Source organism: Pseudomonas sp. HMSC063H08, assembly GCF_001813645.1.
Classification (GTDB): domain Bacteria; phylum Pseudomonadota; class Gammaproteobacteria; order Pseudomonadales; family Pseudomonadaceae; genus Pseudomonas; species Pseudomonas aeruginosa.
The window spans coordinates 89,016-146,071 of record NZ_KV813417.1 but is presented as its reverse complement, the minus strand read 5'-3'; the positions used below and the strand labels follow the sequence as shown (position 1 = coordinate 146,071).

At 67.9% G+C, this 57,056-nt stretch carries 47 protein-coding genes (1 of these 47 only partly in view); 24 read left to right on the top strand and 23 right to left on the bottom strand.

Annotated features, from left to right (window positions below; translation table 11 throughout):
• From fdxH to lipC, 3 genes are all read right to left on the bottom strand, one after another.
• A protein-coding gene (fdxH, locus tag HMPREF2924_RS11295; RefSeq protein WP_003106793.1) for a formate dehydrogenase subunit beta crosses the window boundary here: on the bottom strand, positions 1-602 show its 5' portion. Its footprint begins 328 nt before the window's first position; 602 of the gene's 930 nt are visible here — the first part of the coding sequence; the start codon lies at positions 600-602; its stop codon lies beyond the left edge, outside the window.
• Positions 603-610: 8 nt separating this feature from the next.
• Complete coding sequence (fdnG, locus tag HMPREF2924_RS11290) at positions 611-3,691, bottom strand: formate dehydrogenase-N subunit alpha (protein WP_078463416.1); 3,081 nt, start codon at positions 3,689-3,691, stop codon at positions 611-613.
• Between the two features lie 307 nt (positions 3,692-3,998).
• Positions 3,999-4,928: a lipase LipC gene (gene lipC / locus HMPREF2924_RS11280; RefSeq protein WP_003095318.1), complete on the bottom strand. Its 930-nt coding sequence runs from the start codon at positions 4,926-4,928 to the stop codon at positions 3,999-4,001.
• Between the two features lie 359 nt (positions 4,929-5,287).
• Between lipC and HMPREF2924_RS11275 the strand changes: the two genes are divergently transcribed.
• The 4 genes from HMPREF2924_RS11275 to HMPREF2924_RS11260 all read left to right on the top strand — a co-directional run bounded on the left by HMPREF2924_RS11275 (position 5,288) and on the right by HMPREF2924_RS11260 (position 9,852).
• Positions 5,288-7,333: an NADPH-dependent 2,4-dienoyl-CoA reductase gene (locus tag HMPREF2924_RS11275; protein WP_003135284.1), complete on the top strand. Its 2,046-nt coding sequence runs from the start codon at positions 5,288-5,290 to the stop codon at positions 7,331-7,333.
• A 207-nt stretch (positions 7,334-7,540) separates the two neighbouring features.
• The gene (locus tag HMPREF2924_RS11270) at positions 7,541-7,990 is read left to right on the top strand and encodes a DMT family transporter (protein WP_003095321.1); all 450 of its coding nucleotides are present in this window, start codon (positions 7,541-7,543) and stop codon (positions 7,988-7,990) included.
• Positions 7,991-8,146: 156 nt separating this feature from the next.
• Positions 8,147-9,382, top strand: coding sequence for a DUF1835 domain-containing protein (locus tag HMPREF2924_RS11265; RefSeq protein WP_003135285.1), 1,236 nt, complete (start codon positions 8,147-8,149; stop codon positions 9,380-9,382).
• A complete protein-coding gene (locus HMPREF2924_RS11260) occupies positions 9,358-9,852 on the top strand; it encodes a YkgJ family cysteine cluster protein (protein WP_003135287.1) in 495 nt (164 codons plus the stop codon). Before HMPREF2924_RS11265 ends, HMPREF2924_RS11260 begins: the two co-directional genes overlap by 25 nt.
• 2 nt (positions 9,853-9,854) lie before the next feature.
• On the opposite strand, the gene HMPREF2924_RS11255 is transcribed toward HMPREF2924_RS11260, so the two are convergent.
• Genes HMPREF2924_RS11255 through HMPREF2924_RS11245 form a run of 3 tightly spaced genes read right to left on the bottom strand, consistent with a single transcriptional unit; the run spans position 9,855 to position 12,621 of the window.
• Complete coding sequence (locus HMPREF2924_RS11255; RefSeq protein WP_004365413.1) at positions 9,855-11,291, bottom strand: ArnT family glycosyltransferase; 1,437 nt, start codon at positions 11,289-11,291, stop codon at positions 9,855-9,857.
• Positions 11,288-12,262: a glycosyltransferase family 2 protein gene (locus HMPREF2924_RS11250; RefSeq protein WP_003107470.1), complete on the bottom strand. Its 975-nt coding sequence runs from the start codon at positions 12,260-12,262 to the stop codon at positions 11,288-11,290. The genes HMPREF2924_RS11255 and HMPREF2924_RS11250 overlap by 4 nt, the downstream gene beginning before the upstream one ends.
• Positions 12,259-12,621 (bottom strand): GtrA family protein, encoded by a 363-nt coding sequence (locus HMPREF2924_RS11245; protein ID WP_003095326.1) that lies wholly within the window; start codon positions 12,619-12,621, stop codon positions 12,259-12,261. The genes HMPREF2924_RS11250 and HMPREF2924_RS11245 overlap by 4 nt, the downstream gene beginning before the upstream one ends.
• A gap of 236 nt (positions 12,622-12,857) precedes the next feature.
• Here HMPREF2924_RS11245 and HMPREF2924_RS11240 point away from each other — a divergent pair, with 236 nt between their 5' ends.
• Positions 12,858-14,219 carry an MATE family efflux transporter gene (locus HMPREF2924_RS11240; RefSeq protein ID WP_003111808.1) on the top strand — a complete coding sequence of 454 codons (1,362 nt, stop codon included), beginning with the start codon at positions 12,858-12,860 and terminating at the stop codon, positions 14,217-14,219.
• On the opposite strand, the gene HMPREF2924_RS11235 is transcribed toward HMPREF2924_RS11240, so the two are convergent.
• The 7 genes from HMPREF2924_RS11235 to HMPREF2924_RS11205 form a co-directional block, all read right to left on the bottom strand.
• On the bottom strand, positions 14,195-14,563 hold the full coding sequence (locus HMPREF2924_RS11235) for an SLOG family protein (protein ID WP_010792248.1): 369 nt from the start codon (positions 14,561-14,563) through the stop codon (positions 14,195-14,197). The genes HMPREF2924_RS11240 and HMPREF2924_RS11235 overlap by 25 nt on opposite strands.
• Positions 14,551-16,218 carry a Na/Pi cotransporter family protein gene (locus HMPREF2924_RS11230; protein WP_003135295.1) on the bottom strand — a complete coding sequence of 556 codons (1,668 nt, stop codon included), beginning with the start codon at positions 16,216-16,218 and terminating at the stop codon, positions 14,551-14,553. The genes HMPREF2924_RS11235 and HMPREF2924_RS11230 overlap by 13 nt, the downstream gene beginning before the upstream one ends.
• Before the next feature lie 42 nt (positions 16,219-16,260).
• On the bottom strand, positions 16,261-16,470 hold the full coding sequence (locus tag HMPREF2924_RS11225) for a hypothetical protein (protein WP_003121106.1): 210 nt from the start codon (positions 16,468-16,470) through the stop codon (positions 16,261-16,263).
• A gap of 50 nt (positions 16,471-16,520) precedes the next feature.
• The gene (locus tag HMPREF2924_RS11220; RefSeq protein WP_003135296.1) at positions 16,521-17,297 is read right to left on the bottom strand and encodes a hypothetical protein; all 777 of its coding nucleotides are present in this window, start codon (positions 17,295-17,297) and stop codon (positions 16,521-16,523) included.
• Between the two features lie 97 nt (positions 17,298-17,394).
• Entirely contained in the window at positions 17,395-20,106 is a 2,712-nt protein-coding gene (mgtA, locus tag HMPREF2924_RS11215) for a magnesium-translocating P-type ATPase (RefSeq protein ID WP_023124785.1), read from the bottom strand.
• A gap of 226 nt (positions 20,107-20,332) precedes the next feature.
• On the bottom strand, positions 20,333-20,551 hold the full coding sequence (locus HMPREF2924_RS11210; RefSeq protein WP_003135298.1) for a hypothetical protein: 219 nt from the start codon (positions 20,549-20,551) through the stop codon (positions 20,333-20,335).
• A gap of 329 nt (positions 20,552-20,880) precedes the next feature.
• The gene (locus HMPREF2924_RS11205) at positions 20,881-21,720 is read right to left on the bottom strand and encodes an arylamine N-acetyltransferase family protein (protein ID WP_003135300.1); all 840 of its coding nucleotides are present in this window, start codon (positions 21,718-21,720) and stop codon (positions 20,881-20,883) included.
• 124 nt (positions 21,721-21,844) lie between these two features.
• Between HMPREF2924_RS11205 and HMPREF2924_RS11200 the strand changes: the two genes are divergently transcribed.
• Positions 21,845-22,300, top strand: a complete 456-nt coding sequence (locus tag HMPREF2924_RS11200) for a DUF2214 family protein (RefSeq protein WP_003104329.1) — start codon at positions 21,845-21,847, stop codon at positions 22,298-22,300.
• Between the two features lie 4 nt (positions 22,301-22,304).
• Here HMPREF2924_RS11200 and lpdA read toward each other — a convergent pair whose 3' ends face one another.
• On the bottom strand, positions 22,305-23,708 hold the full coding sequence (gene lpdA, locus HMPREF2924_RS11195; RefSeq protein ID WP_074197737.1) for a dihydrolipoyl dehydrogenase: 1,404 nt from the start codon (positions 23,706-23,708) through the stop codon (positions 22,305-22,307).
• Positions 23,709-23,880: 172 nt separating this feature from the next.
• Here lpdA and HMPREF2924_RS11190 point away from each other — a divergent pair, with 172 nt between their 5' ends.
• Positions 23,881-24,420, top strand: a complete 540-nt coding sequence (locus HMPREF2924_RS11190; RefSeq protein WP_003135314.1) for a PaaI family thioesterase — start codon at positions 23,881-23,883, stop codon at positions 24,418-24,420.
• Positions 24,421-24,487: 67 nt separating this feature from the next.
• Positions 24,488-25,048 (top strand): TetR/AcrR family transcriptional regulator, encoded by a 561-nt coding sequence (locus tag HMPREF2924_RS11185; protein WP_003110503.1) that lies wholly within the window; start codon positions 24,488-24,490, stop codon positions 25,046-25,048.
• Positions 25,049-25,052: 4 nt separating this feature from the next.
• Here HMPREF2924_RS11185 and HMPREF2924_RS11180 read toward each other — a convergent pair whose 3' ends face one another.
• On the bottom strand, positions 25,053-25,850 hold the full coding sequence (locus HMPREF2924_RS11180) for an SDR family NAD(P)-dependent oxidoreductase (RefSeq protein ID WP_003135316.1): 798 nt from the start codon (positions 25,848-25,850) through the stop codon (positions 25,053-25,055).
• Positions 25,851-26,080: 230 nt separating this feature from the next.
• On the opposite strand from HMPREF2924_RS11180, the gene HMPREF2924_RS11175 reads away from it, so the two are divergent.
• Entirely contained in the window at positions 26,081-26,698 is a 618-nt protein-coding gene (locus HMPREF2924_RS11175) for a PAQR family membrane homeostasis protein TrhA (protein ID WP_003095352.1), read from the top strand.
• Positions 26,699-26,743: 45 nt separating this feature from the next.
• Here the strand turns inward: HMPREF2924_RS11175 and cntI are convergent, their stop codons facing one another.
• Genes cntI through cntO form a run of 4 tightly spaced genes read right to left on the bottom strand, consistent with a single transcriptional unit; the run spans position 26,744 to position 31,825 of the window.
• Positions 26,744-27,598: a pseudopaline transport inner membrane protein CntI gene (gene cntI / locus HMPREF2924_RS11170; protein WP_003104336.1), complete on the bottom strand. Its 855-nt coding sequence runs from the start codon at positions 27,596-27,598 to the stop codon at positions 26,744-26,746.
• Positions 27,580-28,881 (bottom strand): pseudopaline biosynthesis dehydrogenase CntM, encoded by a 1,302-nt coding sequence (gene cntM, locus HMPREF2924_RS11165; RefSeq protein ID WP_003095356.1) that lies wholly within the window; start codon positions 28,879-28,881, stop codon positions 27,580-27,582. The genes cntI and cntM overlap by 19 nt, the downstream gene beginning before the upstream one ends.
• The gene (gene cntL / locus HMPREF2924_RS11160; protein WP_003135317.1) at positions 28,878-29,669 is read right to left on the bottom strand and encodes a pseudopaline biosynthesis protein CntL; all 792 of its coding nucleotides are present in this window, start codon (positions 29,667-29,669) and stop codon (positions 28,878-28,880) included. The genes cntM and cntL overlap by 4 nt, the downstream gene beginning before the upstream one ends.
• Before the next feature lie 29 nt (positions 29,670-29,698).
• Complete coding sequence (gene cntO / locus HMPREF2924_RS11155; RefSeq protein WP_003135318.1) at positions 29,699-31,825, bottom strand: pseudopaline transport outer membrane protein CntO; 2,127 nt, start codon at positions 31,823-31,825, stop codon at positions 29,699-29,701.
• A 141-nt stretch (positions 31,826-31,966) separates the two neighbouring features.
• Here cntO and HMPREF2924_RS11150 point away from each other — a divergent pair, with 141 nt between their 5' ends.
• Entirely contained in the window at positions 31,967-33,121 is a 1,155-nt protein-coding gene (locus HMPREF2924_RS11150) for an acetyltransferase domain-containing protein (protein WP_003135320.1), read from the top strand.
• A 251-nt stretch (positions 33,122-33,372) separates the two neighbouring features.
• Here HMPREF2924_RS11150 and speA read toward each other — a convergent pair whose 3' ends face one another.
• The 4 genes from speA to HMPREF2924_RS11130 form a co-directional block, all read right to left on the bottom strand.
• Positions 33,373-35,283 (bottom strand): arginine decarboxylase, encoded by a 1,911-nt coding sequence (gene speA / locus HMPREF2924_RS11145; RefSeq protein ID WP_003095365.1) that lies wholly within the window; start codon positions 35,281-35,283, stop codon positions 33,373-33,375.
• Between the two features lie 250 nt (positions 35,284-35,533).
• Positions 35,534-35,905, bottom strand: coding sequence for a translation initiation factor Sui1 (locus HMPREF2924_RS11140; protein WP_003095367.1), 372 nt, complete (start codon positions 35,903-35,905; stop codon positions 35,534-35,536).
• A 203-nt stretch (positions 35,906-36,108) separates the two neighbouring features.
• Positions 36,109-36,645, bottom strand: coding sequence for an NUDIX hydrolase (locus HMPREF2924_RS11135; RefSeq protein WP_003095369.1), 537 nt, complete (start codon positions 36,643-36,645; stop codon positions 36,109-36,111).
• Between the two features lie 3 nt (positions 36,646-36,648).
• Positions 36,649-37,719: a DUF2333 family protein gene (locus HMPREF2924_RS11130; RefSeq protein WP_003095371.1), complete on the bottom strand. Its 1,071-nt coding sequence runs from the start codon at positions 37,717-37,719 to the stop codon at positions 36,649-36,651.
• 352 nt (positions 37,720-38,071) lie between these two features.
• Here HMPREF2924_RS11130 and gcbA point away from each other — a divergent pair, with 352 nt between their 5' ends.
• The 14 genes from gcbA to retS all read left to right on the top strand — a co-directional run bounded on the left by gcbA (position 38,072) and on the right by retS (position 56,983).
• Positions 38,072-39,700: a diguanylate cyclase GcbA gene (gene gcbA, locus HMPREF2924_RS11125; protein ID WP_003106227.1), complete on the top strand. Its 1,629-nt coding sequence runs from the start codon at positions 38,072-38,074 to the stop codon at positions 39,698-39,700.
• Between the two features lie 77 nt (positions 39,701-39,777).
• Positions 39,778-41,751, top strand: coding sequence for a methyl-accepting chemotaxis protein CtpL (ctpL, locus tag HMPREF2924_RS11120; RefSeq protein WP_015503725.1), 1,974 nt, complete (start codon positions 39,778-39,780; stop codon positions 41,749-41,751).
• Between the two features lie 159 nt (positions 41,752-41,910).
• The gene (locus tag HMPREF2924_RS11115; RefSeq protein ID WP_003135335.1) at positions 41,911-43,686 is read left to right on the top strand and encodes a protein-disulfide reductase DsbD; all 1,776 of its coding nucleotides are present in this window, start codon (positions 41,911-41,913) and stop codon (positions 43,684-43,686) included.
• Positions 43,687-43,829: 143 nt separating this feature from the next.
• Positions 43,830-44,273, top strand: a complete 444-nt coding sequence (gene aroQ / locus HMPREF2924_RS11110) for a type II 3-dehydroquinate dehydratase (protein ID WP_003095385.1) — start codon at positions 43,830-43,832, stop codon at positions 44,271-44,273.
• A 23-nt stretch (positions 44,274-44,296) separates the two neighbouring features.
• Complete coding sequence (gene accB, locus HMPREF2924_RS11105) at positions 44,297-44,767, top strand: acetyl-CoA carboxylase biotin carboxyl carrier protein (protein ID WP_003135337.1); 471 nt, start codon at positions 44,297-44,299, stop codon at positions 44,765-44,767.
• Positions 44,768-44,784: 17 nt separating this feature from the next.
• Entirely contained in the window at positions 44,785-46,134 is a 1,350-nt protein-coding gene (gene accC, locus HMPREF2924_RS11100; protein ID WP_003095391.1) for an acetyl-CoA carboxylase biotin carboxylase subunit, read from the top strand.
• Between the two features lie 110 nt (positions 46,135-46,244).
• Positions 46,245-47,111: an EI24 domain-containing protein gene (locus tag HMPREF2924_RS11095; protein WP_003135340.1), complete on the top strand. Its 867-nt coding sequence runs from the start codon at positions 46,245-46,247 to the stop codon at positions 47,109-47,111.
• An 80-nt stretch (positions 47,112-47,191) separates the two neighbouring features.
• Positions 47,192-48,076 (top strand): 50S ribosomal protein L11 methyltransferase, encoded by an 885-nt coding sequence (gene prmA / locus HMPREF2924_RS11090; RefSeq protein ID WP_003112237.1) that lies wholly within the window; start codon positions 47,192-47,194, stop codon positions 48,074-48,076.
• A 95-nt stretch (positions 48,077-48,171) separates the two neighbouring features.
• The gene (locus HMPREF2924_RS11085; protein WP_003135342.1) at positions 48,172-49,449 is read left to right on the top strand and encodes a DUF3426 domain-containing protein; all 1,278 of its coding nucleotides are present in this window, start codon (positions 48,172-48,174) and stop codon (positions 49,447-49,449) included.
• 203 nt (positions 49,450-49,652) lie between these two features.
• A complete protein-coding gene (dusB, locus tag HMPREF2924_RS11080; protein ID WP_003095402.1) occupies positions 49,653-50,651 on the top strand; it encodes a tRNA dihydrouridine synthase DusB in 999 nt (332 codons plus the stop codon).
• Positions 50,648-50,971: a DNA-binding transcriptional regulator Fis gene (fis, locus tag HMPREF2924_RS11075; protein WP_003121116.1), complete on the top strand. Its 324-nt coding sequence runs from the start codon at positions 50,648-50,650 to the stop codon at positions 50,969-50,971. Before dusB ends, fis begins: the two co-directional genes overlap by 4 nt.
• A gap of 79 nt (positions 50,972-51,050) precedes the next feature.
• Positions 51,051-52,658, top strand: a complete 1,608-nt coding sequence (purH, locus tag HMPREF2924_RS11070) for a bifunctional phosphoribosylaminoimidazolecarboxamide formyltransferase/IMP cyclohydrolase (RefSeq protein ID WP_023094915.1) — start codon at positions 51,051-51,053, stop codon at positions 52,656-52,658.
• Positions 52,659-52,761: 103 nt separating this feature from the next.
• Positions 52,762-54,051: a phosphoribosylamine--glycine ligase gene (gene purD / locus HMPREF2924_RS11065; protein WP_003121117.1), complete on the top strand. Its 1,290-nt coding sequence runs from the start codon at positions 52,762-52,764 to the stop codon at positions 54,049-54,051.
• A gap of 103 nt (positions 54,052-54,154) precedes the next feature.
• Positions 54,155-56,983 (top strand): hybrid sensor histidine kinase/response regulator RetS, encoded by a 2,829-nt coding sequence (retS, locus tag HMPREF2924_RS11060; protein ID WP_003111227.1) that lies wholly within the window; start codon positions 54,155-54,157, stop codon positions 56,981-56,983.
• Positions 56,984-57,056 lie beyond the last annotated feature (73 nt).

Genomic DNA, 57,056 nt, shown 5'->3' with positions numbered 1-57,056 from the left:
CTCTTCAGGTCGACGATGCGTTCGGCGGCGTGTTCCTTCATGTCCTCCTTGCTGCCGAAGACGATGGCGCCGGTCGGGCAGGTCTTCACGCAGGCCGGCTCCATGCCCACCGAGACGCGGTCGGAACACAGGCTGCACTTGTAGGCCTTGTGGTCCTTCTGCGAGATCCGTGGGATGTCGAACGGGCAACCGGTGATGCAGTAGCCGCAACCGATGCACTTGTCCTGGTTGAAGTCGACGATGCCGTTGGCGTACTTCACGATCGCCCCCGGGCTCGGGCAGGCCTTCAGGCAGCCCGGCTCGGCGCAGTGCATGCAACCATCCTTGCGGATCAGCCACTCGAGGTTGCCGGCCTCGTTCTCGTGCTCGGTGAAACGCATCACCGTCCACGAGTCGGCCGTCAGGTCCATGGGGTTGTCGTAGGTACCGTGGTTGTGGCCGACCTCGTCGCGCAGCTCGTTCCATTCCGAGCAGGCGACCTGGCAGGCCTTGCAACCGATGCACTTGGACACGTCGATCAGTTTCGCCACTTCCTCCTGGTTCCGCACCGAGGGCATCGGCGTGGTGGTCGCGGAGCGGGCGTGGATGTCCTGACTACTCATGTTTCACCTCACGCCTTTTCCACGTTGACCAGGAACGACTTGAACTCCGGCGTCTGGGTATTCCCGTCGCCCACGAAGGGGGTCAGGGTGTTGGCCAGGAAGCCGTTGCGCGCCATGCCGGCGAAGCCCCAGTGGATCGGGATGCCGACGTGGTGCACGGTCTTGCCGTCCACCTGCAGCGGGCGGATGCGCTTGGTCACCACCGCCACCGCCTTGATGTAGCCGCGGTTGGAGGAGACCTTGACCTTGTCGCCGGCATTGATGCCCAGCTCCTTGGCCAGCGCCTCGCCGATCTCGACGAACTGCTCGGGCTGGGTGATCGCATTCAGCCGGCAGTGCTTGGTCCAGTAGTGGAAGTGCTCGGTGAGCCGGTAGGTGGTCGCTGCGTAGGGGAACTCGTCGGCCGTGCCGAACAGTTCCATGTCGTTCTTGAACACCCGTGCCGCCGGGTTGCTGATCGCCTTGCGGTTGTCGCGGTGCAAGGGATTCACCCCGATCGGCGTCTCGAACGGCTCGTAGTGCTCGGGGAACGGGCCTTCGGCCATCTTGTCGACGGCGAACAGGCGGGCCACCCCTTCGGGGTTCATGATGAACGGGTTCATCCCGGCTTCCGGCGGTACGTCGGCCTTGTAGTCGGGCACGTCGGTGCCGCCCCAGGACTTGCCGTTCCACCACACCAGGCGCTTCTTCTCCGGGTCCCACGGCTTGCCGCTGACGTCGGCCGAGGCGCGGTTGTAGAGAATCCGTCGGTTCGCCGGCCAGGCCCAGGCCCAGCCGAGGGTCTGGCCCATGCCGTAGGGGTCGCTGTTGTCGCGGCGGCCCATCTGGTTGCCCTGCTGGGTCCAGGAGCCGGCGAAGATCCAGCAGCCGCTCGCCGTGCTGCCGTCGTCGCGCAGCAGGGCGAAGCCCGGCAACTGCTCGCCGGCCTTGGCCAGGATCATGCCGTTGGCCGGGTCGACCAGGTCGCTCAGGGCCTTGCCGTTGAACTCCCGGGCCAGTTCGTCCGGGCCCGGTTCGTCGGGCTTGAGGTAGGACCAGTCGAGGCCGAGGATCGGGTCGGGGAAGGCCCCGCCGTCCTTGCGGTACATCTCGCGCAGGCGGTGGAACAGCCCGGCCATGATGGCGATGTCCGGACGCGCCTGGCCCGGCGGCTCGGCGCCCTTCCAGTGCCACTGCAACCAGCGGCCGCTGTTGACGATCGAGCCGTCTTCCTCGGCGAAGCAGGAGGTGGGCAGGCGGAACACCGTGGTCTTGATGCTGGCGGTGTCGACGTCGTTGTACTCGCCGACGTTGCGCCAGAACTCCGAGGTCTCGGTCACCAGCGGGTCCATCACCACCATCCACTTCAGGCGCGCCAGCGCGGCGCCGACCTTGGCCTTGTTGGGGAACGAGGCGATGGGGTTGAAGCCCTGGCAGAAGTAACCGTTGACCTTGCCCTGGTACATCATGTCGAAGTAGCGCAGCACGTCGTAGCCGGCGCCCGGCATGTCGAGCTTGGGCAGCCAGTCGTAGCACCAGTTGTTTTCCTTGGTCGCCGACTTGCCGAACCAGGCCTTCATCAGGCTGACGTGGAACTTGCCGTAGTTCTGCCAGTAGGACAGCTGTCCCGGGCGCAGCGGCTTGGCCGTGCGCTTGGCGATGTAGGCGTCGTAGTCCTGCTCGGCGTCCATCGCCAGGGTCAGGTAGCCCGGCAGCGAGTTGGACAGCAGGCCGAGGTCGGTCAGGCCCTGGATGTTGGAGTGGCCGCGCAGGGCGTTCATGCCGCCGCCGGGCATGCCGATGTTGCCCAGCAGCAGCTGGGCCATCGCGCCGGTGCGGATCATCTGCGCGCCTACCGAGTGCTGGGTCCAGCCCAGGGCGTACATGATGGTCATGACCTTGCCCGGCTTGGAGGTCTCGGCGATTTCCGCCCAGACCTTGAGCATCATGTCCTTCGGCGTACCGCAGATGTTGCTCACCACGTCCGGGGTGTAGCGGCTGTAGTGCTGCTTGAGCAGGTTGAACACGCAGCGCGGGTGGGTCAGGGTCGGGTCGACCTTGGCATAGCCGTCCTCACCGATCTCGTAGCCCCAGGAGGACTTGTCCGGGTAGGTCCGCTTCTCGGCGTCGTAGCCGTTGAACAGGCCGTCCTCGAAGCTGAAGCCTTCCTTCACGATGAACGAGACATCGGTGTAGTTGCGCACGTATTCGTGCTGGATCTTGTCGTTTTCCAGCAGGTAGTTGATCAGGCCGCCGAGGAAGGCGATGTCGGTGCCGGTCCGGATCGGCGCGTAGTAGTCGGCGACCGAGGCGGAACGGGTGAAACGCGGATCGACCACCAGCAGCCGCGCCTTGTTGTGCGCCTTGGCTTCGGTGACCCATTTGAATCCGCACGGGTGGGCTTCGGCGGCGTTGCCGCCCATGATCAGCACCAGATCGGCATTCTTGATGTCGGTCCAGTGGTTGGTCATGGCTCCACGGCCAAACGTCGGGGCAAGACTTGCCACCGTCGGGCCGTGTCAGACACGCGCCTGGTTGTCGAATCCCAGGATGCCGAGGGAGCGCATCACCTTGTGGGTGATGTAGCCGGCCTCGTTGGACGAGGCGGACGCGGCGAGGAAGCCGGTGGTCAACCAGCGGTTGACGGTCTGGCCCTGCTCGTTCTTCTCGACGAAGTTGGCGTCGCGGTCTTCCTTCATCAGCTTGGCGATGCGCTCGAGGGCTTCGTCCCACTCGATGCGCTTCCACTCGCTGGAGCCGGCCTCGCGCACTTCCGGATACTTCAGGCGGTTCGGGCTGTGGATGTAGTCCAGCAGGCCGGCGCCTTTCGGGCAGAGGGTGCCGCGGTTGACCGGATGGTCGGCGTCGCCCTCGATATGGATGATGTTCTGCGCGACGTTCTTGGCGCCGTCGCCCTGGCTGTACATGATCAGGCCGCAACCGACCGAACAGTAGGTACAGGTGTTGCGGGTCTCGACCGTGTGCGCCAGCTTGAAGTGGCGGACCTGGTCGGCGAAGGCCTCCGTGGGGGCCATCCCGAGCGCCGCAAGGCTCGATCCTCCAAGGCCTATACCGCAGACCTTGAAGAATTGCCGACGGTTCATATCCATCGTGCATCTCCTGCATCAGGCAAAGGACACCCGGGACATGGCCGGATGTCTCTGGTTAAAAGATAGCCAGCCTGGCGAGGTACGCCAGCCGGGCATGGCTACGGGGCAGCGAACCCTACACGAACGCTGGGTTTTTCTGCCTTGACCGGAGTCATTACACGGCGGCGCAAACCTTGTCCAGCAAGGTGCGCGGAATCGGGACAGGTCCGAACGCCGCGAGGCGCGCGAACAGGAGGTGATATCCAGGTGCCATTAGACCAAAGACTAATGCCGGGTCGCCTAGGGCTGCGGCGACCCGGCGAGCGGATCAGAGTCCGACGTTCCTGAGGCGATTGGCATGCTGCCGATAGACCTGGGTCGGGTCGCTCTCGAACAGGCTGACCAGGCCGAGCAACTGGTTGACTTCGTCCAGATGGTCCATCCGGTAGTTGTCCTTCACCACGCTGCCCAGGTGGCTGGAGCATTGGCCGACCAGACCGTCGTTGGCCTCGCCGAACAGCAGCCCGGTCACCGCCAGGCCGGCGGAGCTCGGGTCGAGCGCATTGGTCAGGGAGCCGGTGCCGCTCATCGAGTAGTAGCGCACCCCGGCTACCGTCTCCGCGCCCTGGCCACAGGCGCTGGCCGGGATCGCCTGCGGGAAGCGCTGGTTGAACCGCGCGGTGCCGGGAGTGTTGAGACTGTTCAGGGCAGCCAGCGCGTCGCCCTTGACCCACTCGCCGCCGTCGACGATGTCGACCACCGAGAACAGCGCCTCCACCGCCGAGGCGATCACCTCGGTGCCGATCGGCCCGAGGAACTCGCTGAAGCCGGTCACCGCGTCGGCTACCGGCGTGCCCTTGTGCGGCGTGCCCATGGTGGTGACCGAGGCCACCAGTTGCGGCGCCACCCCGGCGACGTAGCGCACGGTCATGCCGCCCTGGCTGTGGCCGATCAGGTTGACTTTCTCCGCGCCGGTCAGGGCCAGGACTTCCTCCACCTGCGCCAGTAGCTGTTCGCCGCGCACCTCGTTGCTGTTCACCGGCGACTGCGAGGTGGCGAAGACCTTCGCGCCGTCCTTCTCCAGGGCCGGCACGATAGCGTGCCAGTAGTCCACCGGGCCGACGCTCTTGAAGCCGAACAGACCGTGGGACAGCACGATGGGATAGCGCGTGCGGGTGTAGTCGGTCGCAGCGTGCACGGGAAGGCTGGCGGCCAGCGCTACCAGCGCCGCCGCGAGGAACGTCTTGTTCTTGTTCATCGTCGAGACTCCGTTCGGATTGGACAGGCAGTTGGCAAGGCACGTGCTGGGCGGGCCGGAACCCCAGCCTGACAGCGCCGCCAAAGGCGTCGAGCCGTGCTTAAGTTGGGCTCCCGGCGCACGCCATTACCCCGGGTAACAGCGCCGCCGTTTCCATTCCGCCCGCCGCGCCGCAAGTGCTGTCGGAGAGCTTTCGCCGCCTGTCACCCGGGGCCACAGCGGCGCAGCGCGGCGAGCACCTATCCGATCAGCCAGTCCGCCGGCTTGACCGAAATGCCTGGCGGTTCCGGCAAGCGGGCCGTATTCGGCGGCGGCGCAACTTCCTATGGTGAAGCGTCCCTGGCTACCGGAACCGCGCCATGCGCAACGCCTACCCGCCGCTCGCCGCCGCGCCCTATCCGCACCTGCTGGCCCCGCTGGACCTGGGCTTCACCCGTCTGCGCAACCGCGTGGTGATGGGTTCGATGCACACCGGGCTGGAGGATCGTCTGTGGGACTTCGGCAAGCTCGCTGCCTACTACCGCGAGCGTGCCCGGGGCGGCGTCGGGCTGATCGTCACCGGCGGCTTCGCGCCCTGCCGCGAAGGTTGGCTGCTGCCCTTCGGCAGCAGCCTCACCAGCGCCCTGGAGGTGCCCGCCCATCGTCGCCTGACCCAGGCGGTGCATGCCGAGGGCGGCAAGATCCTGCTGCAGATCCTCCACGCCGGGCGCTATGGCTACCACCCGATGGCGGTGTCCGCCTCGCCGTTGAAGTCGCCGATCAGTTGGTTCACCCCGCGCGAGCTCTCCGAGCGCGGCATCCGCAAGACCATCCGCGCCTTCGTCCGTTGCGCGCGGCTGGCCAAGGCCGCCGCCTACGACGGCGTGGAGGTGATGGGCAGCGAAGGCTACCTGCTCAACCAGTTCCTCTGCCCGCGCACCAATCGCCGCGACGACCAGTGGGGCGGCCCGCTGGAAAACCGCATGCGCCTGGCGCTGGAGATCGTCCGCGGCATCCGGCGGATCGTCGGCGAACGCTTCATCCTCTGCTATCGCCTGTCGCTGCTCGACCTGGTCGAGGGCGGCAATACCTGGGACGAGGTGCGGCGCATCGCCCTGGCCCTGGAGGAAGCCGGCATCACCCTGCTCAACACCGGCATCGGCTGGCACGAGTCGCGCGTGCCGACCATCGTCACCTCGGTGCCGCGCGCGGCCTTCGCCGAGGTCAGCGCACGGCTGCGCCACGAACTGAAGGTGCCGGTGATCGCCAGCAACCGGATCAACACCCCGGAGGTCGCCGAATCCCTGCTCGCCGCCGGCAAGGCCGACCTGGTATCGATGGCCCGGCCGTTGCTGGCCGACCCGCAGTTCGTGGCCAAGGCCGGTGCCGGCCGGGCCGAGGAGATCAACACCTGCATCGCCTGCAACCAGGCCTGCCTCGATCATGCCTTCGCCAACCGCCGCGCCACCTGCCTGGTCAACCCGCGGGCGGCCTTCGAGACCGAGTTGCGCTACCGCAAGGCGCGCACGCAGAAGCGCATCGCGGTGATCGGCGCCGGCCCCGCCGGGCTCTCCGCCGCCTGCGTGGCCGCCGAGCGCGGGCATCGGGTCAGCCTGTTCGAGGCGAGCGGGGAAATCGGCGGGCAGTTCAACCTGGCCAAGCAGATTCCCGGCAAGGAAGAGTTCCGCGAAACCCTGCGCTACTTCCGCGTGCGCCTGGAACGCCTCGGCGTCGACCTGCGCCTCGGCCACCGGGTGCGCCAGGGCGAGCTGGACGGTCAGTTCGACGACGTGGTGGTGGCCACCGGCATCCAGCCACGCCGGCCAAGGATCGACGGCATCGGCGGACCGACCGTACTCAGCTACGTGGACGTGCTGCGCGGCGCGCCGGTGGGCGCGCGGGTCGCCATCGTCGGCGCCGGCGGCATCGGCTTCGACGTCGCCGCCTTCCTCGTCGCCGCACCCAGCGACGGCCAGCCGCGGGCGCTCGGCGAATGGCTCGCGGAATGGGGCGTGGACCTCGACAACAGCCAGCCCGGCGGCCTCCGCGAACCCGCTCCGACGCAGCCGGCGCGCCAGGTCTGGCTGCTCCAGCGCAAGCCCGGCGCCCCCGGCGCGCAGCTCGGCAAGACCAGCGGCTGGGTGCACCGTGCGCACCTCAGGCACAACGCCGTGCGCATGCTCGGCGGGGTGGAGTACCTGAAGATCGACGAACGCGGCTTGTTGATCCGCGTCGACGGCGAGGAACGCTGGCTGGAGGTGGACAACGTGGTGATCTGCGCCGGCCAGGAGCCGCTGCGCGAGTTGCAGATCAGCCAGGCGGCGGAAAGCCTGCGCTTCCACCTGATCGGCGGGGCGCGGGTGGCAGGGGAACTGGATGCCAAGCGGGCGATTCGCGAGGGGGCCATGCTGGCGGCGCGCTTGTAGGGGGACAACGCCGCTGGCGGCATGGCGGCCGTAGGGCGAACAACCGCTCGCGGTTACCCGCCGGGGGAATCCGAGGGCGTGCGATGGGGCCTCGCGTTTTCCTCCTCCGCTCCCGCCTGGTGCATACTGTGCGACTCCCCGTACCACTCCGGCCCGTCCCTCGCCATGCGCGGGGCGCGCTCGCCGTCATCGTTCCAGGAGTCTTGCATGCCCACTCCACCCTGGTGGCTGTTCGTCCTGCCCCTGCTCGCCGGCGCCTGCCTGCCGCTGCAGGCAGGGATCAACGGCCAGTTGGCCAAGCAGGTGTCCAGCGTCCTCGCCGCGGCACTGATCTCGTTCTTCGTCGGCACCCTCGGGTTGCTCGCCCTGACCCTCTCGCAGCGCGAGTTTCCCGGCCTGGCGGCATTGCGCGGGCTGAGCTGGTGGCACTGGTGCGGCGGTTTCCTCGGCATGTTCTTCATCTTCATCGCCGCCTTCGCCGCACCGCGCATCGGCGCGCTGATGTTCATGGTGCTGGTGCTCGCCGGCCAGTTGGGCATGGCCATGAGCCTCGACCACTTCGGTTGGGCCGGCTTCCGCGAGGCACCGATCAGCGCGCTGAAGCTGGGCGGGTTGGCACTGATCGGAGCCGGCATCTGGATGATCCGCAAGGGCTGAGTGCGTCTTGCCGCGGACGCGTCGGCCGGCCTATAGTCGGCCTCGGCGTTCTCCACGCCTCCCGTCCGCGGAAAGGGCAGCGCCCAGGCGATCCACCCCACGCATCGCGCATGCGACTCCAGGCCTGATGGCGGACAAGGCTGCAGAGGAGATCGTATGTCCTTTTCCCGCACTCTCGGCGATGGCCGGATCAATCTCGAACAGCAACGCAAGCGCGCCAAGGAGCTGTTGCGCCAGTGGCGCCGCGACCCGGCCAGCCGTACAGGGCTTCCGGGGCAGGAGCCGCGCCTGGCCGACGCCCAGTGGCAGGTGGCGCGCGAGCTGGGCTTCGCCAGTTGGCCGCGACTCAAGGCGCATGTCGACGCCATCGCCTTCGCCAGCCGCCACCCCGACCTGGTCGGCGGCGATGAGGCCGCGACCCTGCACCTGCGCTGCGGCAACGACATCGCCCACGGCCTGCAGCTCGCCGGCTTTCGCGGCGACTTCCGGATGTTCGCCGACCCGCTGACCATGGGACCGGTGCCGAACCTGCCGTTGCCCGAGTTCCTCGCCCTGCGCAGCGACTACCTGAGCCGCGCCTTCGACCTCGACCCGGCCGACGCCCAGGCCCGCCAGCGCCAGGAATACGCCGGGCTCGAGCGGCTCGGCGAATACTCGCGGGTGGCGCTCTGGTGCGAGGCGGATGCCTACGACCAGTTGTTCCTGGTCCGGGTGCTGGCCGGAATGCAGACGCCGCCGGAGCACCTGGAACTGATCGAGATCGACCGCGTGCCAGGCGTCGAGCGCTTCGTCGGCATCGGCCAACTGGCGCCTGAGCTGCTCGCCTGGCTATGGACTCGGCGTCGCCCGCTGGACGCCGAAGCCCTGGCGCTGGCCCGCGCGGCCTGGGACGCCTACCGCGATCCGGCGCCACTGCGCTGGGCGCAACTGGCCGCCGCGCCAACCCCGGAGCTACCGTTGCTGGGGCCGGCGCTGCGTCGGCAACTGCATGAACTGCCGGCCCTGCGCGACGGCCTGTCGCTGAGCGAACGGCTGACCCTGGAGATCGTCCGCGACGGCGGGCGGCCGAGCGCCGGCCAGGTCTTCGCCGAGCTGACCGCACGGCGCGAGCCGCTGCCCTATCTCGGCGACCTGATGTTCCGCGTCCTGCTCCGCGCGCTGCTGGAAGAGCCCGGTGCGCTGCTGCGCACGCCGGCGCCGGAACTGCCCTGGGAACGCCAGCCGCTGGCGCTGACCGCTGCGGGCCGCGAGGTCCTGGCCGGGCGGCGCTACCGCCTCGACCTCGGCGCCCCCGAACGCTGGGTCGGCGGCGTACGCCTGCGCGCCGGCACCGCGCACTGGGCTCTGGACGAGCAGGACCGGCCGGTATGGCGGGAGGACCCACGGCACTGACGCTCATCGCCCGGACGAGCGCAACGGGCGCGCAGCCACTATCATTGCGCGCCCGTTTTCCCCGCCCCCGCCCGCCGATGAAGAAGATCCCGCTCGCCGCCGCCGACCCCGACCGCCTGGATACCTGGGTGAAATACCGCGAAGGCCTGTGCGGCGAGTGCAACGCGACCTGCTGCACGCTGCCGGTGGAAGTGCGCATCGACGACCTGATCCGCATGCGACTGGTCGACGAGTTCGAGCGCGAGGAGCCGGCCAAGCGAATCGCCAAGCGACTGGAAAAGGATGGCGTGATCGAGCACTTCAACCACAAGCGCGAGATCTTCACCCTCACCCGCATGGCCAACGGCGACTGCCTGTACCTCGACCGCAAGACCCGCCTGTGCACCATCTATGCCCGCCGCCCGGACACCTGCCGCAACCACCCGCGCATCGGCCCGCGTCCCGGCCACTGCGCCTACCGGCCGAAGTAGCCTCAGCCAGGCGGCGCGACGCCCTGGCATAGCTGGTACTGTCCCACCGGCGGCCGGCAGCGCAAGCGCTGGCGCACCTCGTCGGGCAAGGCGCCGAACGAACGCGAGCGGATCGCCAGCAGGGCGTCGCGACGCAACCAGCCGGCCAGTTCGCTGTCCTCCGCCCGTTGTGCCCGCCCGCCGCTGTAGAACACTGCCGAGTACGGCCGCTTCGGCCAGAACACCAGCGGCCGCTCGCGCCAGCCGGCGTCGCTGGCCAGCAGCGCGGCGGTGGACTTCTGCTCGGCGCGCGAGCCCAGCAGCAGGGAGCCGAGGAACAGCGCGAACAGCAATGGGGTCAGCGCCAGGCAGGCCAGCCCGCCACGGCGCAGCCAGGCGCTGCGCGCCAGCGGCGCGCGCAACAGGTCGGCGGCGAGCAACGCCAGGGCCGGCAGGCCGGGCAGCACGTAGGTCCAGAGGACGTTGCCGGCGAAGGTGAAGAACAGGCACGGCGCCAGTCCCCAGAACAGCCAGTAGCGCCTGCGCGAGGCGACGCCATCGACCACCTCCCCGCGCTGGCGCCAGCCCAGCCAGAGCAGCAGCGGCAACCAGAGGCTCCAGGGAAACGCGGCGGCCAGCAGGAACAGCCAGACGCTGCCGTAGGGATAGGCGTGGGCATTGCCGTAGCGGTCGCCGTCCCAGCCGGCGGTGACGAAGCGCTGCCAATGCTCGCCGAGCAGGAAGTACTCGAGGAAGCCCGGCGTCTTCAACTCCGCCAGCAGGTACCAGGGCGCCGCCACCAGGAGCATCAGCAGGCTTCCGCGGATCCATGGCAGGCCCCGCCAGAGCGCGCGCCAGCGCCACTCCAGCAAGGCCCACAGGCCGATCGGCAGTCCGGCGAGGATCAGCGTCAGCGGCCCTTTCGCCAGCAGCCCGAGGCCGAGGCCGAGGAACATCAGCCAGCCCTCGCGGCGCCGGATTCCCTCCGCGCCATGCAGGCCCAGCCAGAAGCCGCGCATGGTCAGGACCAGGGCCAGGGCCAGGGCCATGTCGGTCATCACCGCCCCGGAGGCGACGAAGAACAGCGCCGAACTACCCAGCAGGACGCAGGCGATCCGCGCCTGCCGACGATCTTCGCGAGCCTGCCAGTCCCATACCAGCCACAGCACCAGCACGCCCAGCAACCAGTGCGGCAGGCGGCTGGCGAACTCGTTGGCGCCGAGCAGAAGCTGGCCGCCGGCGCTGAGCCAGAAGGCCAGCGGCGGCTTGCCCCAGAACGGCACGCCGACGTCGTACCAGGGCGTGATCCAGTCACCCAGTTCGGCCATCTTCCGCGCCACCTCGCCATAGCGGGCCTCAGTGGTGTCCATCAGCGGATAGCTGCCCAGGCTCAGCAGGCGGATGGCGAAGGCCAGGGCGAGCAGGAACCAGGCCAGCGGCCAGCCGCGCAGCGCCCTCACGGATTGGCCCCGCCGACCTGCGCCGGCAGGTAGCGGTCGATCAGGTAGAGCGGGCGGCGCCGCGCTTCCATGGTCATCCGCCCGAGGTATTCGCTGCATACGCCGATGGCCAGCAGTTGCAGGCCACCGATCAGGAACAGCGCGGCGATCACCGGCCAGTGCTCGTGGATCTCCTGTTGGCCGAAGATCCCGGCGAGCAGGGTCGCCAGGGCCGCCAGCAGGCTGAGCAGACCGAGGTAGCCGGCGACCTTCAGCGGCGCGGTGGAAAACCCGGTGATGCCCTCCAGGGCGAAGTTCCACAGCCGCCAGTAGCGCCACTTGCTGTGGCCGGCGACGCGAGCGGCGCGGCTATAGGCGATATCGACCTGGCGGAAACCGACCCAGGCGAACAGTCCCTTCATGAAGCGATTGCCTTCCGGCAGCTCGCAAAGGGCATCGACCACCCGCCGGTCGAGCAGGCGGAAGTCGCCGACGTCGCGCGGGATCGGCACCTCGCTGAGGCGGTTGATCAGCCGGTAGAAGGCGCTCGCCGAGGCGCGCTTCAGCCAGCTTTCACCGGCCCGGCTACGGCGGCGCATGTTGACCATTTCGGCGCCGCCGATCCAGGCGTCGAGCATCTGCGGGATCAGTTCCGGGGGATCCTGCAGGTCGGCATCGATGACGATCACCGCGGCGCCGCGCGACAGCTTGAGCCCGGCGCTCATCGCCTGTTCCTTGCCGAAGTTGCGGGTGAAGCGGGCCACGCCCACCCGGCGGTCGGCGGCCTGTAGCTGGGCGAGGATCGTCGCGCTGCGGTCGGTGCTGCCGTCGTCGACATAGAGCACCTCGCAATCGTCGCCAAGGTCGCCGAGCACGGCGCCGAGGCGCTGGTGGAAGGCCGGCAGCACCGCCTCCTCGTTGAACACCGGCACTACCACGCTGAGCAGGCAGGGGGCCTCGAGCTTCGACGCCAGGGAAGGTTCGATCATCATGAGAAGGTCCAGAGTCGATGAAGGTGATAGGTCGCCAACAGCAGTGCGCCGGTCGCGGCGAGCTGGGCCAGGCGATAGTCGAGTCCGGCGAGGTCGCCGAGCAGCAACACCAGGACGGCGTTGCCGAGTACGCAAAGCAGGCTGACGGCGAAGAAGCGCGGCAGCGAACGGAACACCGGGCCACGGTGGCGGAAAGTCTTCCGGCGATGCCCCAGGTAGGCAGCCAGAGCCCCGCAGCCTGCTCCCGTCGCGGCGGCCACGGCGGCGCCAACGGCGAAGCCCTCGACCAGGAGGGTCAGCACCAGGTAATGAACGGCGGTGGCACCGGCGCCGACCGAGACGAAACGCCCCAGGAGCATGCATGGCTTCCTCTGGAAACAACCGACGCCGGCATTCTAGGAAGGTGCGCAAAGCCCCGCGGTTAGCGCTGCGCAAGCTTCCTGACAGGTTTTCGCAGGGTTCCCCGCGGCAGGCCTGGAAGCCGCGTCGGACAAGGAATACACGGCAGGCAGAGGTCTGTTACCGGATATGAAAAACGGGTTTTCCGCAGGCCTCGCCGCCGTCGCTATACTGCCCGGCCGATCCGGAGGACCCCATGAGCCTGTTGCGCGATGCCTGGCGCCACGCCCCGACCCACCACAGGGTCTGGGCGCTGGCCGGGCCGATGATTCTGTCGAACGTTTCCGTTCCCCTGGTGCACCTGGTGGACAGCACGGTGGTCGGCCACCTGCCGCACGCCTACCAGCTCGGCGCGGTAGCCGTGGGCGGCAGCCTCTACACCCTGATGGTCGGCGTGCTCGGCTTCCTGCGCATGGGCACCACCGGCTTCGCCGCCCAGGCCGCCGGCCGCGACGATGGCGGCGCGCTGCGCCTGATCCTCGCCCAGGGCCTGGGCATGGCGCTGCTCCTGGCTTTGCTGCTCGGCGCGCTGGCCCTGCCCCTGAGCGGCTGGGCCCTGCAACTGATGCAACCGTCGGCGGAACTGACCGGCGAGGCCCGCGCCTTCTTCCATACCCGCCTGCTCGGCCTGCCGGCGGCCCTGGCCAGCTACGCGCTGGTCGGCTGGTTCCTCGGCACGCAGAACGCACGGGCGCCATTGGCGATCCTGTTGACCACCAACCTGAGCAACATCGCCCTGGTGCTCTGGTTCGTCCACGGCCTCGACTGGGGCGTGCAAGGCGCGGCCCGCGCCTCGGTGCTGGCGGAATGGAGCGGCGCCCTGCTCGGCCTGGCCCTGACCCGACGCGACCTGGCCCGGCGCCCCGGGCGGGCGCAGTGGCAACGCCTGCGCCACTGGCTGTCCTGGCTGCCGCTGCTGATGGTCAACCGGGATATCTTCATCCGCAGCCTGGCCCTGCAACTGGTGTTCTTCCTGCTCACCGTACAGGGCACCCGCCTCGGCGACGCCACGGTAGCCGCCAACGCCCTGCTGCTCAACGGCCTGCTCCTGACGTCCTACGCCCTCGACGGTCTCGCCCACGCGGTGGAGGCGCTCTGCGGCCACGCCATCGGCGCCCGCGACCGAACTGCCCTGCGCCGCGCGCTGGTGGTGGCCGGTGGTTGGTCGCTGCTGGCAAGCCTGGCGTTCGCCGCGCTGTTCGCCCTGTTCGGCCACCTGTTCATCGACCTGCAGAGCGACATCGCCGGCGTCCGCGAAGTCGCCTACGCCTATCTGCCGTACCTGGCCTGCCTGCCGCTGCTGGGGATGTGGAGCTATCTGCTCGACGGCCTGTTCATCGGCGCCACCCGCGCCCGCGAGATGCGTAACGCGATGCTCGTCGCGGTGGCCGCCAGCCTGCCCCTCGGCTGGCTGTTGCAGGGGCTGGGCAACCACGGGCTATGGCTGGCGTTCCTCGCCTTCATGCTGCTGCGCGGGCTGGTCCTGGCCGCCTACGGCTGGCGCCTGACCCGCCGCGATGGCTGGTTCGCCGCTCAGGGCGCCGACAGCGGGCGATAGGCGAGCATCAGCGGGACGTCGGCAGCGTGCGCGACCTGTATCAGTTCGCTGGCCAGGCGCCCACCGGGAAACACCAGCACCAGGTCCGGCGCGGCATCGCCGAGGACGGCCTCGCCATACTCGCGCAGGGCGTTGTCGCTGCCACTGCGCTCCGGATAATCGTAGGCGCGCGAATCCGCGCCACGCTCGCGGCACCAGCGCTCGGCCTCGTCCGGCAGGCCGCTGCCGGCATGCAGCAGGTGGCCGAGCAGCGCCACCGGTTGCAGGCCGTGGCACTGGTCGAGCGCCAGGCGCAGGCGTTCGGCGTCCTTGAAATGGCGTCCGGCGCAGATCAGGAGGCGCATGCCGATCCCTCCCCTTGCCCTGGCTCGTCCGGCCGCTTCGCCATCGGATCGATGCCGCTGCGTTCGAGCAGCGGATAGGCCAGGGCGGTGACATGATGGTGGATGCGTCGGTAGTCGCGGAGAATGCGCTGGAACACGTCACCGGACTCCACCCAGGCACCGCGATCGTCGCGCAGGCGACGGAAGCGCTCGCGACTGGCATCGGCCTCCAGTCGCTGCAGCAACTTCTTGCGCGCCACCAGGCGCAGCGCGGCGTCCAGGTCTTCGCGAAGGAACGCGCTGATCGCCAGGTGCAGGCTCTCCTCGATCGCCGCCTGCAACGGCAGCATGCGGCCCAGCTCGAACTCGCTGCCGGCGCGACTGCGCCCGGCCCAACGCATCGCCAGGGGCAGCAGGCTGTTGGCGACGAGATCGCCGATGTGCTCGATGTTGATGGCGAACAGGAGGATTTCCTGGGCACGATCGGCGTCGCTGTCGCCGAGGCCGTCCTGGCCGAGGTCTGCCAGGTAGGCGCGGATCGCCGCACTCAACTGGTCGAGGGCCTGGTCCTGGCGACGGATTTCCGCCACCACCTTCGCCTCCGGTCGCTGCAACAGGCCGCTGGTGGCACGCAGCATCAGACTGGCCATGTCGGCCAGCCGCAGGACTTCGCGAGTAGCGTTGGCCAGGCCGATGTTGGCCACCTCCAGCCCGGCTTCGTCGAGGTAGCGCGGCATGCCCGGGTCGTCGGACTGCGCCTCTTCCGGCAACAGGCGCGCGAGCAGCGCCGCAAGCGGTCCGGTGAAGCCGATCGCCAGCAGTGCCAGGGCCAGGTTGAAAGCACTGTGGAACCAGACCGCCGCCGCACCACCGAGTGCGTTGGCCGGCTGCGCCAGCGCCGTCAGCCAGGGCAGCACCAGCAGGCAACCGAGCAGGCGCACCAGCAGGTTGCCCAACGGCAGGCGCCGCGCCACCCGGCTACCGGCCACCCCCAGCGCCGGCAAGGCGCCGCCGAGGTTGGCACCGAGCACCAGGGCCAGGGCGATGGGCAGCGAGACCAGTCCGGCCTGGGCCAGGGACGCCACCAGCAGTACCACCGCGACACTGGAATGGCAGGCCCAGGTCAGCAGCGCGGCGAGCAGCAGGGCGATCAGCGGATCGCCTTCGAGGCCGTGGATCACCGCGACAAAGGCTGGCGAGGCCTCGATCTGCTGCAGGGAATGGCCGAGCAACGCCAGCGCCAGAAGCATCAGGCCGAGTCCGATCAGGCACTGGCCAAGGCTCTCCAGGCGCGGACCGTCGCCCAGGCGGAACAGCAGCAGGCCGGACAGCAGGGCCAGCGGCGCCAGCAACGAGGTGTCGAAGCTGAGCAGTTGCACCACCAGAGTGGTGCCGACGTTGGCGCCGAGCATCACTGCCAGCGCCGGCGCCAGGCCCAGGGTGCCACTGGCGGTGAAGGACGCTGCCATCAGACTGGTGGCGGTGCTGCTCTGCAGCAGGCCGGTGATGCCGAGCCCGGCGAGCAGGGCCAGCCAGCGGTTGCCCAGGTGGCGGCCGAGCCAGTTGCGCAGCGCAGTGCCGAAACCGCGCAGCACGCCGCTGGAGACCATGTGCGTGCCCCACAACAGGAGGGCCACGGCACCGGCCAGGTTGATCAGGAGGATGGTTCCCAGCATGGCGGAACTCCCGGTTCGGAATGGATCGTGAAGGGAACGGGCTCATTGACCCATGGCCAGCCTGAGCGAGGCACGGTTGAGCGCGCTCGAGCAGTCCAGCAGGTATTTCACTTCGACCTGGCTCAGGCGGCCGCTGGCGTATGCGCGCACGCTGATCACCATCAGCAGGTGCGCGGCCTTCGCCAGCAGCCGTGCTGCCAGGCCACAGAGCGCGCGGCGAGACGCGCCCAGGCATTTGCGTACGACGTTCATGGCTGCTTCCTCGGTGGAGGAGCGCGCCGCAGCGCGGCACGCCCTTGGGCTCAGAAACGCAAGGTCGCTCCCGAGACCAGCCATCGCTCGCGCTCGCCGCGCAGGTGGCCGCCGACCAGCAGGTCGAGGTCCAGCCGTTCGCCCAGGTGCAGCCGCGGTCCGGCCTGCCAGCCGCTGTCGCCGGCCGACTCGCCGAAGCGTTCGGCGATCAGGGTCAACGGCTGGCCGACGCGGTATTCCATGCCCATGCCCCAGTTCCAGCGATGCCGACGCTCGCCCTCGGCGTAGGCATGCCCCAGGCCGACCCCGGCGTTCAGGCGCAGGGCCTCGAACGGCTGGTAGCTCAGCGGCAGGTTGAAGCCGGCGCCTTCGAAGGCGTGCCGGCGGTCCAGGTAGAGATCCGCCGAGAGCGCCAGGGCCAACGCCAGGCCGAGGTCGTCGCGGGCCAGCAGCGGTGTCTTCAGCTCGGGGCTGAGGCGGCTGTGCCGATCGCCTGCGTCGCCCTCGCGCACCAGCGCCGCGCCGAGTTGCACCGATGGTAGGGCGGAGAAGGTGCAGGCGGGCGACAGCACCGACTGGTAGCGGTTGCCGTGGTGGCGTTCGCGCTGGTGCCAGGCGTCCAGATTGCATTCGCCGACGGGATCGATCTCGCCGTCGTCGACCCGGTAGGCGCCGCCCGCGGCGCGAGCCTCGGACAGCAGCGCCAGCAGCAGGACGCAGGCGAGCGCGGCGGCGACGAAGCCCAGGCGCCAGGACAGGGCGCGTCGCAGCGCGGCCGGCAGCGGTTGGAAAAGGGGCGCCCGCGGGCGCCGGTCGTGCAGGGTCATGATGCGTCTCTCCATGCGTGGGTCCGGTGTGCGTTGCGCGGCGCGGCGAGGCTTGCCGACGCGCCGGGAAAGGCCGGGACGAAGCCCGGCCGATCGCTCAGAACCACTGGCCGAAGCGGCGGATGTAGAGGGTCTTCATGGTCTGCGCGGTGACGCAGTAGCAGAGCAGCGTGCCCACCAGCCAGGGGAAGTACTCCCACGGCAGCGGCTGCAGGCCGACCATCGCCCCCAGCGGCGAGAACGGCACGTAGATGCCCAGCGCCATCACCAGCCCGGTCATCAGCATCACCGGCAGCGCCGCGGTGCTCTGGATGAAGGGAATCTTCTGGGTACGCAGCATGTGCACCACCAGGGTCTGCGAGAGCAGGCCCTCGATGAACCAGCCGGACTGGAACAGCGACTGCATTTCCGGGCTGTTGGCGGCGAACACGAACCACATCAGCGCGTAGGTGGTGATGTCGAAGATCGACGAGGTCGGGCCGATCCAGACCATGAAGCGGCCGATGTTCTTCGAGTCCCACTTGCGCGGCTTGGCGAGGAACTCCTTGTCCATCTTGTCCCACGGCAGCGACAGCTGGGAGATGTCGTACATCAGGTTCTGCAGCAGCAGGTGGATCGCCAGCATCGGCAGGAAGGAGATGAAGGCGCTGGCCACCAGTACCGAGAACACGTTGCCGAAGTTGGAGCTGGCAGTCATGTTCAGGTACTTCATGATGTTGCCGAAGGTCTCGCGGCCCTTGATCACGCCCTCCTCCAGGACCATCAGGCTTTTTTCCAGGAGGATGATGTCGGCCGATTCCTTGGCGATGTCGGTGCCGCTGTCCACCGAGATGCCGACATCGGCATCTCGCAGCGCGGGGGCGTCGTTGATGCCGTCGCCGAGGAAGCCAACGGTGTGTCCGTTGCCCTGCAGGGCCTTGAGCACCCGCGACTTCTGCAGCGGCGTCAGCTTGGCGAACACCGTGCGCTCCTCGGCCAGGCGTTGCAGGGTGGCATCGTCCATCAGGTCGATGTCGCGACCGAGCAGCGGCTCGCCGACGTCCAGGCCGACCTCGCGGCAGATCTTCGCGCTGACCACCGGGTTGTCGCCGGTGAGCACCTTCACCGCCACGCCGTTCTCGCGCAACGCGGCGATGGCCGGGCCGGCGGTTTCCTTCGGCGGATCGAGGAAGGTCAGCAGGCCGGCGATCACCAGGTCGCGCTCGTCGCTGGCGCCGTACTGGGCCTGGGACTCCGCGCGCGAGAGGCTGCGGGTGCCGAGCAGGAGCACGCGGAAGCCGTCGCGGTTGTATTGCTCGGCCAGCGCCAGCAGGGCCCGGCGGCGTTCCTCGTCGAGCGGCAGGTCGACACCGTCCTGGTGCACGCGGGTGGCGATCTCGAGCATTTCCTCGACCGCGCCCTTGCACACCAGCAGGTGTTCGCCGTCCTTGCCCTCGAGGATCACCGAGAGACGCCGACGGACGAAATCGAAGGGCAGTTCGTCGACCTTGCGCCAGGCATCCGACGGCGTGATGCGCGGGTTCTGTTCGACGAAGGCGACCACCGCGCGGTCCATCAGGTTCTTCATCCCGGACTGGTGGAAGCTGTTCAGCCAGGCCATTTGCAGGACCCGGTCGCAGCGCCGGCCGGCAACGTCGACGTGATGCTCGAGGATGATCCGGTCCTGGGTCAGGGTGCCGGTCTTGTCGGTGCAGAGCACGTCCATGGCGCCGAAGTTCTGGATCGCGTTGAGGCGCTTGACCACCACCTTGCGCCGCGACATCGCCACCGCGCCCTTGGCCAGGTTGGCGCTGACGATCATCGGCAGCATTTCCGGGGTCAGGCCGACCGCCACGGCGAGAGCGAACATGAACGCCTCGGTCCAGTCGCCCTTGGTGAAGCCGTTGATCAGCAACACGATCGGCACCATCACCAGCATGAAGCGGATCAGCAGCCAACTGACGCTGTTCACCCCACGGTCGAAGGCGGTCTGCGCCCGCGAACCGACGATGGAACGGGCCAGCGAACCGAAATAGGTGCGCGCACCGGTGGCGACCACCACCGCGGTGGCCGTGCCGCTGACCACGTTGGTGCCCATGAAGCAGATGTTCGGCAGTTCGAGCAGGTCCTGCTGGTCGGCGGCGATCCGCTTGGCGGACTTCTCGCGGACCGCGCCGAGGGTGTCGTATTTCTCCACCGGTAGCGCCTCGCCGGTGAGTACGGCCTGGCTGATGAACAGGTCGCGCGATTCGATCAGGCGGATGTCGGCGGGGATCATGTCGCCGGCGGACAGGCGCACGATGTCGCCGACCACCAGTTCGCCCATGGGGATTTCCCGCAGCTCGCCGCGCATCCCGCGCTCGTCGCGGCGCAGCACGGTGGCGGTGTTCCGCACCATGGCCTTGAGCGCCTCGGCGGCCTTGCCCGAGCGGTATTCCTGCCAGAAGCGCATCAGGCCGCTGACCAGGACCATGCAGAGGACGATGATGACGCCAGTGAGATCGGTTTCCTCACCGTCCTGCAGCGGCAGCCAGAAGTCGGTGAAGAAGCTGATCGCGGAGAGCGTCATCAGCACGTAGATGAAGGGGTTGTTGAACGCCTGCAGCAGTTGCACCAGGACGTGTGGCGGACGGTCGTGGGCCACTTCGTTGGGGCCGTCGGCGTGCAGCCGGGCGGCGGCCTCGGCCTGGTCGAGGCCGTCCTGGCGACCGCGGACGTTGGTGAGGGTGGTTTCCAGGCTGTTCTGCGCTTCGCGGGCGGCGCGCATGGACAGTCGGTCGTTGCGGCGCTCGGTGTCGAGCTGGGTATTGCGTTGGGTCGCTACGCTCATGACTCGGTCTCCTGTCGCGAGCTGCGCGACGGCGACACGAGTCGGTTGCCGGTCAGGTGACAGGCAAAGGCGTGCCGGGTCGCGATGTTCGCGATCGGTGGGAAGAATGTTCGGCTTGTCCGGGTAAGGCCCACTGCGCGCGGCCGCTCAGGCGGCACGCAGCAGGCCGACTTGGTGGTTCGTCCATGGCAGGCTCCTTGTGCGAAGGGTTAGGCAGGAGAAAGCGTCAGCCGCGCATCGGGCGGCGACCGCTCTCAGGGTTCTCTTCGACCTGCGTCTCCAGGCGGCGATACTCCAGGCGACCGCCGGCCGGGCTGACACGCCAGGCGAGGCTCGCAGGATGGCCGTGGCCGGGAAGGATCGCGCCGGGGGACTGCGCGGCGCGCACGCGCATCTTCGCCACGAAGGCGGATACGCCGGGGGATACCGAATTCTCGAAGTTCATGACTCACCTGTACCCGGCGTGCCGGACACGGGTGAGAAGCAGTGGGTCAGCCCAGGATGCCGCTCAACCGACCGACCCGTTGCGGGTTCCGTCGTGCGTTGGTTTGGGTCATCGCACCAGCCGGCATCTGCTGGGCCGGGCGACGACTACTGGGAATACTGTCCATGGCTCTCTTCGTAGGGGGAAAGAAAGTGCCCGGCTCTGCGGGCGGGGGTTTTATAGACCTCTTGCCAGACGAGGTCAACCGAAAAAGCCGTTTCGTTCAGGCTTCTATGGAACATCGGAAAATTCCCGCAGGAGTCCGGCGAAAAGACACCGGCCAAAAGCGCTCAGGCGGAGATCAGTCCCGCCAGCCGTCGCGCCAGCGCCGGCACTTCGGAGGCCGGGTCGAGGCGCAGGCGAAAACGGGTCTGCAGGATGTCCAGCAGTTCGTCGACGTCGCGCAGTTGGCGCTGCAGCGTCTCGCCGTTGCCGGCGCGCTGGCCGAACAGCCCGTCGGCCAGGGTCAGGCGCAGGTCGCCCTCGGTTATGGCGGCCTTCAGGCCCTGGCGGAACACGCTGTGGGGGTGGGTAGAGGTGTACCAGTTGCGCGGGATGTAATCGATCCACAACTGCGGGCGCAGGTCGAAGCGGTACAGCGGCAGCCAGCCGCTGCGACCGCGCACGGCGCTTTCGTAGAGACCGGCGTGCGGGTCGACCAGGCGCACGCAATGCACCTGTCCGGCGTCCGCCTCGTCGCCCGGCAAAGGCAGTGCTCGCGGCGGATTGGCCGAGCCGAAGCCGACATCCACCAGGAACTCGCCCTCCGCCAGGTACAGACGCAGCATCAGATGCGATTGCTGGGTCAGCGGCGCGTCCTCCGGGAGTCCCCAGCGTACCCGTGCCACCAGCAGTTCCAGCTCGTAGCCGAGGGCCAGCAGCAGGCGGGCGAACAGCGAGTTGAGTTCGAAGCAATAACCGCCGCGGCTGCCCTCGACGACCTTGGCGAAAACCTTGTCGGCGTCGATCTCGATGGGGCGGTCGAGCAGCACGTCGAGGTTCTCGAAGGCGACCCGGCGCAGATGCGCGTCGATCAGTCGGTCGAGATTCGCCAGGCTCGGCGGACCGGGATCGTCGATGCCGATATGGTGCAGGTAGGCATGGGTCTGCTCGGGCGTCAGCGGGGTCATGGCGGGCTCCGGAAAATGGCCAGCTCGATTCTAGACGCATTCTCGGGGAATACCGGAAGCGCCGTCAGGCACATTGGCCCGGGGTCTGCTTGACTGTGCCCATCCCACCCCGAGGAGCGCCGCCATGGCCCAGGCAATCGTCGCCTACCTGCACTACCTGTCGATCTTCCTGCTGTTCGCCCTGCTGGTGTTGCAGCACCGCCTGCTGCGCCTGCCGCTGGACCTGGAGCGCGCCCGCAGCCTGGCGGCGATCGACCGCGGCTACGGCCTCTGCGCCCTGGCGGTACTGGCCAGCGGGCTGGCGCGGGTGCTGTGGTACGGCAAGGGCGTCGACTACTACCTGCACAATGGCCTGTTCCACGCCAAGGTCGGGCTATTCGTCCTCGCTGCCCTGGTCTCGCTGTTGCCGACCGTTACCTTCCTTGGCTGGCGCGGCGCCCTCAAGGCCGGCGAAGTGCCGGCGGTGACGCCGGCCCGGGGCCGGCGGGTGGTCCTGGCGGTGCGCCTGCAACTGCTCCTGCTGCTGGTCATTCCGTTGCTGGCTACGCTGATGGCGCGCGGCTTCGGCATGCGCGGCTGAGCCCTCAGTTCTGCATGGCCCGGCCATGCACGTCCATCGCCGCCTGGCGCAGCGCCTCGGAGCGGGTCGGATGCGGATGGCAGGTCAGCGCGAGATCCTCCGCCGAGGCGCTGAACTCCATGGCCACGCAGGCTTCGCCGATCATCTCGCTGACGCCCGGCCCGACCATGTGCACTCCGAGCACCTGGTCGCTGCGGGCATCGGAGAGGATCTTGATGAAGCCTTCGCTCTCGTGGTTGATCTTCGCCCGGCTGTTGGCGCTGAACGGGAAGCGTCCGACCTTGTACTCGCGCCTCGCCGCCTGCAACTGCTCCTCGCCGAGGCCGACGCTGGCCACTTCCGGCTGGGTGTAGATGACCGACGGAATCACCTCGGCGTTCATCTCCGCCGCATGCCCGGCGATCCGCTCGATGCAGACGATCGCCTCTTCCTCGGCCTTGTGCGCCAGCATCGGTCCCGAGGTCACGTCGCCGATCACCCAGACGCCCGGCGCCGCGCTGCGCTGTCCCTGGTTCTCCAGCATGCCACGACGATCGCTGGCCAGGCCGACCGTCTCCAGCCCCAGTCCTTCGGTATAGGGGCGCCGGCCGATGGCCACCAGCACGTAGTCCGCCTGCAGCGATTCCGTAGCGCCGCCGGCGGCCGGTTGCAGGTCGAGTTCGACGCCCTGCTCGCCACTGCGCGCGGCGACCACGCGGGTGCCGAGGCGAAACCGCATGCCCTGGCGGGTCAGGGCGCGCTGGAGGGTCCTTGCGGTTTCCCCATCCAGCCCCGGGCAGATCCGCTCGAGGTACTCCAGCACCGTGACCTGTGCGCCCAGACGGCGCCAGACCGAACCAAGCTCCAGGCCGATCACGCCGGCGCCGATCACCACCAGGTGGCGAGGCACTTCGGCCAACTCCAGGGCGCCGGTGGAGTCGAGGATGCGCTGGTTGTCCACCGGCACGCCGGGCAGCGGCGCCGGTTCCGAACCGGTGGCGATGACGATGTCGCGCGCCTCCAGTTGCGCGTGGCCGCCGTCGGCAAGGGCCACGCTGACCCGGCCCTCGCCTTGCAAGCGCGCCCAGCCCTTGATCCACTGCACCTTGTGCTTGCGGAAGAGGAATTCGACGCCACGGGTCAGGGCGGCGACGCTCTCGTCCTTCTGCTTCATCATCTGCGCCAGGTCCAGTTCCGGGCTGACCCGGATGCCGAGCCGGGCGAACTCGCCGCCGCTCGCCGCGGCGTATAGCTCCGAGGCGTGCAACAGGGCCTTGGACGGCATGCAGCCGACGTTCAGGCAAGTCCCGCCGAGGGTTTCGCGACCCTCCACGCAGGCCACCTTCAGGCCTAGCTGGCCGGCGCGAATGGCAGCGTTGTAGCCCCCCGGACCGGCGCCGATCACGATCACGTCATAGCTTTCCATCATCCTGCTCCTCGGTTGTCCCGCCACGGCCCCCTCAGCGTAGGCGACGCCGGCGCAAATAGAGGAAACGCCGCGTAGAGGGACCGAAAGCGATTGTATTTCGCTCGTCATGCAAAGCTTATATGATGGCCGTAATTTTCCCGCAACCCTTTCCCACCACGACAGGAGCACCACCATGGAACAGCCCGGCCGCGAAGACCGCCTTAACGCCTGGATCGCCACCGAGCGGGCCGCCCGCGCCCGCCTCGGCGCCAGCGGAACCCTGGAGCTGGCGCAAGTCGCCGCGCTCTCCCCGCAGGAGTTCTTCGACCGCATCGGCAGCGGCGAGCTGCCCTGCCCGCCCTACGGCGAACTGGTCGACTTCGTTCCCATCGAGTGGTCCGAAGGGCGCTTCCTGTTCCAGGGCACCCCGGACCGCCGCCACTACAATCCGCTGGGTAGCGTGCACGGCGGCTACGCCGCGTCGCTGCTGGATTCCTGCATGGGCTGCGCGATCCATACCCGGCTCCAGGCCGGCCAGGGCTATACCACCACCGACCTGCGGATCAGCTACCTGCGCGCGCTGACCGACAAGGTCGGTCCGGTACGCGCCGAAGGCCGGGTGGTGCACCTCGGCCGCTCGACGGCGGTCGCCGAGGGCCGGTTGTACGATGTCGACGACCGTCTCTACGCCGTCGGCTCGACCACCTGCCTGGTCCTGCACATGGCCGGATGAACGCGGCTTCGCCAGGGAAGGCCGCCAGGCGTTAAGATGACGACCTGCATTCCAAGGTATCGAAGCCATGCGTTATCCCGAAGACCACAAGCAGAAGACCCGCCGGCGTATCGTCGAGGAGGCTGCCCGGCTGTTCCGCCAGGACGGCGTCGGCGCCACCGGGCTGCAACCGCTGATGAAGGCCCTGGGCCTGACCCATGGCGGCTTCTACGCGCACTTCAAGTCCAAGGACGACCTGGTGGAAACCGCGTTGCGGCATGCCGCGGCGCAACTCGACGAAGTCACCGCGCCCCTGGCGGAGGCGGAACGACCGCTGGCGCTGCTGATAGAGCAGTACCTGTCGCCGCGTCACCGCGATAACCCCGGCGCCGGCTGCCCGTTGCCGACCCTGTCGGCGGAACTCGGCCAGCGCGGCACGCCGAGCCCGACCACCGACAGCATCGTGCGCAAGCGCCTGGCGATGATCGAAGCGGCCCTGGAGGGCGAGGACGCAGGCGAGCGCGCCGTGCTGCTGCTCGCTTCGCTGGTCGGCGCGCTGCAACTGTCGCGCAGCGTGCAGGATGAGGCGCTGTCGCAACGGATACTGGAAGCGACGCGCAAGAAGCTGCTGGAGCAGATGGAGCGCTAGGGCCTCAGCCGAGGTAGCGCTCGGCCGGCCGCTGCCGCGACAGATTGGGCGCGAGCCTGGCCCGCGCCGTCATCAGCGCCTGCCAATCGGCCGCATCCGGCAACGACGGGATGGTCACCGCTTCACGCCGATCGAAACCGACCAGCGCCGCCTCCACCAGGTCCTCGACCTCCATCACCATCTCCGCGGGAATCCCGGCGATTCCGGTGCCGCTGCGCTCCCAGATCTCGGTGCGGGTGACGCCGGGCAGCACCGCCTGGACGTAAACGCCGCTGCCGGCCAGCTCGTGCTGCAGCGACTGGCTCAGGCTCAGCACGTAGGCCTTGGTCGCGCTATAGACGGCATTGAACAACTCCGGCGCCAGCGCCACCACCGAACCGAGATTGACGATGGCGCCGCCGCCACGCCGGCGGAACCCCTCCGCCGCACCGGCAGCCAGGCGGGTCAGGGCCACTATGTTGAGGGCGATCATCCGCTCCGCCCGGTCCATGTCGGCATCGGCCAGCGGACCGTTCATCGCCACGCCGGCGTTGTTCACCAGCAACGCGATCGAGGCGTCATCGCGCAACCGTCGCTCGACCCGCAACCTATCGTCGCGCTCGGACAGGTCGGCGCGCAGGATCTCCACCCTGACCCCGTGGGCTTGGCGAAGGCGATCCGCCAGGGCTTCCAGGCGTTGCCGGTCGCGCGCCACCAGCAACAGGTCGTGGCCACGGCGGGCCAAGTGCTCGGCGTAGGTCGCGCCGATTCCGGAAGAGGCGCCGGTGATCAGGGCGACGCCATTGCCAATCTGTTCGTTCATGTGGGTTCTCGCTGGAAAAAAGCCTGACCGCTGACAGCGGCTATTTATATTACACATTTAATATTATGATCGTAATTAAAACCGTCAAGCCTTTATCCGTTCCAACGAGCAGGGAAGGATGAGGAGAACCTTCATGCAACCGTCACGGAAAACGCCAATAAAAGGTCAGGACCCACGCCACCCCGACATGCCCTACCATGGCGTTGTCCATCGCGGGAGGATCATGCGTCATGTATCACGGTGAAAGACTCAATGCCTGGACCCACCTGATCGGTGCGGTCGCCGCCTGCACCGGCGCCGTCTGGCTGACGGTCCAGGCGAGCCTCAACGGCAGTCCGTGGAAGATCGTCGGGGTCGGCGTCTACGGCGTCACCCTGACGCTGCTCTACAGCATCTCGACCGCCTACCACAGCGTGCGCGGGCGAGCGAAGGTGGTGATGCGCAAGCTCGACCACCTGTCCATCTACCTGCTGATCGCCGGCAGCTACACGCCTTTCTGCCTGGTCACGCTGCGCGGTCCCTGGGGCTGGACGCTGTTCGGCATCGTCTGGGGCCTGGCCGTGCTCGGCATGCTCCAGGAGATCAAGCCACGCTCCGAGGCGCGGGTGCTGTCGGTGGTGATCTACGCGGTGATGGGCTGGATCGTGCTGATCGCGGTGAAACCGCTGCTCGCCGCCCTCGGCAGCGCCGGCTTCACCTGGCTGGCGGCCGGCGGCGTGCTCTATACCGTAGGGATCGTCTTCTATGCCTATGACCACCGCTTCCGCCACTGGCATGGCATCTGGCACCTGTTCGTGATCGCCGGCAGCCTCCTCCACTTCGTGGCGATCTGGCGCTACGTACTCTAGGCGCGGTCCGGCGCGAAGCAGCGGGGAGCCGGTCGCGCCGGAGGCTCAGCCCTTCTTCGTCCGCGACAGCGCGATGCACGCCACCACGATCAGCACGCCGCCGGCGATGGTCAGCGCGTCCGGCACCTCGCTCCAGAACAGCCAGCCCCAGCCGGCGTTGAAGACGATGCCGATATAGCGGGTCACCGCAACGATGGTCGCGCTCTCGTGACTGAAGGCGCGGGTTAGGAACACCTGGCCGAGCAGCGACACCACCCCGATGGCCAGCAGCAGCCCCCACTCGCGCAGCGTCGCCGGCACCACGAAGTCGTTCCACATCAGCGGGATGGCCACCAGGGTGGCCACCGCCAGGAAGTAGAAGACGATCTCGTAGGTATGGTGCCGCGCGCTCAGTTGGCGGATCGCCACCGAGGCACCGGCGGCGAACACCGCGCTGAGCAGGCCGACCACGGCGTATACCGAGTAGCTGGAATAGCTGAACGGCTTGACGATCATCAGCGCGCCGAGCACCACCACCAGCAACAGCCAATAGACCGCCCGGGGAATCCGCTCGCCGAGGAACAGCGCGGAGAAGAGGATGACGAAGAACGGCGACATGTGCGCCAGGATGCTCGCGTCCGCCAGCGGGATGTGGGCGATGGCGTAGAAATAGCAGACCAGGTACAGCGCCCCCATCACCCCGCGCACCAGCAGCATCGGCACGCCCTGGCGCGACAGGGCGACACCGGCCTGGCGCATCAGCAGGTAGATCAGCAGGGTACCGATGGCGCTGCGGAAGAACACGATCTCGGCAGCCGGCAGGGTGGCGCTGGCTTCCTTGACCAGGGCGTTCATCACGCTGAAGGTGAAGGACGCCAGCACCGCCAGCAGCACCCCGCTCTTCAGCAGGTCGAGCACCACTGGCGATAGATGGCGTCCGCCGCCGGACGGCTGTCGATCGGATACAGGCTTGGATGGCACTGGCTCGCTCCTTGGCAATCGATGAATCGGGACACGGCGTTCTCGTAGCTCGCCAGCAGGCTGCGCGCCTGCGGCATGGCCAGGTCGAAGTGGGCGGCCAGCGCGACGATCAGCGCCAGCTTGCGATAGTCCTCCAGCGGCACCCGCGGGAGCCGCCAGAGTCCATCCTCGTCGCGACTGACGCGGCGGAACGGCACTGCGGAAAAGTCGAAGTGGCGACCCTGCTCGTCGGCCGGAGAGAACGGATCGACCAGCAACGCCGCGTAGCGCACGAACAGCAGGTATTCCTGGCGCTCGGCGCCGGCCTCGGCGAAGCCGTCGATGGCCGCGCGCGGCAGCATCGTCTCGTGCACCGGGTAGTTGTCGTCGTTGAGGAACCGCAGCAGGTTCAACGGCTCGGCGCCCATCCGCCGCAACAGTTCGCTCAGCTCGCACCACAGCCGCCGCATGGCGCCGATGGCCCCGGGGGTGATAGGTCCCTCCGGGTAGAGCTTGTACATGAAACCGGGCGGCCCCTGCTCGGAAAGTATCCGGGCGAGGGCGAACTCGCCGAGAAAGAACGGACTGTGCACGTAGGTGGTGACGTTGCGGCCCTCCGCCGCTTCCGGCGTCGCCAGGGGTACTACCTCAACCCCGCTGCCGGCCAGGACTCGCCGCCAGGTCTCCCGCGCCGGGCAGTCCGGCCGGCTGGAGCCCAGGTAGACCCTGCGCTTGACCGCCTTGGTCAGGGCCCGCAGCGGTTGTGTCTCGTCGATCACCTTGGTCGCCGCGTAGTAGCTGGACAGACTCAGCACGGTCGCCTGGCACCCCGCCGGCAGGGCGCTGCGCACCAGCAGGTTGGCGCCGATGAAGGCGGACACCAGCAGCAGCGTGCGCACCCCGCCGAGTCGCTCCCAGGGCAACCCGCGGACCACGTCCAGGTAACTGTCGGCCGGCACGCAGAGCACCAGGGTCTGCCAATCGTCGCGAAGCTCAGCGGGGTCCTGGTGGAAGACGTCCAGCGCGGCGTTGCCGGACAGCCAGCGATGCTGCCCCTGCCCTTCCAATTGCAGGCAGGCGCCGCGCGCCAGGGCCTCGGCGATCCGCTGGCTGCGCCGGCCGGGATGGTTCAGCGCGCCGAGGCGACCGGCACCGTGGCGGCGCAGGTCCAGCGCGACCTGGATCGCCACCGCGCCCAGACCGACCAGCAGGACGTTGCCCAGGCTCTCATCAGCGGCGTTCATCGACCGGCCTTCTCCAGGATCAGGGTGTCGTACAGCGGCTGGCTGACCCGCTCCGCGCAAACCCGCCAGCCCTCCAGTTCGGCCGGCTCAACCGGGTAGTTGAACAGTCCCTTGATGCCGCTGCCGTGACGCAGCAGGACCTTGGCGTCGGCGCGCATGACCTGGCGGATCTGCGCCAGTACCGCGCTTTTCTGCTGCACCAGCGAAGCGATCAGGAAATGCGTGGCATCGCGGGAAAACGCCAGTTCCGCCGGCGGCAGCGAGGAAAACTGCATGCGCGCCTCCAGCCCCTGGCAGCGGGCGATCTCGCGGGCATAGCCCAGGGCCTCCTCGTCGATGTCCAGGCAGCACAAATGTGCGCCGACCTCCCGCGCCAGCACCAGGGCCGAGGTCGGCAGGGCACCGGAGCCGACGAACAGGACCCGTGCATCGGCATCTATCCCGGCGCTGTCGAGTTCGCCGCGGATGGATTCCAGCAGGCTACCCAGGTAGCGGCCCATCTCGCCGGGTTCATGCAGCACGCCCTGGCAAAGGTGCTTCTCCAGTTCGCAGAGGGCCTGCACCGCCGCGTCGCGCAGGCGCAGGCCGAGCGCCTGCAACGCAGGGTCGTCCGAATCGGCCTGCCACTGCGCCCGGCTGCAATCCTCCCCGATCAGTCCGCTCAGACGGTCGAGCTTGCGCCTGAGGATCTCGTAGCAGCCGCAACACTCGCGGGCATAGACGGTGAGCAGGCGAATCTCGCATTCCAGTTCGCGGAGGGTTTCCAGCAGCGGTGTGCGTCCTTGCATGGCATGGCTTCCTGGCGGCAGTAGAGGGCTCAGTAGTTCAGGGTCAGGCTCATGGTCAGGTTGCGCGGCTCGCCGGGGGCGACCCAGACGTTGTTATAGGAACGCTCGTAGTAGCGACGATCGAAGAGGTTGTTGACGTTCACCCCGAGGGTCGCATTGCTCGCCAGCGGATAGTGCGCGAGCAGGTCGACGGTGGTGTAGGCCGGCAGTTCGAAGCCGCTGTCGCTGCTGTCGCCGGCGCGCTCGCCGACATAGTTGAGCGCCGCGCCGGCGTCGGCGCCGTGCAGCCAGCCTTCGCGGAACTCGTAGACGCCCATCAGGCTGCCGCTGTGCTTCGGCACGTTGAGCAGGCGGCTGCCACGGGCGATGTTCTCGTCCTTGGTCACTTCGGCGTCGATATAGGCGTAGGCGCCGATCAGCCGCAACTGCTCGGTGAGCTGGCCGCTGAACTGCAGGTCGAAGCCGTGGCTGCGCGCCTCGCCGGCGGTCTGCTGGTAACCGGGATTGCTCGGGTCGGCGGTGAGCACGTTCTTCTTTTTCAGGTGGAACGCGGCGAGGGTCATGCCCAGCCGGCCATCGAGCAGGTCGAGCTTCACCCCCGCCTCGTAGCCGCGCCCCTCCTCCGGGTCGAAGGCCTTGCCGGCCATGTCGGTACCGCCATTGGGCTTGAAGGATTTCGAGGCGTTGGCGAACAGGCCGACCTCCGGGGTCGCCTGGTACAGCACGCCGATGCGCGGGGTGGCGGCACGCTGGGTCTGCTGCGAGCTGGTGTCGCGGAAGCGGCCATTGTTCAGGCGCGTGGCGTTCATGTCCTGGCGGTAGCGGTCGAAGCGCACGCCGAGCAGGCCGCGCCATTTCTCGTTGAACTCGATCTGGTCCTGCAGGTTGAGGGCCATCGCGTCGACTTCCTCGTGGTTGCGGTCGTCGCGTCCGAAGGGTGGTTTCGGCTGGCCGTAGACCGGCCGGCGGATGTCGATGGCATAGGGGTTGCGCGACGGGATGCTACGCAGGATCAGTTCGTCGTTGTGGTAGCGCTCGTACTCCAGGCCCATCAGCAACTGGTGGCGGATCGAGCCGGTATGGAGATCGCCGAGCAGGTCGAGCTGGGTGATGCTGTCGTGCCACTCGAAGTCGCGGTAGCGGTACTCCCGGCGCAGGGTGTAGCCGTCGGCGGCGAGGCTGGAGTTCTCCGAGGCGTAGCCGTCCAGGTGGCCATGCTTGTAGTGGCTGGCCAGGCGCAGGCTCCACTGCTCGTTGAAGTGATGGCGCAGGGTGGCCTGGAGGGTTTCGTTGTTGTTGTCGATCTTGCCGTCGTCCGGCTCGCCGAAGAACCGCGAGCGCGGCAGGCTGCCCAGGTGGTTGTGCGGCGCCACGGTGCCGCGGTCGAAGACCTGGCGGTTGCGCACCACCTCGGCTTCCACCAGCAACGAGGTGTCCGGGTCCAGTTGCCAGCTGAACGATGGCGCCACCAGCAGGCGCTGGCCGTCGGCGTAGTCGCGGAAGCCCTTGCTGTCCTCCACCGCCAGGTTCATCCGGTAGAGCAGGTCGCCCTCTTCGTCCAGCGGCGTGTTCAGGTCCAGGGTCGAGCGGTAGCGGTCCCAGCTGCCGGCGCTGGCATGCAAGCGGGCGAAGCGCTCGGCCTGGGGCTTCTTGGTCACCAGGTTCACCGTGCCGCCGGGATCGCCGCGCCCGTACAGGCTGGAGGCCGGTCCCTTGAGGATTTCCACGCGCTCGATGGTGGCGCTGTCCGGGGCGTTCATATAGCCGCGGTTGGCGCTGAAGCCGTCGCGGTAGAACTCCGAAGTGGTGAAGCCACGGACGTTGTACTCGAACATCGTCAGGCCGCCGAAGTTGTTCTGCCGCGAGACCCCGCCGGCGAAGTCCAGCGCCCGTTCGATACGAGCGCTGTCAAGGTCGTCGAGCACCTGGCGCGGCACCACGCTGATGGCTTGCGGGATGTCCTCGATACGGGTGTCGGTGCGCGTCGCGCTGGCCGACCGATTGGCCCGGTAGCCCTGCACCGGGCCCTCCGCGCGCTCCGCTTCGGCGGTGACAGTGAGGACCTCAAGCTCTGCGGGACTTTCCGTTTCCGCCCAGAGCGCCGGACTGCTGCAACCGAGGCCGACACCGAGGACAAGCGACACACTGACTCTCATGGGAAATCGCACCAGAAAAGAAATGATATACTATAACGCTACCAGTTCGATTCCGGCCTCGCAATACAATGCCCGGCTCTATCTCGCTTCTCGCCGCCAGGCTGTGATACTCATCCCTCTTTTCCGACGACCAGCCCAGCCATGCCCAACTCCATCTCCAATTCCTCCCGCCTGCACAGCATCGACGCCCTGCGCGGCCTGGTGATGCTGTTCATGCTGCTCGACCATGTCCGCGAGACCTTTTTCCTGCACCGCCAGGTCGGCGACCCGATGGACGTCGCCAGCACCGAGCCGGCGCTGTTCCTCAGCCGCACCCTGGCGCACCTGTGCGCGCCGGTGTTCGTCTTCCTCACCGGCCTGTCGGCATTCCTCTACGGCGAGAAGCACCAGGGACGCCGGGCGGTCTCGGCGTTCCTGTTCAAGCGCGGGTTGTTCCTGGTGGCGTTGGAACTGACCCTGGTGAACTTCGCCTGGACCTTCCAGTTGCCGCCGACGGTGATCTATCTCCAGGTGATCTGGGCGATCGGCCTGAGCATGCTCGCCCTGGCCGCCCTGCTCTGGTTGCCGCGCCCTCTGCTCGCGGCGCTCGGCGTGCTGCTGGTGGCCGGCCACAACCTGCTCGATCCGCTGCATTTCGCTCCCGGCTCGGCCTGGCACCTGCCGTGGGCGGTGCTCCACGACCGCGGCTGGATCGAAGCGGGCGACGCCCTGCGCCTGCGCACCTCCTACCCCCTGCTGCCGTGGATCGGTGTGATCGCCCTGGGCTATGCCGCAGGCAACTGGTTCAGCGGCGCCACGCCGGCGACCACGCGCCGACGCTACCTGCTGGCGGGCGGTGGCGGGCTGCTGCTCGGCTTCATCCTGCTGCGCCTGCTCAACGGCTATGGCGAGAAACCCTGGGCCTTCGGCGAGACGCCGGCGATCACCCTGATGGGCTTCTTCAACGTCACCAAGTATCCGCCGTCGCTGCTGTTCCTCGCCCTCACCCTGGGAATCGGCCTGCTGCTCCTGGCCTGGTTCGAACGCCTGGACTGGAGCGGTCGCGGCAAGGCCCTGGTGGCGTTCGGCGGAGCGCCGATGTTCTTCTACCTGCTGCATCTCTACCTACTGAAGCTGCTGTACCTGCTGGCGCTGGCGATCTGGGGCGCCAACCGGGGCGACTACTTCGGTTTCTCCTCGGTGCCGGCGCTATGGCTGTGCAGCATCCTGCTGGCCGTGGCGCTGTACCCGGCGGTGAACTGGTTCGCCGGTTTCAAGGCGCGGCGGCGGGATATCGCCTGGTTGAAGTACTTCTGAGGCGCGGAGCATCCAGGAGCCGCTGAAAAAGTCCGGCCCTTCCCCCACGGGTAGGACGAATGACGCGAAGCGTTATCCGCCGGACACAGCAGGCAACCACGCCGACGTCCACCGCCGGCAGGGAAGCGGAAATGAAGGGGTTGCGCGGAATTCCCACATAACGAGCAGGATCTGAAACGAAATGGCCGGCGGGCGCCTCGCGCCAGCCGGCCATTGCCTGGTTCGCTTCCCGTCGCCGACGGGCTAGCCAGTCAGGACAGGTACGCCGAGCGGGTCAGCCCCAGGCGCAGCGCATCCAGGTACTGGTTGCGCTCGCGGGCGGTGAGCTTGGCCCCGGCGACCTTGTCGCGGTAGAGGGTCATCAGTTCCTCCGGCGACAGGTGCACGTAGCGCAGCATGTCCTCGATGGTGTCGTGGGTCTCGATGCCGGCGTGATAGATGCCGCCGTCTGCGCGCTGGTAGACGTTCACCGAGTCGGTGTCGCCGAACAGGTTGTGCATGTCGCCGAGGATCTCCTGGTAGGCGCCGACCAGGAACACCCCGATCAGGTAGTCCTCGCCCTCCTTCACCTCGTGCACCGGCAGGCTGGTCTCGATGCTCTGCTCGTCGACGTACTGGGTGATCTTGCCGTCGGAGTCGCAGGTCAGGTCCTGCAGTACCGCGCGCCGATCCGGCTCCTCGCCCAGGCGGTGCAGCGGCAGGATCGGCAGCACCTGGCCGATGGCCCAGGTATCCGGCAGGCTCTGGAACACCGAGAAGTTGCAGATGTACTTGTCGGCGAGCTTGTCGTTGAGTTCGTCGAGGACCTGCCGGTGGGAGCGCTGGCGGGCCTTGAGCTGGTTGTGCAGGCGCCGGCAGATAGCGAAGTAGCACTGCTCGGCGAGGGCTTTCTGCGCCAGGCTGATCTTGCCGTCGGCATACTGCGCGGCGGCGTCGCCGATGTAGTGGGTGGCGCGCCAGTAGGTTTCGGTGACCATCTCGGCATCGGTCGGGCCGAGCAGTTCGGCCAGCCAGCGGACGATCTCCGGCTGCTCGTCGAGATCGACGATCTTCGGCACGTCGTCGTTGTGCCGCTCGACGTCGGTGACCTGGGTGATCAGCACCGCATGGTGCGCGGTCAGCGCCCGGCCGCTCTCCGAGAAGATGTGCGGGTGCGGCAGGCCCTGGGCGTCGCAGAACTCCTTGAGCATGCCGACCACCACGCCGGCATAGTCATCGATGTCGTAGTTGATCGAGCTGGCGTTGCGCGAATGGGTGCCGTCGTAGTCGACGCCGAGGCCACCGCCGACGTCGATATGATCCACCGGCAGGCCGAGCGCGCGCAGCTCGCCGTAGTAGCGGATGGCTTCCTTGAAGCCGTGCTGGTAGTCGGCCAGGTTGGCGATCTGCGAGCCCATGTGGAAATGCAGCAGGCGCACGCCCTGGTCGAGTCCGGCCTGGCGGAAGCGCTCGACCACCGACAGCAGCTGGGCGGCGGAAAGGCCGAACTTGGCCTTCTCGCCACCGGTGTCTGCCCACTTCGACGAAGCCAGCGAGGACAGCCGCACGCGCAGGCCGACCTGGGGCTGCACGCCGACGTTGGCGGCCTCCTCGATCACCAGCTGCACCTCGGATTCCTTCTCGATCACGATGAACACGTTGTGCCCGAGCTTCTGTCCCATCAGCGCCAGCTTGATGAACTCGCGGTCCTTGTAGCCGTTGCAGACGATGGTGCCGCCCTTCGGGGCCAGCGCCAGCACCGCCATGAGTTCCGGCTTGGAGCCTGCCTCCAGGCCGATGGAGACGTTCTCGGTGGCGATGATGTTCTCCACCACCGCTTCCTGCTGGTTGACCTTGATCGGATACAGCGCGGTATAGCGGCTCTGGTATTCGAGGCGCTCGATGTTCGCGTCGAAGGCGCCGGTGAGCTTGCGCACGCGGTCCTGCAGGATATCCGGGAAGCGCACCAGCAGCGGCAGGCTCAGGCCCGCCTCGCGCAGCTGGCCGACCAGCTCGTAGAGATCGATGGGCGTCGAGTCGGCGCCCTGCGGACGCACTTCGACATTGCCGCCATCGTTGATGGCGAAATAACCCGCACCCCAGTGGCGGATGCCGTATACGCCGCGGCTGTCGGCCACGGTCCAGTTGCTGCCATCGTCTTTGCGAGTCCGTCGAGCGGCCATGCGCGGTGATCTCCTCAATGTTCGGGGTCGGGCGGGCGCCGGGATCTCCGGATGGCCCTGGGCCGGCACGCCTGTGGTGGAGGCTAGCCGGAGGATGTGACGTTGCCGTGTTGACCGCCACACTGGGCGGTAGTTTAGGAAAGCCGAGGAAATCCGCTCATGCGGGTATCCGCAGTCTCCCATCTAGGGAAAGGGCTGGCGCGGCCTTCGCGGTGCCGGACCTGCCCGCTCTCTGCAGGGGAGAATGCGGTCAGCCGCCGGACTTCTTCGCCTTGAAACCGCGCTTGAGGAGTTCGTCGATCAGCAGTTCGACATGCTCGCCCTGGATCTCCACCACGCCGTCCTTGAGACTGCCGCCAGTGCCGCAGCGCCGCTTCAGCGCGCTGGCCAGCTCCTTGAGCGCATCGCCGGCGAGCGGCAGGCCACTGATGGTGGTCACCGTCTTGCCGCCGCGGCCCTTGGTCTCGCGGCGCACGCGCGCGATCCCGTCGCCGGCAGGCGCTACGGCCTGCCCGCAGATGCAGGCGTCTTTGGGTTGCTGGCAGTCCGGGCAATGCCGGCCGCCATCCGTGGAATACACCAGCCCGCCGAGGGCGGACAGGGACGAAGCTTTTTTGACCACCGGGCGTTTCCCCCAGAATGGCCTCGACGGGCCAGGTCAACAACGATGGCCGGCGGGAGCCGACCGCGACGCCCCACTCAGGCAGGGGCTGCGCAGGGGCGGCATGGGGACCGCCCGAAAAGGTCGCGCAATTTAGCAGCATTGCGAGCAAATGCTAAGAGCGAAAATGCGCCATTGATCGGTGAAATGGCGACATCCGCGGCTCAGGCATCCAGGTACAGGCGCAACGCCTGCAGGGAATCGGGGCAGTACGGCAGGCTGCGAGCCTCTTCCAGCGCCAGTTCGGGACGGATGAAGCGGGCTTCGGAGATTTCCTCCGCCTGCAGACGCAAGGGCGCATCGGAGACGGCGGAAAACACCGCGCACCAGAGCCGGTTGCCCGGTTCGTCGAAGAAGAAGCGGCCATGTTCGCGCAGGACCGCGTCGCGGATTCCCAGCTCTTCCTCCAGTTCGCGGGCGGCGGAGTCGGCGTAGGGCTCGCCGGCCTGGACCATGCCGCCGGCGGCGAGGTCCCAGTACCCCGGATAGACCGCCTTGCTCAGGGTCCGGCGCTGCACGCACAGCTCGCCGGCGGAGTTGAACAGCAGGATGAAGGTGCCGCGACCGATCAGCCCGCGCTCGCGCAGCTCCGCGCGCGGCAGGCTACCGAGCGGGCGGTCCTGCTCGTCGACCCAGGCGATGAGTTCGGCGTCGGAGGCGGCCCGGTGGGCCACCTCTTCGGCGCTGATCGGCGCGGCCATGGGTCAGCCCTGGGAAAGCAGCTGGCGCAGGTCGATCACCGCGGCGTTGGCGCGGGAAATGTAGTTGGCCATCACCAGCGAGTGGTTGGCCAGGATGCCGTAGCCGCTGCCGTTCAGCACCATCGGGCTCCACAGCGGCTCCTGCGCGGCCTCCAGCTCGCGGATGATCTGCCGCACGCTGACCGTGGCGTTCTTTTTCGCCAGCACGTCGGCGAAGTCGACCTCGATGGCGCGCAGCAGGTGCGACAGCGCCCAGGCCTGGCCACGGGCCTCGTAGAAGACGTTGTCGATCTGCAGCCAGGGGGTTTCCTGGACTACTTCCTCGACCTTGGGCGCCTCGCCCGGCTGTACTTCTTCGGGGTTCTTGATGTTGGTGTTCAGCTTGACCCGGCCGACGCTCGCCGACAGGCGCTGGGACAGCGAGCCCAGGCGGGTGGCGACGTCGCCCAGCCAGTTGTTCAGGTTGTCGGCGCGGGCATAGAACTGCGCGTTGGGCTGGTTCGGGTCGGACAGGCGGGCCAGGTAGCGGTCCAGCGACTTGATGCCTTCCTGGTACTCCGACTCGGACGCCGGCAGCGCCCAGCTCTTGTTGTCGAAGTTGAAGCGCGGCTCGGCGCGAGCCAGGTCGGCGTCCTCGGTGGACTGCGACTGCGAACGGGCGAAATCCTTGCGCAGCGCCCGGCTGATGTCACGCACCTGGACCAGCACGCCATACTCCCAGCTGGGCATGTTGTCCATCCAGATGCCCGGCGGGAAGATGTCGTTGGAGATGTAGCCGCCCGGCTTGGTCAGCAGGGTGTCGACCACTTCCTTGAGGGTCTCCACCGTGGTGTAGCCGGTGACCATCTGCCGCCCGGCGCGCTCGGCGGCGGCCTGGGCGTCCTGCTGCACGGGGAACAGGTCGGGTTCCTGGCTCCAGTACCAGCCGACCAGCATCGCCACCAGCAGGTAGACGCCCAGCAGGCCTCCCACCACGCGCACCAGCCAGGGGCCGCCGAAGTAGGTACGCACATCATCCACGGAATTGTCCACGCGATCGCGCATGGTCCCACGACGCTTCTTCCAGTCCAGCATGGCAAGGGTCCTTAAAACAGCTCGATAGATGGGGGATTGGACCATGGCGAACGCGTTCCGTGCCAAGCGCCAACCCTTCCAGGACGCCGAAAACCTCGGCATCGTCGGCTTTCAGCGTAGTGGAAGCCGGTTTTGTGCCGGAATGCTCAGTGAGAATTTTCCGAAACAGGCATAAGCATGCCGTAGTCCGTCGCACAAAGGCACCCACCAACAGGTGGGGATGACATTTGGAAAAGAAAAGGCTCCTCTCGTCAGCCGCCCAACGGCCGCTGGCTTTCATGGCGATAGATGATAGCATAGAGCCATCATTCGCAGCGACGCTCTGCCGCGAAGACCACGAAAGAAGCGCGTCATGATGACCGAGCACGATGACCCGACCCTGGACCGCCTGAAGCACCACTTCGCCCAGCGAGTGATCAACCAGGCGCGCCAGGTTCTGGAGGTCTGGCAACGCCTGACCCGCGCGGAGTGGAACAGCGACGGCATGGAAGAACTGGCCGACGCCACCCTGCGCCTGCAGCGCTACGCCGAACGCTTCGAGCAAGCCGAGCATGCCCAGCTGGCCGGTGCCATCGACCGTACCCTGGACGTCGTCGAGGCCAACCGCGGCCGGCTTTCCAGCGAGTCGATCAGCGAACTCAACCAGTTGATGCAGCGCCTGTCGCGCACCGGCCTGCGGCATGGCGACCAGCTCGAGCACACCGTCCTGCCGCCATTGCGCAAACCGGTCTACCTGGCACTGAAGGACCGCGAACGCGCCGAGCGCCTGGCCCAGCAACTGGAGTTCTTCGGTCTGCAGGCGCTGAGCTGCGAGACCGCCGACGCCTTCCGCGCCAGCATGCGCGAACGCTACCCGGCGGCGATCGTCATGGAAGTCGACTTCGCCGGCCCCGACATGGGCCTGCGACTGGCCAGCGAGGCCCAGGCCGGCCTCGAACACAAGCTGCCGGTGCTGTTCTTCAGCGACAGCGAGACCGACACCCCGACCCGCCTGGCCGCAGCCCGCGCCGGCGGCCAGGAATTCTTCACCGGCACCCTGGACGCCTCCAGCGTGCTGGAAAAGATCGAGACCCTCAGCCGCCTGAGCTTCTACGAACCCTACCGGGTACTGATCGTCGACGACTCCCGGGCCCAGGCGCTGCACACCGAGATGGTCCTCAACAGCGCCGGGATCATCACCCGCGCGCTCACCGAGCCGCTGTCGGTGATGGCTGAGCTGAGCGACTTCCAGCCCGACCTGATCATCCTCGACATGTACATGCCCGAGTGCCTGGGCACCGAGTTGGCCAAGGTGATCCGCCAGCACGAACGCCACGTCAGCGTGCCGATCATCTACCTGTCCGCCGAGGACGACCTGGACAAGCAGCTGGACGCCATGAGCGAAGGCGGCGACGACTTCCTCACCAAGCCGATCCGCCCGCGCCACCTGATCGCCACCGTGCGCACCCGCGCCAGCCGCGCGCGCAGCCTGAAGGCGCGGATGGTGCGCGACAGCCTGACCGGCCTGTACAACCACACCCATACCCTGCAACTGCTCGAGGATGCCCGCCTGCGCGCGCGTCGCGATGGCCGTCCGCTGAGCTTCGCGATGCTCGACATCGACCACTTCAAGCAGGTCAACGACCGTTTCGGCCACCCCATGGGCGACCGGGTGATCAAGGGCCTGGCGCTGTTTCTCAAGCAGCGCCTGCGCAAGACCGACCACATCGGCCGCTATGGCGGCGAGGAGTTCGCCGTGGTCCTTCCGGACACCGATCTGGACGCCGCGCGCCTGGTGCTCGACGAGATTCGCCAGCGCTTCGCCGAGATCCACTACCCGGCGCAACCGACCGACCTGCGCTGCACCTTCAGTTGCGGCATCGCCGAGCTGACCCCGGACCTCGATATCAAGAGCATGGCCAAGCAGGCCGACGAAGCGCTATACCGGGCCAAGCACGGCGGACGCAACCGGATCGAGGTATATCGTCCCGACGCCCGGTAATGGCTCTTTGTCATCACCCGGTAACCAAACGGAAATAACCTGCGGTCTCGCCGCTCCGTAGTCGGACGAGACCCGCCATGCGCCTCAAGCAACTCACCAATCTCAACACCCTGCTCCTGCTCACCGTCTGCCTCGCCCTGGGAATCACCCTGTGGTGGTCGCAACGCGCCATGGAGCGCCCGTTCCAGTTGCTCGACCAGTACCTGGAGCTGTCGCAGCGCTTCGACGAACAGGTCGCGCGCAACGTCCGCCAGTACCTCGGCAGCGGCGACGCCGTACGCCAGCAGGCCGCGCTGCAGGCCCTGGAAAGCCTCGCCGAGGCCTTGCCGGAGCTACCGCCGGACCTCGCCCGGACCCTCGCGCCAAGCCTCGCGGAGTTGCGCGAATTCAGCGCCGGCGATCTGCTCGCCGCCGGCAAGCTCGCCGGCGACCCGCAGGGCCTGCTGCTACAGGCCGAGCGCGACCTCGCCGGCAACCTGGAACAATGGTCCGCCTACCTGGATGCCGCGACGGAGCAGCCCCAGGCCGGCGCCTACCGCACCCCGCTGCTGCTCGCCAGCCTGCACCTGACCCGCCTCAGCCTGGCCCGCGCCAAGCTGGTGGAAAGCGCCAACCCGGCCCTGGCCGGCGACGTCGAGCGCGAACTGGCCAACCTGCGCGAGCAGGCCGGGCGGATCGAGGCCTTGCCGTTGCTCGGCGTGCTCGACGAACAGCGCTCGGCCAGCGACGACTTCGCCGCCATGATGGGGCTGGCCGGCGACGCCGAGGCTGGCGCCGGCAATGCCGAAGACCGCGGCGTGGCGCTGCGGCGCGAACTCGCCAGCCTGCTGCAACGCTATCCGGACGAGTTGCGCCGCACCCGCGACCTGATCGAGCGTCGCCAGCAACTGTCCGCCGACACCGGCGCCAAACTGGACGCGGTGCGCCAGGCCCTGGCCACCCTGGAGCCGCAGGTGCGCGGCGAGCGCCAGCGCCTGCAAAGCCAGGTACGCCTGATCCAGGGTGGGATGATCGCCCTGATCCTGCTCATCGCCCTCGCCATCGACAGCCTGCAAAGGCGCCTGGCACGGGTCCTCGGGCAACTGGTGCCGGCGCTCTCGGCCTGGGCCGACGGCGACTTCTCACGCCCCATATCCCTGCGTACCCGCACCGAGGACCTGCGCAACCTGGAAGATTCGCTGAACCGCCTGCGCAGCTTCCTCGCCGAGCTGGTCGGCGCGATCCACCGCCGCGCCGAACAGGTCGCCGGCAGCAGCCAGACCCTGGCCGAGGTCAGCAGCGGCCTGCACGCCGGGGTCGAGCGCCAGGCCGGCGATACCGGGCAGATCCGCGACGCCCTCGGCGACATGGAAGCGGCGATCCAGCAGGTCGCCGGAGACGCCAGCCAGACCGCCGACGCCAGTCGCAGCGCAGGCCAGGCAGTGGAGCACGGCCAGCGGGTGATCGGCGAGAGCCTGGGCGGCCTGCGCGAGCTGGTCGACGAGGTGCAGGGCAACGCCCAGTCGATCGAGCGCCTGGCCGAGGAGTCGGCGACCATTGGCAGCGTGCTGACGGTGATCCGCTCGATCGCCGAACAGACCAACCTGCTCGCCCTCAATGCCGCCATCGAGGCCGCCCGCGCCGGCGACCAGGGCCGTGGCTTCGCCGTGGTCGCCGAGGAAGTCCGCTCGCTGGCCCAGCGCACCGCCGGCGCCACCGAGGAGATCCAGCAGCTCATCGGCCGCCTGCAACAGGCCGCGCGGCAATCGGTGGAGGCCATGCGCAGCCAGGTCGAGCATGCCGAACGCACCGCCGAACAGGCCGGCGCGGCAGAGGGCGCACTGGACGAAGTGGTCGCCGCGATCCATACCATCGGCGTGATGGCCGAACGCATCGCCGAAGGCTCGACCCAGCAGAGCCAGGCGGTCGGCGAGATTCGCTCGCACAGCGAACGCATCCACGCCCTGGGCGGGGAAAATCTGCGGCTGATCGGCCATAGCCGCGAACAGGGCGAGCAACTGCGGCAACTGGGCGGCGACCTGCGCACCACGGTGCAGGCCTTCCGCCTGTGACCCTGCGGCGACGTGCCGCAAGGCGCCAGGGGAACCGTCTGGCTTCGCACCGGTCGGATACCGCTCAGCGGAACCGGGGCAGGACCTGATCAGCCGCACGGGGCTCGATCGGGCCCGGCTTTCCGCTATCATTCCGGCTTTTGATCCGACGAGATATCCATGCGCCGCCTGCTGACCCTGATCCTCCTGCTGGTCGCCCTGCCCGCCGGCGCGGGCCTGTTCGACAGCCGTCCCGGCGCCTCCCTCGGCGGCGGCCTCGATGGCGGCGGCTTCCTCAAGGTCGACCAGGCGTTCAAGCCCAGCGTCGAGCGCAGCGACGCGCAGCACGTGCTGCTGCGCTTCGTCAACGCCGAGGGCTACTACCTCTACCGCCACCGCTTCCAGTTCAAGGTCGAGCCAGCCCAGGTCAGCCTCGGCCAGGTGCAGCTGCCGGCGGGCAAGCAGCACCACGACGAGTACTTCGGCGATACCGAGGTCTACTACAACATCGTCGACCTGGAGATTCCCCTGAACAACCCGGCCCGGCAGCCCTATACCCTGGTGGTGACCTACCAGGGCTGCGCCGACAAGGGCCTCTGCTACCCCCCGGAAACCAGGCGCTTCGACATCGACGGCGGTGCCGCGACGCCAGCCACGAACGACGCGGCCAGCAAGGACCCGCTCGAACACAAGGGCAAGCGCAGCCTGCTGTTCTTCTTCCTCGCCGGCCTGACCCTGACCTTCACCCCCTGCGTGCTGCCGATGCTGCCGATCCTCTCCGGAGTGGTCCTGCGCGGCCGGCCGGGCGGTGGTCGCGGCTTCGTCCTGTCGCTCGCCTACGTGCTGCCGATGGCGCTCTGCTTCGCCCTGCTCGGCGCGCTGATGGGCATGTTCGGCGCCAGCCTCAATCTCCAGGCGCAATTGCAGTCGCCCTGGGTACTGGTGCCATTCGCGGCGTTCTTCGCGCTGTTCGCCGTGGCCATGTTCGGCTTCTTCGAGCTACGCCTGCCCGGCTTCATCCGCGAACCGCTCGACCGCCTGGCCGGCGATGCGCGCGGCGGCTCGATCCTCGGCGCGGCCACCCTCGGCGTGCTTTCCAGCCTGCTGGTCTCGCCCTGCGTCTCCGCCCCGCTGGCCGCCTCGCTGCTCTATATCAGCGCCAGCGGCGATGCCTGGGGGGGCGGCCTGCAACTGTTCGCCCTCGGCCTGGGCATGGGTACGCCGCTGGTGGTCTTCGGCGCCGGCGGCGGCGCCCTGCTGCCCAAGAGCGGAGCCTGGATGAACGGCGTGCGCAACGCCTTCGGCGTGCTGTTGCTGGCGGTCGCCGTGTGGCTGCTGGAGCGGGTGGTGTCCGGCCCGGTGGCGCTGATGCTCTGGGGCATGCTCGCCGGCGGCGCCGGCCTGGCCCTGGGCGCCCTCGAATTCACCCCGAAGAGCGCCGCACGCCGCCTGCTGCAACTGCTTGGCCTGATGTTCCTGACCTACGCGGTGGCCGCCTGGATCGGCGCCCTGCAGGGCGAGTCGGACCCGATCCATCCGCTGGGCCGCTCGGTGCCGTCGATCCACGCCGGGCCACCGAGCACGCCCGGCGAATGGCAGAACCTGACCACCCCGGCGCAGCTGGACGCCGCCCTGGCCGAGGCACGCCAGGCCGGCAAGCCGGTGCTGCTGGACTGGTATGCGGACTGGTGCATCAGTTGCAAGGTCATCGAGCGCCAGGTCCTCACCGACCCCACGGTGCAGGCACGACTGCCGGCCTACCGCCTGCTGCGCTTCGACATCACCGAAAGCAACCCGGCCCAGCGCGGCCTGCTGGACCGCTACAACCTGTTCGGTCCGCCGGCGATCCTGTTCTTCGCCCCGGGCGGTGACGAATGGAGCGACTTGCGCGTCATCGGAGAGATCGACGCCGCCGGGCTCGCCGAACGACTGCGCCGGGCCGCTACCCGGCAGTGACATGCGCTGACATACTTCTGCCGCAATTGCCGGTCAACATGCGGCGATCTACTGCAATCTAACAGTGACTGGACAGTCATACGGAAATTCCGGCATAGTGCCCGCTTGCCGTTTGCAGCCTGTACAGGACAATCAACAAGACAATGGCGACCCTCCTCGTATTGCACGGGCCGAATCTGAACCTGCTGGGCACCCGCGAGCCCGGCACCTACGGTTCGACCACCCTCGGGCAGATCAACCAGGACCTCGAGCGCCGCGCCCGCGAAGCCGGCCACCACCTGCTGCATCTGCAAAGCAACGCCGAATACGAACTGATCGACCGGATCCATGCCGCGCGCGACGAAGGCGTGGACTTCATCATCATCAATCCGGCGGCATTCACCCATACCAGCGTCGCGTTACGTGACGCGCTGCTTGCGGTGAGCATCCCATTCATCGAAGTGCACCTGTCGAACGTGCACAAACGTGAACCTTTCCGGCATCACTCCTACTTCTCCGACGTGGCGGTAGGGGTGATCTGCGGTCTCGGCGCCACAGGCTACCGCCTGGCCCTGGAATCCGCCCTTGAACAACTTCAACGCCCCTGACCTCACTGGGAGTGCTAGCGCTAATGGACATTCGTAAAGTCAAGAAACTGATCGAGCTGCTGGAAGAGTCCGGTATCGACGAGCTGGAAATCCGCGAAGGCGAAGAGTCGGTACGCATCAGCCGCCACAGCAAGACCGCCGCCCAGCCGGTGTACGCACAGGCTCCGGCCTTCGCCGCTCCGGTCGCCGCGCCGGCGCCGGCAACCGCCGCTCCGGCCGCCGCTGCCGCGGAAAGCGCCCCGGCCGCTCCGAAGCTGAACGGCAACGTGGTTCGCTCGCCGATGGTCGGCACCTTCTACCGCGCCGCCTCGCCGACCTCGGCCAACTTCGTCGAAGTCGGCCAGAGCGTGAAGAAAGGCGACATCCTGTGCATCGTCGAAGCCATGAAGATGATGAACCACATCGAAGCCGAAGTTAGCGGCACCATCGAGTCGATCCTGGTGGAGAACGGCCAGCCGGTTGAGTTCGACCAGCCGCTGTTCACCATCGTCTAAGCCGCGGGGAACCTGCGATGTTGGAAAAAGTGCTGATCGCCAACCGCGGCGAAATCGCCTTGCGCATCCTTCGCGCATGCAAGGAGCTGGGGATCAAGACGGTGGCGGTACACTCCACCGCCGACCGCGAGTTGATGCACCTGTCGCTCGCCGACGAATCGGTGTGCATCGGTCCGGCCCCGGCCACCCAGTCGTACCTGCAGATCCCGGCGATCATCGCCGCGGCCGAGGTCACTGGCGCCACCGCGATCCACCCCGGCTACGGCTTCCTCGCCGAGAACGCCGACTTCGCCGAGCAGATCGAACGCTCCGGCTTCACCTTCGTCGGCCCGACCGCCGAGGTGATCCGCCTGATGGGCGACAAGGTTTCGGCCAAGGACGCCATGAAGCGCGCCGGCGTCCCCACCGTGCCGGGCTCCGACGGCCCGCTGCCGGAAGATGAAGAGACCGCCCTGGCGATCGCCCGCGAGGTCGGCTACCCGGTGATCATCAAGGCCGCCGGCGGCGGCGGTGGGCGCGGCATGCGCGTGGTCTACGACGAGTCCGAGCTGATCAAGTCGGCCAAGCTGACCCGCACCGAGGCCGGCGCGGCGTTTGGCAACCCGATGGTCTACCTGGAGAAGTTCCTGACCAACCCGCGCCACGTGGAAGTCCAGGTGCTTTCCGACGGCCAGGGCAACGCCATCCACCTCGGCGACCGCGACTGCTCCCTGCAGCGCCGCCACCAGAAGGTGATCGAAGAGGCGCCGGCCCCCGGCATCGACGAGAAGGCCCGCCAGGAAGTCTTCGCCCGCTGCGTCCAGGCCTGCATCGAGATCGGCTACCGCGGCGCCGGCACCTTCGAGTTCCTCTACGAGAACGGCCGCTTCTACTTCATCGAGATGAACACTCGCGTGCAGGTGGAGCACCCGGTATCGGAGATGGTCACCGGTGTCGACATCGTCAAGGAGATGCTGCGCATCGCCTCCGGCGAGAAGCTCTCGATCCGCCAGGAGGACGTGGTCATCCGCGGCCATGCGCTGGAATGCCGGATCAACGCCGAAGACCCGAAGACCTTCATGCCCAGCCCGGGCAAGGTCAAGCACTTCCACGCCCCCGGCGGCAACGGCGTGCGCGTCGACTCGCACCTCTACAGCGGCTACAGCGTACCGCCGAACTACGACTCGCTGGTCGGCAAGGTCATCACCTACGGTGCCGACCGCGACGAGGCGCTGGCGCGGATGCGCAATGCCCTGGACGAGTTGATCGTCGACGGTATCAAGACCAATACCGAACTGCACAAGGACCTGGTGCGCGACGCCGCCTTCTGCAAGGGCGGGGTGAACATCCACTACCTGGAGAAGAAACTGGGTATGGACAAGCACTGATCCGTCAGTCGCTGCGCACAAGGGCTGCCTCCGGGCGGCCCTTGTCGTTTCCGCCTGCCGGCCGCCCCAACGGTGCTATCCTCGTCGCCCCTCCACCACCGGACTCCTGCATGGAACGCATCCGCCGCTGGTACCGCCAATCGCTGGCCGCCGCGTCCGAGGCCGCGACCTGCTTCGCCCTGGGCTTCAGGGAAAGCCTGCAACCCGCCGCACTCTTCCGCTCCGCGAGCCTGTGCATTCTCGTCAGCGTGCTGTGCACCTGGCTGTTCGTGCATTTCTTCGAACCGATCATCCGCCTCTGCGGCTGGGCCGCGCTGTACACGGCATTCAGCGTGGCCAACTTCGCCCTGATCCCCAGCGGCTCGCTGATCGAGGCCGGCAGCGGTGGCCCGTACTTCGATCCGCTGGCGGCCTTCAACGGCCTGGCGGGACTGGCGCAACTGGCGTTCTATTTCGTCGGCTATGCCGCGCTGTTCTTCGTCGCCCTGTACGCCGCCAGCATCGTCTTCGGCATCCGCCTGGGCCTACGCATCGGCCTGCTCGGACAACTGAAGGAACAGGTCCGCCAACGCTACCCGCGACTGGCACCTGCCTCCGGCGAAAGGATCTCGCTGTGGCGTGCCGCCGGCTTCCGCCTGGCACCCTGGCTGGGCGTTTCCGGATCGATCCTGGTCGGCCTGCTGGTTCCGCTCTACAACGGTGTACTCCTGCTGCTGGCGCTGGCCTACCTGAACATCCGCTTCCTGCTGCCCGCCACGCTGGCCGGGCTGGCCGATGCCGGCGAGCAGCTCGCCGTGCTTCGTGCTCGCCGCGGCAGCCTGTTGCTGTTCGGCCTGCTGATACTGCTCCTGGCGCTGGTGCCGCTGCTCAACCTGCTGCTGCCGGCGGTGCTCGGCGGCGGTACCTGCCACCTGGCCAATCGCGGCCTGGCGCAACTGCGCGGCGAGGCCACGGCAGAGAGTGGCAGCGCCGGCTAGCCTCAAGTAAGCTTGCGCGGTGGAAAACGGGTCGCCCCTGGGCGGCCCGTTTCGTTTACAGCCGCAACAGAGGTCGCCCCATGCCCTGGTTACAAGTTCGCCTGGCCATCACCCCGGAACAGGCCGAAACCTACGAAGACGCCCTGCTCGAAGTCGGCGCCGTCTCCGTGACCTTCATGGACGCCGAAGACCAGCCGATCTTCGAGCCGGACCTCGGCACCACCCCGCTGTGGTCGCGCACCCACCTGCTGGCGCTGTTCGAAGCGGACACCGACGAGACCGCCCTGCTCGCCCACCTCGCCTTGCTTACCGGCGGCGACCTGCCCGAGCACCATGTCGAGGAAATCGCCGACCAGGATTGGGAACGCAGCTGGATGGACAACTTCCAGCCGATGCGTTTCGGCCGCCGCCTGTGGATCGTGCCGAGCTGGCACGCCGCCCCCGAGCCGGACGCGGTCAACCTGCTGCTCGATCCGGGCCTGGCCTTCGGCACCGGCACCCACCCGACCACCGCGCTGTGCCTGGAATGGCTCGACGGCCAGGAACTGGCCGGCCGGCAGGTGCTCGACTTCGGTTGCGGCTCGGGAATCCTCGCCATCGCCGCGCTGCTGCTCGGCGCCGAACGGGCGGTCGGCACCGACATCGATCCACAGGCCCTGGAAGCCTCGCGCGACAATGCCTCGCGCAACGGTATCGAGCCCGCGCGGTTCCCGGTCTACCTGCCGGCGGACCTGCCGCAGCGACAGGCCGACGTGCTGGTCGCCAATATCCTCGCCGGCCCGCTGGTTTCCCTCGCCCCGCAACTGACCGGCCTGGTACGTCCCGGCGGCCTGCTGGCGCTGTCCGGCATCCTCGCCGAGCAGGCCGAGGAGGTCCGTGCGGCCTACTCCGCACACTTCGATCTCGACCCGACCGCCGAGCGCGAAGGCTGGATCCGCATCAGCGGCCGCCGCCGCGCCGATTGATGGCGCACCGCCAGCCACCACTGATCCCGCCCCACTGCCTTCGTGCAAGAAGCTTGGGGTAGACTAGCCGCCGGATTTTTCCTACGGATCGCCGCATGAGCGAAAGCGTCATCACCCAATGTCCCCATTGCAGCACCAGTTTCCGCGTCAACGACGCGCAACTGGGCGCCGCCAATGGCGCGGTCCGCTGCGGCACCTGCCTGAAAGTCTTCAACGCCCTGCAACACCAGGTCGGTGGCGCGCCGCGCGCGAACGCTCCTTCGGCAGCCGAAGCGAAGCCGGCCGCCGCTCCGCCACCCGCGCCCAGCGTCGCGGCCGCCACCTCGGCCGCGCCCCCGGCAGCGCGCCCGCGCGACGAAACCCTGTGGATCCATGACGACCTCGACCTGGACAGCCTCAACCTCGACGAGGAACTGGCCAAGCTCGACGAATTCGAGCTGAACCAGGAGTTCTCCAGCATCGAGAAGGCCCCGCGACCGGCGGAGAGCCTGCTGGCGCGCCGCGACGACGAACGCGATCCACACGACGAACGCTGGGCCGAGGCGCTGATCGCCGATGCCGAACCGGCCCAGCCGGCGCGCGGCAACCCGCGCCAGGAACCGAGCCTCGGCGAACCGCTGGCGGAAGAGCGGGTATCCTTCGTGCCGCTGCGCCGCGCCGAGGATCCGCCGGAACTTCGCCTCAGCCTCGATGACGACGATGACGACGAGCCCAGCCTCGGCAAGCGCCGCCACGGACTGAGCGCCCTGGATGAAGACGACGAGGAAAGCGCCGAGGAACAGTCCGTCGCGCCCCTGGGCAGCGCCCGCAAGCCGGACGAGGCGCCGGTCGAGAGTCTCGACCAGTTGCGCGACGAGCCGCTGCAACTGGCCTGGGAGAAGCCCCGGCGCCAATGGCCGCGGCGTCTCGGTTGGCTGCTGCTGATCCTGCTGGCGCTGGGTGGTCTCGCCGCTCAGTACGTCGCCTACCATTTCGACGAGCTGGCGCGCCAGGACGCCTATCGCCCCTGGTTCGCCCAGCTCTGCCCGGAAATCGGCTGCACCCTTCCCTCCAAGGTCGACGTGGAGCAGATCAGGAGCAGCAACCTGGTGGTCCGCAGCCATCCCGAATTCAGCGGCGCGCTGGTGGTCGACGCGATCATCTACAACCGCGCCAGCTTCTCGCAGCCGTTCCCGCTGCTGGAACTGCGCTTCGCCGACCTCAACGGCCACCTCATCGCCAATCGCCGCTTCAAGCCCGGCGAGTACCTCGGCGGCGAGCTGGCCGGACGAACGGAAATGCCACCGCAGGTACCGATCCACGTGTCGCTGGACATCCTCGACCCGGGTCCGAAGGCGGTGAACTACAGCCTGAGCTTCCATTCCCCGGAGTGACCGGAAAGACCTCGCCGGTCGCCGCCGGGCCGCTACGCCCACCCGCTCGCGCGGAGCGCCAGGCGCAAGTGCCGCTCGTCTTCCAACTGTAAGAACTAAGGAATCGGCTGTTCAGAATTTATCCAAAACAGCCTTTATCCGGTCATCCAGAGCGGGTATCATGCCCTCCCTTTTTTCGCAGCACCGCAAGACAGGGAAGCCCCATGTCGGTGGTACGCATCGGCCCATATACACTGCCCAACAGACTGATCCTCGCGCCGATGGCCGGGGTGACCGATCGTCCGTTCCGTCAGCTTTGCCGTCGCCTTGGCGCCGGGATGGTGGTATCGGAGATGGTGACCAGCGACGTCCGCCTGTGGAACAGCCGCAAGTCGCGCCTGCGCCTGATCCACGATGGCGAGGACGAGCCGCGCTCGGTGCAGATCGCCGGCGGCGATCCGGCCATGCTGGCCGAGGCCGCGCAGCGCAATGTGGAACTCGGTGCGCAGATCATCGACATCAACATGGGCTGCCCGGCGAAGAAGGTATGCAACAAGGCAGCGGGGTCCGCCCTGCTGCGGGACGAGGCGCTGGTCGCCGAGATCCTCGATGCCGTGGTCAGGGCGGTCGACGTACCGGTCACCCTGAAGATCCGGACCGGCTGGGACCGGGACAACCGTAACGGCGTCACCGTCGCGAAGCTCGCCGAACAGGCGGGGATCCAGGCTCTTGCGGTGCATGGCCGGACCCGCGCCGACCTGTACACCGGGGAGGCGGAGTACGAGACCATCGCGGCGATCAAGCAGGCCGTGTCGATACCGGTGTTCGCCAATGGCGACATCGATTCGCCGGAGAAGGCCAGGAAAGTCATCGAGCAGACCGGGGTGGATGCCCTGCTGATCGGTCGGGCCGCCCAGGGAAGACCGTGGATTTTCCGCGAGATCGACCATTACCTGCGGACCGGCGAGCACCTGCCGGCGGCGCCGCTTCCCGAAGTGCAGAGCATCCTGCTCGAACACCTCGCGGAGCTGCACCTTTTTTATGGGGAAGAAATGGGTGTGCGGATCGCCCGCAAGCATGTGGGGTGGTATCTCGCGACTCTGCCGGGCGCAAGGGAATTCCGCGCCCAGTTCAATCGTTTGCAGGACACGGATGCGCAGTGCGCCAGCGTCAGGCAGTTCTTCGCCGAGCGCCAGAACAACGGAACAGGGGTGGCCGCATGACAACGATGACGACCGAGACTTTAGTGAGTGGAACAACGCCCGTGAGCGACAACGCCAACCTGAAACAGCACCTCACCACGCCGACGCAAGAAGGGCAGACCCTGCGCGACAGCGTGGAGAAGGCATTGCACAACTACTTCGCCCACCTCGAAGGGCAGCCGGTCACGGACGTTTACAACATGGTGCTCTGCGAAGTCGAAGCGCCGCTGCTGGAAACCGTCATGAACCACGTCAAGGGGAACCAGACCAAGGCCTCCGAGCTGCTCGGCCTGAACCGCGGGACCCTGCGCAAGAAACTCAAGCAATACGACCTTCTTTAAGAGCGGCGGCGGGCTCCGGCCAAGGGCGCGCGTCCCGGCCGGCACCCGCGGCCGGAAGCCAGCCCTCAGGACCCTTGCAATGACCGACCAAACCACCCGCCTGCCCATCCGCCGCGCGCTGATCAGCGTTTCCGACAAGACCGGCGTCGTCGACTTCGCCCGTGAGCTGGTCGCCCTCGGCGTGGAAATCCTTTCCACCGGCGGCACCTACAAGCTGCTCCGGGACAACGGCATCGCCGCCGTGGAAGTGGCCGACTACACCGGCTTCCCGGAAATGATGGACGGTCGGGTGAAGACCCTGCACCCGAAGGTGCATGGCGGTATCCTCGGTCGCCGCGACCTGGACGGCGCGGTCATGGAGCAGCACGGCATCAAGCCGATCGACCTGGTGGCGGTCAACCTGTATCCCTTCGAGGCCACGGTGGCCAGGCCCGACTGCGACCTGCCTACCGCCATCGAGAACATCGACATCGGCGGGCCGACCATGGTCCGTTCGGCGGCGAAGAACCACAAGGATGTCGCCATCGTGGTCAATGCCGGCGACTACGCCGCCGTGATCGAATCCCTCAAGGCCGGCGGCCTGACCTACGCCCAGCGTTTCGACCTGGCCCTCAAGGCGTTCGAGCACACCTCCGCCTACGACGGCATGATCGCCAACTACCTGGGTACCATCGACCAGACCCGCGACACCCTCGGCACCGCCGACCGCGGCGCCTTCCCGCGCACCTTCAACAGCCAGTTCGTCAAGGCCCAGGAAATGCGCTACGGCGAGAACCCGCACCAGAGCGCGGCGTTCTACGTCGAGGCGAAGAAGGGCGAGGCCAGCGTCTCCACCGCCATCCAGTTGCAAGGCAAGGAGTTGTCGTTCAACAACGTCGCCGACACCGACGCGGCCCTGGAATGCGTGAAGAGCTTCCTCAAGCCGGCCTGCGTGATCGTCAAGCATGCCAACCCCTGCGGCGTCGCCGTGGTGCCGGAAGACGAAGGCGGCATCCGCAAGGCCTACGACCTGGCCTACGCCACCGATAGCGAATCGGCGTTCGGCGGCATCATCGCCTTCAACCGCGAGCTGGACGGCGAAACCGCCAAGGCCATCGTCGAGCGCCAGTTCGTCGAGGTGATCATCGCGCCGAAGATTTCCGCCGCCGCCCGCGAGGTGGTCGCCGCCAAGGCCAACGTACGCCTGCTCGAATGCGGCGAATGGCCAGCCGAGCGCGCCCCGGGCTGGGACTTCAAGCGGGTCAACGGCGGCCTGCTGGTACAGAGCCGCGACATCGGCATGATCAAGGCCGAGGACCTGAAGATCGTCACTCGCCGCGCGCCCACCGAGCAGGAGATCCACGACCTGATCTTCGCCTGGAAGGTGGCCAAGTTCGTCAAGTCCAACGCCATCGTCTACGCCAGGAACCGCCAGACCGTCGGCGTCGGCGCCGGCCAGATGAGCCGGGTCAACTCCGCACGGATCGCCGCGATCAAGGCCGAGCACGCCGGCCTGGAAGTGAAAGGCGCGGTGATGGCCTCGGACGCCTTCTTCCCGTTCCGCGACGGCATCGACAACGCGGCCAAGGCCGGCATCACCGCGGTGATCCAGCCGGGCGGCTCGATGCGCGACAACGAAGTGATCGCGGCGGCCGACGAGGCGGATATCGCGATGGTGTTCACTGGCATGCGCCATTTCCGCCATTGAGTATCACGGCGGCTGAGCGCGATGCGGTCAGCCGCCCTACCCACGAATTTCACGCAGGGCGGATAACGCGGCGCGTTACCCGCCGTTGCGCCAGGAGAACCCCATGAACGTACTCATCATCGGCAGCGGCGGTCGTGAACATGCCCTGGCCTGGAAAGTCGCCCAGGACCCGCGCGTGGCGAAGGTCTTCGTCGCCCCGGGCAACGCCGGCACCGCCACCGAAGCCAAGTGCGAGAACGTCGCCATCGACGTGCTGGCCCTGGAGCAACTGGCCGACTTCGCCGCGAAGAACGTCCAGTTGACCATCGTCGGTCCCGAGGCGCCGCTGGTGGCAGGCGTGGTCGACCTGTTCCGTGAGCGCGGCCTGGATATCTTCGGCCCGACCGCCGGCGCCGCCCAGCTGGAAGGCTCGAAGGCCTTCACCAAGGACTTCCTCGCCCGCCACCGGATCCCCACCGCCGCCTATCGCAACTTCACCGAGGTCGAGCCGGCCCTGGCCTACCTGCGCGAGCAGGGCGCACCCATCGTCATCAAGGCCGATGGCCTGGCCGCGGGCAAGGGCGTGATCGTCGCCATGAACCTGGACGAAGCCGAAGCCGCCGTGCGCGACATGCTCGCCGGCAATGCCTTCGGCGACGCCGGCTCGCGCGTGGTGATCGAGGAGTTCCTCGATGGCGAGGAGGCCAGCTTCATCGTCATGGTCGACGGCCAGAACGTGCTGCCGATGGCCACCAGCCAGGACCACAAACGCGTCGGCGATGGCGACAGCGGGCCGAACACCGGCGGCATGGGCGCCTACTCGCCGGCCCCGGTGGTCACCGCCGAGGTCCACCAGCGGGTGCTGGACGAAGTGATCTACCCGACGGTGCGCGGCATGGCCGAGGAAGGCAACGTCTATACCGGCTTCCTCTATGCCGGCCTGATGATCGACAAGAGCGGCGCGCCCAAGGTCATCGAATTCAACTGCCGCTTCGGCGACCCGGAAACCCAGCCGATCATGGTCCGCCTGGAGTCCTCCCTGGTCCTGCTGGTCGAGGCCGCCCTGGCCAAGGCGCTGGACAAGGTCGAGGCGACCTGGGACCCGCGTCCGACCGTAGGCGTGGTGCTGGCCGCCGGCGGCTATCCGGGCGACTACGCCAAGGGCGAGGTCATCGAAGGCCTGGCCGAGGCCGCCGCGCTGGACGGCAAGGTGTTCCACGCCGGCACCGCGCTGAAGGATGGCCAGGTGGTCACCTCCGGCGGCCGCGTGCTCTGCGCCACCGCCATCGGCGAGAGCGTGTCCGCCGCCCAGCAACAGGCCTATCGCCTGGCCGAGAAGATCCGCTGGAACGGCTGCTTCTACCGCAAGGACATCGGCTACCGTGCCATCGCCCGCGAGCGCGGCGAGTCCTGACCGGGCCCGAGGCCGCGGGCGCCGCACGGCGCTTCCGCGGCCTATGCCGTTGCCACGGCCACTTGGCTATAATCCGGCCATTCACCTTCGAAGGGACTTCGCCGTGGTACGGCTTCGGATCGCCATAGGACTACTCGTCAGCTTCCTGCTGCTTCTGCTCGGTCCGATGTCGCCGGCGGTCGCGGACGACGCCGGCGTTTCCAGCGTTCCCCTGCAAACCACCGCCACTACTCCCAGCGCCAACCAGAACTGGCGCCTGCTGCGCGACGAGAGCGCGCAACTGCGGATCGCCGACGTCCTCCAGCGCAAGGAGCAGTTCCGCCCGCTGGCCAAGCGCTCCTTCATCTTCCCCGCCAGCCCCCAGGCGGTCTGGCTGCAGGTCCAGCTTCCCGCGCAGAAGGTGCCGAGCTGGCTGTGGATCTTCGCCCCGCGGGTGCAGTACCTGGACTACTACCTGGTGCAGGACGGCCAACTGGTGCGGGATCAGCACACCGGCGAGTCGCGACCGTTCCAGGAGCGCCCGCTGCCCTCGCGCTCCTACCTGTTCTCGCTGCCGGTCGACGGCAAGCCGATGACCCTGTACGTGCGGATGACCTCCAACCATCCGCTGATGGCCTGGTTCGACCAGATCGACGAAGCCGGCCTGGTCGGCCTGGAGAAGCCCGCCTACGCCTTCGGCATGCTGCTCGGCGGCATGCTCCTGCTGCTGATGTACAACCTGATCCGCTTCGCCTACTCGCGCAGCGCCAGCAGCCTGTGGCTGGCGGCGGTGCACGCGGCGCTGGCGGTCTGCGCCGCGGCGAACCTGGGGCTGGTGGCGTTCTGGCTGCCGGGACTCAAGTTCAACCAGTCGCTGACCGCCGACCTCGGCGCCCTCGGCGCCGCGGTGAGCCTGCTGTGGTTCGCCTGCAGCTTCTTCCGCGGCACTGCGGAAAGCCGCCTGAACCGCCTCCTGCAAGGCGAGGCGCTGTTGATCCTGGCGGTCGGCGCGATCATCGCCTTCACCCAGCAACTCTGGTTCAGCTGGCTGATCTACCTGCTGGTGATCCTCAGTTCGCTCAGCGTCCCGCTGGTCGCGGCCTGGCACTGGTATCGCGGCTACCAGCCGGCGCGCCTGATCGTTGCCGGGATGATCGTGTTCAACGCCGGCTTCATGGTGTTCCTGCCGGTGCTGTTCGGCACCAAGCAACTCGATCCGGGCTGGCTGGTGCTCGGCGTGTTCAGCTTCGCCACCCTCGCCGGGCTGGTCCTGAGCGTCTCGCTCACCGAACGCCAGCGACTGATCCAGCAGCTCAACCTGCAACAGCGCACCAGCGAGGCGGCGCACACCGCGGAATTGCAGACCAAGGCCGAGTTCCTGGCCAAGATCAGCCACGAGATCCGCACGCCCATGAACGGCGTGCTGGGCATGACCGAACTGCTCCTCGGCACCCCGTTGTCGGCGAAGCAGCGCGACTACGTGCAGACCATCCACAGCGCCGGCAACGAGTTGCTCACGCTGATCAACGAGATCCTCGACATCTCCAAGCTGGAGTCCGGGCAGATCGAGCTGGACGAAGTGCAGTTCGACCTCAACGCGCTGATCGAGGACTGCCTGGATATCTTCCGGGTCAAGGCCGAGCAGCAGCGCATCGAGCTGATCAGCTTCACCCAACCGCAGGTGCCGAGGGTCATCGGCGGCGATCCGACGCGCCTGCGCCAGGTGGTCCTGAGCCTGCTGGACAACGCGTTCAAGCAGACCGAGGAAGGCGAGATCCTGCTGGTGGTGGCCCTCGACGACCAGGGCGAGACACCGCGCCTGCGCATCGCCGTGCAGGACAGCGGCCACCCGTTCGACGCCAAGGAGCGCGAGGCGCTGCTCACCGCCGAGCTGCACAGCGGCGACTTCCTTTCCGCCAGCAAGCTCGGCAGCCACCTCGGCCTGATCATCGCCCGCCAACTGGTGCGGCTGATGGGCGGGGAGTTCGGCATCCAGTCCGGCAGCAGCCAGGGCACCACCCTGTCGCTGACCCTGCCGCTCGACCCGCAGCAGTTGGAGAACCCCACCGCCGACCTCGACGGCCCGCTACAGGGCGCCCGGCTGCTGGTGGTGGACGACAACGAAACCTGCCGCAAGGTGCTGGTGCAGCAGTGCAGCGGCTGGGGCCTGAACGTCAGCGCGGTGTCGTCCGGCAAGGAGGCGCTGGCCCAGTTGCGCACCAAGGCGCACCTGCGCGAGTACTTCGACGTGGTCCTGCTCGACCAGGACATGCCCGGCATGACCGGCATGCAACTGGCGGCGAAGATCAAGGAAGACCCCAACCTCAACCACGACATCCTGCTGATCATGCTCACCGGGATCAGCAACGCGCCGAGCAAGATCATCGCCCGCAACGCCGGGATCAAGCGCATCCTGGCCAAGCCGGTGGCCGGCTACACGCTGAAGGCGACCCTCGCCGACGAACTCGCCCAGCGCGGCGTCAGCGGCGTCACCAACTACCTGCAACCGGCCAAGGAAGCGCAGGCGCCGAGCCTGCCGAGCGACTTCCGGATCCTCGTCGCCGAGGACAACAGCATCTCCACCAAGGTCATCCGCGGCATGTTGAACAAGCTCAACCTCCAGCCGGACACCGCCAGCAACGGCCAGGAGGCGCTCAGCGCGATGAAGGCGACCCAGTACGACCTGGTGCTGATGGACTGCGAGATGCCGGTTCTCGACGGCTTCTCCGCCACCGAGCAGCTCCGCGCCTGGGAAGCCCACGAACAGCGCCCGCATACCCCGGTGGTGGCGCTCACCGCGCACATCCTCAGCGAGCACAAGGAACGCGCGCGGCTGGTCGGCATGGACGGGCACATGGCCAAGCCGGTGGAGCTGTCGCAATTGCGCGAGCTGATCGCCTACTGGGTCGGCGAACGCGACCGCCGCCGCCAGGGCGACGCCCTGCCCTCCTGAGGACAGCGACGTACTCCGGCGCTGCACCCGGCCTCCGCCACGGCGGATAACCGCACGCGGTTATTCGCCCTAC

Bases quoted from the DNA above. Each gene is read 5' to 3' on its own strand.
- lipC (WP_003095318.1), bottom strand. From the start codon at position 4,928: ATGAACAAGAACAAGACGTTCCTCGCGGCGGCGCTGGTAGCGCTGGCC.
- HMPREF2924_RS11275 (WP_003135284.1), top strand. From the start codon at position 5,288: ATGCGCAACGCCTACCCGCCGCTCGCCGCCGCGCCCTATCCGCACCTG.
- HMPREF2924_RS11270 (WP_003095321.1), top strand. From the start codon at position 7,541: ATGCCCACTCCACCCTGGTGGCTGTTCGTCCTGCCCCTGCTCGCCGGC.
- HMPREF2924_RS11265 (WP_003135285.1), top strand. From the start codon at position 8,147: ATGTCCTTTTCCCGCACTCTCGGCGATGGCCGGATCAATCTCGAACAG.
- HMPREF2924_RS11260 (WP_003135287.1), top strand. From the start codon at position 9,358: ATGGCGGGAGGACCCACGGCACTGACGCTCATCGCCCGGACGAGCGCA.
- HMPREF2924_RS11250 (WP_003107470.1), bottom strand. From the start codon at position 12,262: ATGATGATCGAACCTTCCCTGGCGTCGAAGCTCGAGGCCCCCTGCCTG.
- HMPREF2924_RS11245 (WP_003095326.1), bottom strand. From the start codon at position 12,621: ATGCTCCTGGGGCGTTTCGTCTCGGTCGGCGCCGGTGCCACCGCCGTT.
- HMPREF2924_RS11240 (WP_003111808.1), top strand. From the start codon at position 12,858: ATGAGCCTGTTGCGCGATGCCTGGCGCCACGCCCCGACCCACCACAGG.
- HMPREF2924_RS11235 (WP_010792248.1), bottom strand. From the start codon at position 14,563: ATGCGCCTCCTGATCTGCGCCGGACGCCATTTCAAGGACGCCGAACGC.
- HMPREF2924_RS11230 (WP_003135295.1), bottom strand. From the start codon at position 16,218: ATGCTGGGAACCATCCTCCTGATCAACCTGGCCGGTGCCGTGGCCCTC.
- HMPREF2924_RS11225 (WP_003121106.1), bottom strand. From the start codon at position 16,470: ATGAACGTCGTACGCAAATGCCTGGGCGCGTCTCGCCGCGCGCTCTGT.
- HMPREF2924_RS11220 (WP_003135296.1), bottom strand. From the start codon at position 17,297: ATGACCCTGCACGACCGGCGCCCGCGGGCGCCCCTTTTCCAACCGCTG.
- mgtA (WP_023124785.1), bottom strand. From the start codon at position 20,106: ATGAGCGTAGCGACCCAACGCAATACCCAGCTCGACACCGAGCGCCGC.
- HMPREF2924_RS11210 (WP_003135298.1), bottom strand. From the start codon at position 20,551: ATGAACTTCGAGAATTCGGTATCCCCCGGCGTATCCGCCTTCGTGGCG.
- HMPREF2924_RS11205 (WP_003135300.1), bottom strand. From the start codon at position 21,720: ATGACCCCGCTGACGCCCGAGCAGACCCATGCCTACCTGCACCATATC.
- HMPREF2924_RS11200 (WP_003104329.1), top strand. From the start codon at position 21,845: ATGGCCCAGGCAATCGTCGCCTACCTGCACTACCTGTCGATCTTCCTG.
- lpdA (WP_074197737.1), bottom strand. From the start codon at position 23,708: ATGATGGAAAGCTATGACGTGATCGTGATCGGCGCCGGTCCGGGGGGC.
- HMPREF2924_RS11190 (WP_003135314.1), top strand. From the start codon at position 23,881: ATGGAACAGCCCGGCCGCGAAGACCGCCTTAACGCCTGGATCGCCACC.
- HMPREF2924_RS11185 (WP_003110503.1), top strand. From the start codon at position 24,488: ATGCGTTATCCCGAAGACCACAAGCAGAAGACCCGCCGGCGTATCGTC.
- HMPREF2924_RS11180 (WP_003135316.1), bottom strand. From the start codon at position 25,850: ATGAACGAACAGATTGGCAATGGCGTCGCCCTGATCACCGGCGCCTCT.
- HMPREF2924_RS11175 (WP_003095352.1), top strand. From the start codon at position 26,081: ATGTATCACGGTGAAAGACTCAATGCCTGGACCCACCTGATCGGTGCG.
- cntM (WP_003095356.1), bottom strand. From the start codon at position 28,881: ATGAACGCCGCTGATGAGAGCCTGGGCAACGTCCTGCTGGTCGGTCTG.
- cntL (WP_003135317.1), bottom strand. From the start codon at position 29,669: ATGCAAGGACGCACACCGCTGCTGGAAACCCTCCGCGAACTGGAATGC.
- cntO (WP_003135318.1), bottom strand. From the start codon at position 31,825: ATGAGAGTCAGTGTGTCGCTTGTCCTCGGTGTCGGCCTCGGTTGCAGC.
- HMPREF2924_RS11150 (WP_003135320.1), top strand. From the start codon at position 31,967: ATGCCCAACTCCATCTCCAATTCCTCCCGCCTGCACAGCATCGACGCC.
- speA (WP_003095365.1), bottom strand. From the start codon at position 35,283: ATGGCCGCTCGACGGACTCGCAAAGACGATGGCAGCAACTGGACCGTG.
- HMPREF2924_RS11135 (WP_003095369.1), bottom strand. From the start codon at position 36,645: ATGGCCGCGCCGATCAGCGCCGAAGAGGTGGCCCACCGGGCCGCCTCC.
- HMPREF2924_RS11130 (WP_003095371.1), bottom strand. From the start codon at position 37,719: ATGCTGGACTGGAAGAAGCGTCGTGGGACCATGCGCGATCGCGTGGAC.
- gcbA (WP_003106227.1), top strand. From the start codon at position 38,072: ATGATGACCGAGCACGATGACCCGACCCTGGACCGCCTGAAGCACCAC.
- ctpL (WP_015503725.1), top strand. From the start codon at position 39,778: ATGCGCCTCAAGCAACTCACCAATCTCAACACCCTGCTCCTGCTCACC.
- HMPREF2924_RS11115 (WP_003135335.1), top strand. From the start codon at position 41,911: ATGCGCCGCCTGCTGACCCTGATCCTCCTGCTGGTCGCCCTGCCCGCC.
- aroQ (WP_003095385.1), top strand. From the start codon at position 43,830: ATGGCGACCCTCCTCGTATTGCACGGGCCGAATCTGAACCTGCTGGGC.
- accB (WP_003135337.1), top strand. From the start codon at position 44,297: ATGGACATTCGTAAAGTCAAGAAACTGATCGAGCTGCTGGAAGAGTCC.
- accC (WP_003095391.1), top strand. From the start codon at position 44,785: ATGTTGGAAAAAGTGCTGATCGCCAACCGCGGCGAAATCGCCTTGCGC.
- HMPREF2924_RS11095 (WP_003135340.1), top strand. From the start codon at position 46,245: ATGGAACGCATCCGCCGCTGGTACCGCCAATCGCTGGCCGCCGCGTCC.
- prmA (WP_003112237.1), top strand. From the start codon at position 47,192: ATGCCCTGGTTACAAGTTCGCCTGGCCATCACCCCGGAACAGGCCGAA.
- HMPREF2924_RS11085 (WP_003135342.1), top strand. From the start codon at position 48,172: ATGAGCGAAAGCGTCATCACCCAATGTCCCCATTGCAGCACCAGTTTC.
- dusB (WP_003095402.1), top strand. From the start codon at position 49,653: ATGTCGGTGGTACGCATCGGCCCATATACACTGCCCAACAGACTGATC.
- fis (WP_003121116.1), top strand. From the start codon at position 50,648: ATGACAACGATGACGACCGAGACTTTAGTGAGTGGAACAACGCCCGTG.
- purH (WP_023094915.1), top strand. From the start codon at position 51,051: ATGACCGACCAAACCACCCGCCTGCCCATCCGCCGCGCGCTGATCAGC.
- purD (WP_003121117.1), top strand. From the start codon at position 52,762: ATGAACGTACTCATCATCGGCAGCGGCGGTCGTGAACATGCCCTGGCC.